Annotated in this window: 60 protein-coding genes (1 of these 60 cut by a window edge); 31 read left to right on the forward strand and 29 right to left on the reverse strand. The window is 61.7% G+C overall.

Annotated features, from left to right (window positions below; genetic code table 11):
* Positions 1 to 8: 8 nt before the first annotated feature.
* A complete protein-coding gene (locus tag AC1Q6D_RS30490) occupies positions 9 to 161 on the forward strand; it encodes a type II toxin-antitoxin system PemK/MazF family toxin (protein ID WP_158244082.1) in 153 nt (50 codons plus the stop codon).
* Between the two features lie 1216 nt (positions 162 to 1377).
* Here AC1Q6D_RS30490 and trfA read toward each other — a convergent pair.
* Both trfA and AC1Q6D_RS30500 read right to left on the reverse strand, forming a co-directional pair.
* Entirely contained in the window at positions 1378 to 2613 is a 1236-nt protein-coding gene (gene trfA, locus AC1Q6D_RS30495) for a plasmid replication initiator TrfA (RefSeq protein ID WP_015061661.1), read from the reverse strand.
* A gap of 51 nt (positions 2614 to 2664) precedes the next feature.
* Positions 2665 to 3006 carry a single-stranded DNA-binding protein gene (locus tag AC1Q6D_RS30500; RefSeq protein WP_031942755.1) on the reverse strand — a complete coding sequence of 114 codons (342 nt, stop codon included), beginning with the start codon at positions 3004 to 3006 and terminating at the stop codon, positions 2665 to 2667.
* Positions 3007 to 3122: 116 nt separating this feature from the next.
* Here AC1Q6D_RS30500 and AC1Q6D_RS30505 point away from each other — a divergent pair, with 116 nt between their 5' ends.
* The 18 genes from AC1Q6D_RS30505 (at position 3123) to AC1Q6D_RS30590 (ending at position 17537) form a co-directional block, all read left to right on the forward strand.
* Positions 3123 to 3500, forward strand: a complete 378-nt coding sequence (locus tag AC1Q6D_RS30505; protein WP_015061659.1) for a transcriptional regulator — start codon at positions 3123 to 3125, stop codon at positions 3498 to 3500.
* Positions 3501 to 3785: 285 nt separating this feature from the next.
* Positions 3786 to 4748, forward strand: a complete 963-nt coding sequence (trbB, locus tag AC1Q6D_RS30510) for a P-type conjugative transfer ATPase TrbB (protein WP_015061658.1) — start codon at positions 3786 to 3788, stop codon at positions 4746 to 4748.
* Between the two features lie 13 nt (positions 4749 to 4761).
* The gene (gene trbC, locus AC1Q6D_RS30515; RefSeq protein ID WP_015061657.1) at positions 4762 to 5223 is read left to right on the forward strand and encodes a conjugal transfer system pilin TrbC; all 462 of its coding nucleotides are present in this window, start codon (positions 4762 to 4764) and stop codon (positions 5221 to 5223) included.
* A 3-nt stretch (positions 5224 to 5226) separates the two neighbouring features.
* Complete coding sequence (locus tag AC1Q6D_RS30520; RefSeq protein WP_015061656.1) at positions 5227 to 5538, forward strand: conjugal transfer protein TrbD; 312 nt, start codon at positions 5227 to 5229, stop codon at positions 5536 to 5538.
* Positions 5535 to 8093: a VirB4 family type IV secretion/conjugal transfer ATPase gene (locus tag AC1Q6D_RS30525; protein WP_015061655.1), complete on the forward strand. Its 2559-nt coding sequence runs from the start codon at positions 5535 to 5537 to the stop codon at positions 8091 to 8093. Before AC1Q6D_RS30520 ends, AC1Q6D_RS30525 begins: the two co-directional genes overlap by 4 nt.
* The gene (locus AC1Q6D_RS30530; RefSeq protein ID WP_031942756.1) at positions 8090 to 8854 is read left to right on the forward strand and encodes a conjugal transfer protein TrbF; all 765 of its coding nucleotides are present in this window, start codon (positions 8090 to 8092) and stop codon (positions 8852 to 8854) included. Before AC1Q6D_RS30525 ends, AC1Q6D_RS30530 begins: the two co-directional genes overlap by 4 nt.
* Before the next feature lie 18 nt (positions 8855 to 8872).
* The gene (gene trbG, locus AC1Q6D_RS30535; RefSeq protein WP_015061653.1) at positions 8873 to 9766 is read left to right on the forward strand and encodes a P-type conjugative transfer protein TrbG; all 894 of its coding nucleotides are present in this window, start codon (positions 8873 to 8875) and stop codon (positions 9764 to 9766) included.
* Between the two features lies 1 nt (position 9767).
* Positions 9768 to 10217, forward strand: a complete 450-nt coding sequence (locus AC1Q6D_RS30540) for a TrbH protein (RefSeq protein ID WP_015061652.1) — start codon at positions 9768 to 9770, stop codon at positions 10215 to 10217.
* Positions 10218 to 10220: 3 nt separating this feature from the next.
* Positions 10221 to 11609, forward strand: coding sequence for a TrbI/VirB10 family protein (locus AC1Q6D_RS30545; protein WP_015061651.1), 1389 nt, complete (start codon positions 10221 to 10223; stop codon positions 11607 to 11609).
* A 17-nt stretch (positions 11610 to 11626) separates the two neighbouring features.
* Positions 11627 to 12394, forward strand: a complete 768-nt coding sequence (gene trbJ, locus AC1Q6D_RS30550) for a P-type conjugative transfer protein TrbJ (protein ID WP_015061650.1) — start codon at positions 11627 to 11629, stop codon at positions 12392 to 12394.
* A 9-nt stretch (positions 12395 to 12403) separates the two neighbouring features.
* Complete coding sequence (trbK, locus tag AC1Q6D_RS30555; protein WP_015061649.1) at positions 12404 to 12628, forward strand: entry exclusion lipoprotein TrbK; 225 nt, start codon at positions 12404 to 12406, stop codon at positions 12626 to 12628.
* Between the two features lie 7 nt (positions 12629 to 12635).
* Entirely contained in the window at positions 12636 to 14411 is a 1776-nt protein-coding gene (trbL, locus tag AC1Q6D_RS30560) for a P-type conjugative transfer protein TrbL (protein ID WP_031942757.1), read from the forward strand.
* A 17-nt stretch (positions 14412 to 14428) separates the two neighbouring features.
* Positions 14429 to 15016, forward strand: a complete 588-nt coding sequence (locus tag AC1Q6D_RS30565) for a TrbM/KikA/MpfK family conjugal transfer protein (RefSeq protein WP_015061647.1) — start codon at positions 14429 to 14431, stop codon at positions 15014 to 15016.
* Between the two features lie 11 nt (positions 15017 to 15027).
* Positions 15028 to 15672, forward strand: coding sequence for a transglycosylase SLT domain-containing protein (locus AC1Q6D_RS30570; RefSeq protein ID WP_015061646.1), 645 nt, complete (start codon positions 15028 to 15030; stop codon positions 15670 to 15672).
* A complete protein-coding gene (locus tag AC1Q6D_RS30575; RefSeq protein WP_031942758.1) occupies positions 15669 to 15926 on the forward strand; it encodes a hypothetical protein in 258 nt (85 codons plus the stop codon). The genes AC1Q6D_RS30570 and AC1Q6D_RS30575 overlap by 4 nt, the downstream gene beginning before the upstream one ends.
* Complete coding sequence (locus tag AC1Q6D_RS30580; protein WP_031942759.1) at positions 15907 to 16638, forward strand: TraX family protein; 732 nt, start codon at positions 15907 to 15909, stop codon at positions 16636 to 16638. The genes AC1Q6D_RS30575 and AC1Q6D_RS30580 overlap by 20 nt, the downstream gene beginning before the upstream one ends.
* 14 nt (positions 16639 to 16652) lie before the next feature.
* Positions 16653 to 17084 (forward strand): OmpA family protein, encoded by a 432-nt coding sequence (locus AC1Q6D_RS30585; protein ID WP_031942760.1) that lies wholly within the window; start codon positions 16653 to 16655, stop codon positions 17082 to 17084.
* 45 nt (positions 17085 to 17129) lie between these two features.
* Positions 17130 to 17537 carry a hypothetical protein gene (locus tag AC1Q6D_RS30590; protein ID WP_015061643.1) on the forward strand — a complete coding sequence of 136 codons (408 nt, stop codon included), beginning with the start codon at positions 17130 to 17132 and terminating at the stop codon, positions 17535 to 17537.
* A gap of 29 nt (positions 17538 to 17566) precedes the next feature.
* On the opposite strand, the gene AC1Q6D_RS30595 is transcribed toward AC1Q6D_RS30590, so the two are convergent.
* Positions 17567 to 18217: a recombinase family protein gene (locus tag AC1Q6D_RS30595; protein ID WP_015061642.1), complete on the reverse strand. Its 651-nt coding sequence runs from the start codon at positions 18215 to 18217 to the stop codon at positions 17567 to 17569.
* Between the two features lie 200 nt (positions 18218 to 18417).
* Positions 18418 to 18852 (reverse strand): mercury resistance transcriptional regulator MerR, encoded by a 435-nt coding sequence (gene merR / locus AC1Q6D_RS30600; RefSeq protein WP_000429838.1) that lies wholly within the window; start codon positions 18850 to 18852, stop codon positions 18418 to 18420.
* Positions 18853 to 18923: 71 nt separating this feature from the next.
* On the opposite strand from merR, the gene merT reads away from it, so the two are divergent.
* The 6 genes from merT to merE are packed head-to-tail and all read left to right on the forward strand — an operon-like array spanning position 18924 to position 22071.
* Positions 18924 to 19274 carry a mercuric ion transporter MerT gene (gene merT / locus AC1Q6D_RS30605; protein ID WP_001294667.1) on the forward strand — a complete coding sequence of 117 codons (351 nt, stop codon included), beginning with the start codon at positions 18924 to 18926 and terminating at the stop codon, positions 19272 to 19274.
* Between the two features lie 15 nt (positions 19275 to 19289).
* The gene (gene merP / locus AC1Q6D_RS30610; protein WP_000735441.1) at positions 19290 to 19565 is read left to right on the forward strand and encodes a mercury resistance system periplasmic binding protein MerP; all 276 of its coding nucleotides are present in this window, start codon (positions 19290 to 19292) and stop codon (positions 19563 to 19565) included.
* A 2-nt stretch (positions 19566 to 19567) separates the two neighbouring features.
* On the forward strand, positions 19568 to 19813 hold the full coding sequence (gene merF, locus AC1Q6D_RS30615) for a mercury resistance system transport protein MerF (protein WP_000654684.1): 246 nt from the start codon (positions 19568 to 19570) through the stop codon (positions 19811 to 19813).
* The gene (gene merA / locus AC1Q6D_RS30620) at positions 19810 to 21456 is read left to right on the forward strand and encodes a mercury(II) reductase (RefSeq protein ID WP_000136268.1); all 1647 of its coding nucleotides are present in this window, start codon (positions 19810 to 19812) and stop codon (positions 21454 to 21456) included. The genes merF and merA overlap by 4 nt, the downstream gene beginning before the upstream one ends.
* Before the next feature lie 16 nt (positions 21457 to 21472).
* The gene (merD, locus tag AC1Q6D_RS30625; protein WP_003465059.1) at positions 21473 to 21838 is read left to right on the forward strand and encodes a mercury resistance co-regulator MerD; all 366 of its coding nucleotides are present in this window, start codon (positions 21473 to 21475) and stop codon (positions 21836 to 21838) included.
* Positions 21835 to 22071, forward strand: coding sequence for a broad-spectrum mercury transporter MerE (gene merE, locus AC1Q6D_RS30630; protein WP_001087809.1), 237 nt, complete (start codon positions 21835 to 21837; stop codon positions 22069 to 22071). Before merD ends, merE begins: the two co-directional genes overlap by 4 nt.
* 52 nt (positions 22072 to 22123) lie before the next feature.
* Here merE and AC1Q6D_RS30635 read toward each other — a convergent pair whose 3' ends face one another.
* The 11 genes from AC1Q6D_RS30635 to traJ form a co-directional block, all read right to left on the reverse strand.
* Positions 22124 to 22738 (reverse strand): recombinase family protein, encoded by a 615-nt coding sequence (locus tag AC1Q6D_RS30635; RefSeq protein WP_000904941.1) that lies wholly within the window; start codon positions 22736 to 22738, stop codon positions 22124 to 22126.
* 112 nt (positions 22739 to 22850) lie between these two features.
* On the reverse strand, positions 22851 to 23963 hold the full coding sequence (locus AC1Q6D_RS30640) for a TniQ family protein (protein ID WP_488656217.1): 1113 nt from the start codon (positions 23961 to 23963) through the stop codon (positions 22851 to 22853).
* 50 nt (positions 23964 to 24013) lie between these two features.
* Entirely contained in the window at positions 24014 to 24922 is a 909-nt protein-coding gene (locus AC1Q6D_RS30645) for a TniB family NTP-binding protein (protein WP_000393453.1), read from the reverse strand.
* A 2-nt stretch (positions 24923 to 24924) separates the two neighbouring features.
* Complete coding sequence (locus tag AC1Q6D_RS30650; RefSeq protein WP_103406877.1) at positions 24925 to 26607, reverse strand: TnsB C-terminal domain-containing protein; 1683 nt, start codon at positions 26605 to 26607, stop codon at positions 24925 to 24927.
* 293 nt (positions 26608 to 26900) lie between these two features.
* Entirely contained in the window at positions 26901 to 30908 is a 4008-nt protein-coding gene (locus tag AC1Q6D_RS30655) for a zincin-like metallopeptidase domain-containing protein (protein ID WP_031942762.1), read from the reverse strand.
* A 3-nt stretch (positions 30909 to 30911) separates the two neighbouring features.
* Positions 30912 to 31292, reverse strand: a complete 381-nt coding sequence (locus AC1Q6D_RS30660) for a hypothetical protein (RefSeq protein ID WP_031942763.1) — start codon at positions 31290 to 31292, stop codon at positions 30912 to 30914.
* 4 nt (positions 31293 to 31296) lie between these two features.
* Positions 31297 to 33372, reverse strand: coding sequence for a DNA topoisomerase III (locus AC1Q6D_RS30665; protein WP_102606323.1), 2076 nt, complete (start codon positions 33370 to 33372; stop codon positions 31297 to 31299).
* Positions 33373 to 33386: 14 nt separating this feature from the next.
* Positions 33387 to 33923 (reverse strand): conjugative transfer signal peptidase TraF, encoded by a 537-nt coding sequence (traF, locus tag AC1Q6D_RS30670; RefSeq protein WP_102606324.1) that lies wholly within the window; start codon positions 33921 to 33923, stop codon positions 33387 to 33389.
* Positions 33920 to 35824, reverse strand: coding sequence for a type IV secretory system conjugative DNA transfer family protein (locus tag AC1Q6D_RS30675; protein WP_031942766.1), 1905 nt, complete (start codon positions 35822 to 35824; stop codon positions 33920 to 33922). The genes traF and AC1Q6D_RS30675 overlap by 4 nt, the downstream gene beginning before the upstream one ends.
* The gene (gene traI / locus AC1Q6D_RS30680; RefSeq protein WP_031942767.1) at positions 35821 to 38043 is read right to left on the reverse strand and encodes a TraI/MobA(P) family conjugative relaxase; all 2223 of its coding nucleotides are present in this window, start codon (positions 38041 to 38043) and stop codon (positions 35821 to 35823) included. The genes AC1Q6D_RS30675 and traI overlap by 4 nt, the downstream gene beginning before the upstream one ends.
* A gap of 31 nt (positions 38044 to 38074) precedes the next feature.
* On the reverse strand, positions 38075 to 38449 hold the full coding sequence (traJ, locus tag AC1Q6D_RS30685) for a conjugal transfer transcriptional regulator TraJ (RefSeq protein ID WP_015061636.1): 375 nt from the start codon (positions 38447 to 38449) through the stop codon (positions 38075 to 38077).
* 340 nt (positions 38450 to 38789) lie between these two features.
* Here traJ and AC1Q6D_RS30690 point away from each other — a divergent pair, with 340 nt between their 5' ends.
* Genes AC1Q6D_RS30690 through AC1Q6D_RS30700 form a run of 3 tightly spaced genes read left to right on the forward strand, consistent with a single transcriptional unit; the run spans position 38790 to position 40347 of the window.
* Positions 38790 to 39182 (forward strand): TraK family protein, encoded by a 393-nt coding sequence (locus AC1Q6D_RS30690; protein ID WP_031943025.1) that lies wholly within the window; start codon positions 38790 to 38792, stop codon positions 39180 to 39182.
* Positions 39182 to 39907 (forward strand): nucleotide-binding protein, encoded by a 726-nt coding sequence (locus AC1Q6D_RS30695; RefSeq protein WP_015061634.1) that lies wholly within the window; start codon positions 39182 to 39184, stop codon positions 39905 to 39907. The genes AC1Q6D_RS30690 and AC1Q6D_RS30695 overlap by 1 nt, the downstream gene beginning before the upstream one ends.
* Positions 39907 to 40347 carry a conjugal transfer transcriptional regulator TraM gene (locus AC1Q6D_RS30700; RefSeq protein WP_015061633.1) on the forward strand — a complete coding sequence of 147 codons (441 nt, stop codon included), beginning with the start codon at positions 39907 to 39909 and terminating at the stop codon, positions 40345 to 40347. The genes AC1Q6D_RS30695 and AC1Q6D_RS30700 overlap by 1 nt, the downstream gene beginning before the upstream one ends.
* Positions 40348 to 40393: 46 nt before the next feature.
* Here AC1Q6D_RS30700 and AC1Q6D_RS30705 read toward each other — a convergent pair whose 3' ends face one another.
* From AC1Q6D_RS30705 to AC1Q6D_RS30765, 13 genes are all read right to left on the reverse strand, one after another.
* Positions 40394 to 41005, reverse strand: coding sequence for an IncP plasmid survival protein KfrC family protein (locus tag AC1Q6D_RS30705; protein WP_256579842.1), 612 nt, complete (start codon positions 41003 to 41005; stop codon positions 40394 to 40396).
* A 25-nt stretch (positions 41006 to 41030) separates the two neighbouring features.
* Positions 41031 to 41378 (reverse strand): IncP plasmid survival protein KfrB, encoded by a 348-nt coding sequence (gene kfrB / locus AC1Q6D_RS30710; protein WP_031942772.1) that lies wholly within the window; start codon positions 41376 to 41378, stop codon positions 41031 to 41033.
* Positions 41379 to 41541: 163 nt separating this feature from the next.
* Positions 41542 to 42483, reverse strand: coding sequence for a DNA-binding protein (locus AC1Q6D_RS30715; protein WP_102606325.1), 942 nt, complete (start codon positions 42481 to 42483; stop codon positions 41542 to 41544).
* A 186-nt stretch (positions 42484 to 42669) separates the two neighbouring features.
* On the reverse strand, positions 42670 to 43716 hold the full coding sequence (locus AC1Q6D_RS30720; protein ID WP_102605944.1) for a transcriptional repressor gene korB: 1047 nt from the start codon (positions 43714 to 43716) through the stop codon (positions 42670 to 42672).
* Positions 43713 to 44477, reverse strand: a complete 765-nt coding sequence (locus AC1Q6D_RS30725) for a ParA family protein (RefSeq protein ID WP_015061629.1) — start codon at positions 44475 to 44477, stop codon at positions 43713 to 43715. Before AC1Q6D_RS30725 ends, AC1Q6D_RS30720 begins: the two co-directional genes overlap by 4 nt.
* A complete protein-coding gene (locus AC1Q6D_RS30730; protein ID WP_031942775.1) occupies positions 44474 to 44776 on the reverse strand; it encodes a transcriptional regulator KorA in 303 nt (100 codons plus the stop codon). Before AC1Q6D_RS30730 ends, AC1Q6D_RS30725 begins: the two co-directional genes overlap by 4 nt.
* A 103-nt stretch (positions 44777 to 44879) precedes the next feature.
* Positions 44880 to 45188, reverse strand: coding sequence for a DUF2761 domain-containing protein (locus AC1Q6D_RS30735; protein ID WP_015061627.1), 309 nt, complete (start codon positions 45186 to 45188; stop codon positions 44880 to 44882).
* Between the two features lies 1 nt (position 45189).
* Complete coding sequence (gene kleE, locus AC1Q6D_RS30740) at positions 45190 to 45519, reverse strand: KleE stable inheritance protein (RefSeq protein WP_031942776.1); 330 nt, start codon at positions 45517 to 45519, stop codon at positions 45190 to 45192.
* Between the two features lie 115 nt (positions 45520 to 45634).
* On the reverse strand, positions 45635 to 45853 hold the full coding sequence (locus tag AC1Q6D_RS30745; RefSeq protein WP_015061625.1) for a DUF2688 domain-containing protein: 219 nt from the start codon (positions 45851 to 45853) through the stop codon (positions 45635 to 45637).
* Between the two features lie 60 nt (positions 45854 to 45913).
* Entirely contained in the window at positions 45914 to 46144 is a 231-nt protein-coding gene (kleA, locus tag AC1Q6D_RS30750) for a stable inheritance protein KleA (protein ID WP_031942777.1), read from the reverse strand.
* 155 nt (positions 46145 to 46299) lie between these two features.
* Positions 46300 to 46554: a hypothetical protein gene (locus AC1Q6D_RS30755; RefSeq protein ID WP_015061623.1), complete on the reverse strand. Its 255-nt coding sequence runs from the start codon at positions 46552 to 46554 to the stop codon at positions 46300 to 46302.
* Positions 46551 to 47582 (reverse strand): klcB, encoded by a 1032-nt coding sequence (locus AC1Q6D_RS30760; RefSeq protein ID WP_102607499.1) that lies wholly within the window; start codon positions 47580 to 47582, stop codon positions 46551 to 46553. Before AC1Q6D_RS30760 ends, AC1Q6D_RS30755 begins: the two co-directional genes overlap by 4 nt.
* Before the next feature lie 40 nt (positions 47583 to 47622).
* Entirely contained in the window at positions 47623 to 48057 is a 435-nt protein-coding gene (locus AC1Q6D_RS30765) for an antirestriction protein (RefSeq protein WP_031942779.1), read from the reverse strand.
* Between the two features lie 177 nt (positions 48058 to 48234).
* On the opposite strand from AC1Q6D_RS30765, the gene AC1Q6D_RS30770 reads away from it, so the two are divergent.
* From AC1Q6D_RS30770 to AC1Q6D_RS30780, 3 genes are all read left to right on the forward strand, one after another.
* Entirely contained in the window at positions 48235 to 48492 is a 258-nt protein-coding gene (locus AC1Q6D_RS30770) for an AbrB/MazE/SpoVT family DNA-binding domain-containing protein (protein WP_015061620.1), read from the forward strand.
* Positions 48489 to 48815: a type II toxin-antitoxin system PemK/MazF family toxin gene (locus AC1Q6D_RS30775; protein WP_031942780.1), complete on the forward strand. Its 327-nt coding sequence runs from the start codon at positions 48489 to 48491 to the stop codon at positions 48813 to 48815. Before AC1Q6D_RS30770 ends, AC1Q6D_RS30775 begins: the two co-directional genes overlap by 4 nt.
* A gap of 937 nt (positions 48816 to 49752) precedes the next feature.
* Positions 49753 to 52668, forward strand: a complete 2916-nt coding sequence (locus tag AC1Q6D_RS30780) for a Tn3-like element IS1071 family transposase (protein WP_003049965.1) — start codon at positions 49753 to 49755, stop codon at positions 52666 to 52668.
* Between the two features lie 196 nt (positions 52669 to 52864).
* Here AC1Q6D_RS30780 and AC1Q6D_RS30785 read toward each other — a convergent pair whose 3' ends face one another.
* Positions 52865 to 54115, reverse strand: partial view of an efflux transporter outer membrane subunit gene (locus AC1Q6D_RS30785; RefSeq protein WP_102605942.1) — the 3' portion only. Its footprint extends 174 nt past the window's final position; only the last 1251 of its 1425 coding nucleotides appear in the window; its start codon lies beyond the right edge, outside the window; its stop codon occupies positions 52865 to 52867.

Below are 54115 nucleotides of genomic sequence, written 5' to 3' on the forward strand. Positions count from 1 at the left end.
GTTTCGCGGTGCCGATCTCCGGCATCAAGACAACCGGCGTCGTTCGCTGCGATCAACCCCGCGTGCTCGATCTTGCAGCGCGTACCGCTCGCAAGGTGGACACGCTCCCGGCTCCTATCCTTGATGAAGTGCTGGCCAAGGTCGCCACGCTGTTCCAGTAGTCAATCCGCGCCCTTCGGTGTGTTCTTAACCCTTGAGGGGCGCTTTCCCTGGCCGTGTCGGCCGCCTTTTCTCCTTGGCGTAAAACCTGCTGCCTTCCAGCTCGCACCGATCTTCGATTAGTGCGCAGATGGTGGCTTCACTGCGGCTTTGACAGTCGGGAGTCCAGAGGGGCGGTAGCCCCTTTGGGCATAGCGCAGCGTAAGCGCACAAAATTTGCTTCTTTCCAGGCGCTTGCGCCTGGTTCAACCGATGGCAGCGCCGTAGGCGCTCCATTTTTGGGGTGAGGACGCGCAGCGGCCGAGGGGCTTGCCCCTGGGGGATGGGAGGCCGCGCAGCGGCCGGGAGGGATCGAGAAGGGGGGCACCCCCTTCGGCGGCCGGTTCTTCCTCGTGCCGGCTTTTTTCCTGGCTTGTCGATTTTTTCGCCAGCCTGGTTATTCTTCTAGGTTATATATAAGGTTTAAAGATAGGTTAAAAGAATGGTTAGAGGCCCTGAAAAACGCTCGTAAGCCGTTGATACGCCAAGGGAAAGGCGAACAGGCCGGCCCCTCAAGTGTCAATGGATAAGCCCCTCAAGTGTCAGTAGTCGGCCCCTCAAGTGTTAGGAAAGCCGCCCCTCAAGTGTTAGCAGGCCCGCCCCTCAAGTGTCAGTAGGGAAGGGCACTTGCTAACAGGGTTATCCACAATTCCTGTGGAAAACTTCCCCGAAATCAGCCGGATACGTGCCATGAAACGCGGTTTCGGGTGGCGATCTGGCCAAAATCGACCGTAGCCCCTCAAGTGTCAGTAGTGCGCCGGCATGGTCGGCCCCTCAAGTGTTAACAACGGCCCTTCAAGTGTCATCGTCGGCCGAGTTGTCCCAAAACTATCCACACCGTCGCCGGTATCCAGGCGGCCGGTGGTCGCCGGCACTTCCTGGCTTCCGGTCGGCTCCTGGAAGGGCCACAAGGCCCGCAGGCAGGCCGCAAGCCCAGCGGCTAGGGCCATAGGCCCGGTGAGCGTCGGAAAGGCGCTGGAAGCCCCGTAGCGCAGCGAAGAGGGGAGAGACTGGCGGCCTTGGTCGCCTGGCTCGATGCGCAGCACGACATAGCCGGTTTTCGCGGCCGCGAAAATTCCCCGGAGCCTGCTGCTGTGGCTCTGCCCCTCAAGTGTCAATGAAAAACGGGAGCCGAAGCCCCCGTTGGTTGATCCTGGCCAGCTTGGCCAACTCACGCGATCACCGCTTGCAATGCACCAGGTCGCTGTTCACCCATGCGCTTTCGACCAGGCCGCTCTTTTGCAGCTCTTCGCAAGCCTCGCCTACCTGCTCGCGCCACTTCTTCGGCCGGGCCGACTGCGAGCCGCACATCAGGCGGAAGGTTTCCAGCTTCATCGGGTAAGGCTCCTGGTGCGATGCGAAGTAATCGAACATGCGTCGGGCCGTGGGCGTCAGCTTGCGGTACTTCTCCCAAATGAACTTGCTGTAATGGTCGCCGGCGAACAGGACAACCATTTCTTCGTCAATCTCGACCTGGCAACGCGAATTGCGCGTGCCACGGTTCAGGACACGGAAGCGGCGAATCAGGGATACCGATTCGAGCCGGCCGATCCGCTTGGATGAAAACTGCATGGCCGATGCTTGCAAGCGGCTAAGGCATTCTTCGGCCTTCGTGTAGTACCGGCTGTTGATCGACCAATCCAAGTCCTGGCAAAGCTCGTAGAACGTGAACGAAACCGGGTCGCCCAGCGGCGACCGTTTGGCGTACTCAAGGATCTGTTGCCACACCAGTTCGTCATCCTCGGCGCGCAGCTCGACGCCGGTGTACGTGATGGCCACGTCCTTGTTGATGTGGAAGATTTCCTTGCTCTGTAGGGCCTCACGCGCCACGCGCTTGTTGCGCGTGGTGAAGAGGGCTGACCGGGCGTAATCGTTGGGCAAGGCGCGCATGTTGTCGGGCCACGGCGCAATGTCGAACAGCGATAGCTGGTTCTCCTTGATCTGCTGCTTGGTCTGCTTGAGCAAGGCGGCCTGCTTGGCCTCGCTGACCTTGGCGGCCAGCTCGCCGCCGGCGGCCCCTGCTTTGCTCTGTTTCTTCGCCGGCATTGCGTCTCTCCGTTTGTTCTCGGCCAACGTGGCCACCTTGGCGGCCACGGTATCAACTACCGTGCGCCGTTCTTCTGGAAGGCCCAGCGTCGCCGCCAGTTCGGCCGTCTCGGCGGCCATGCGCCGCGAGCGCAGCACGGCCGCGCTCTCTTCGGCAGGCGGTAGCGGTAGCGGTGGTGCTACTTCATCGGCTGGCTTGCTGGCCAGCGTATCGAAGAGTGATCCGACCGGCCGCATGGTCTTGCCGGTGTTGCCGGAACTCCGGCGGGCCTCCGCTGTGCGGGCGGCGAGGCTCGCCGCGTCGTTGGCATTCAGCCCGCCCTCGATGAGCTTGCGCTTATATTCCTGCTCGTCGAATTGATCCGGCATACAACCTCCCTTATAAGCATAACGCCCGGCCGAAGCCGGGCGCTTTTATCGTCATTGGCCGCCTGGTGCTTTCGTATCCAGGTATTCGATCTGTTCGGCAATGAAGTCGATGCCGTATTCCGTCTTTCCTTCCTTCTCGAACTTGGTGGGTTCAACGCGGCCCTGGACGAACACCTTGGAACCTTTGCCCAGGTACTTGCCGGCGTTCTCCGCCAAGGCGCTGAAAGCCTTGATGCGGAAAAAGTCGGTTTGCTCCTGCTTTTCACCGCTGGAATTTCGCCACACCCTATTGACAGCGAGATCAAAAATAGCTCGGCTGCTGCCGGATTCACTATGCCTAACATCGGCATCGCGGGTAAGATTACCGATAAACTGGAATTGGTTATGGCTCACTCGATGGCCTCCTTTGCTATTGGAGCCTGTAGTTTAGCTAAACCTGCTCCAACGTGTCAAGAACTTTAGCGGCTAAAATTTTCTATGGGTCGCCCCACCATGAGGCAGTCAACCCGGTGTACAAGTACATCTTCTTTACTAACGTGCTTCGCATCCTCGATGAACGAGGCATGACAAAAAACGAACTCTCCGAGCGGTCGGGAGTGTCGATTTCGTTTCTGTCCGACCTCACTACCGGCAAGGCCAATCCGTCGCTCAAGGTGATGGAAGCGATTGCCAACGCGCTTGAAACCTCTCTGCCGCTACTCCTGGAATCAACCGACCTGGACAAGCACACCCTGGACGCCTTGGCCGGCGGCAAGGCTCCTAGTAGCCTGCCTGCTGGGTACGAAAGGGTGTCGGCGGTACTCCCCGAACACCGGGCCTTCCAGGTCAAAAAATGGGGTGAGGAAACAAGGAAGAAACTAGGGGGTCGGAACGCCAAGAAGAAGTAAGGGGAGGGCAGCGGCATGGATCACGCAGACAAGAATCCACGCCCAAGGTCTTTTTAGCCGCTAAAGCTCGCCGGGGTGGCTCAACCCCCGGATTCCCATCAAAAGCCAGCAGTATCGGTGCCACGGACGCGCCCGAATTGTCGCGCCGTGTTGTGGCCACCATACGCATATTCGAGAATGCCGCACTTCGGCATGTCCATATTGTTGCGCGGTGGTGCATTTCGGTATATCGTATGACCCTGTACAGCCATTGGACGATGAAACGTACATCAAGGGGCCAACGTAGTGACCGATTTAAAAGAACACGACAGCATCAAGGAACGGGCGAAGAAGAAGCTCGAAAGGGACATGGGGCCGCAGCTCCTGGAAGCCCTGCACGATCCTAAAACGGTTGAAATCATGCTCAACGCGGACGGCAAGCTATGGCTTGAGCGTCAAGGCGAGCGGTCGCAGTGCATCGGCACGCTGCGCCGCGCACAAGCGCAAGCCATCGTGGAAACCGTCGCTGGCTACCACAACAAGGAAATCACCAAGAACAGCCCCTTGCTCGAAGGCGAATTCCCGATTGACGGTTCGCGCTTCGCGGGTCAGCTCGGCCCGGTAGTGACCGGGCCAGTCTTTGCCATCCGGAAGAAAGCCATTGCGGTGTACACGCTCGCGCAGTACGTCGAAGCCGGGATCATGACCGCAGCACAAGCGCAGTCCATCGCGGACGCGGTTGCAGCGCACAAGAACATCCTGGTGATTGGCGGCACCGGCTCGGGCAAGACCACGCTGGTCAACGCGATCATCCAGGCGATGGTCGATCACGATGCCTTGGAACGGTTCGTCATCATCGAGGACACCGGCGAAATCCAATGCACGGCCGCCAACTTCGTCCAGTACCACACCAGTATCGAAGTCAGCATGACCATGCTGCTGAAAACCACGCTGCGTATGCGGCCCGACCGCATCCTGGTTGGCGAAGTCCGTGGCGAAGAAGCCTTAGACCTGCTGGACGCCTGGAACACCGGGCATCCCGGCGGCGCTGCCACTCTCCATGCGAACAGCGCATCGGAGGGCCTGACTCGTTTGAAGTCGCTTGTTTCTCGGAATAAGTCGGCTCCATCGGAGATTGAACCGCTGATCGGCGAGGCGGTTCATGTCGTTGTTCATATCGCCAGAACCCCGGATGGCTCTCGTCGTATCCAGGAAATCCTAGAGGTTTCCGGTTACGCCGATGGCCATTACAAAACTGTGTCCCTTTAAGGAGTTAAGACCAATGCAAGCACTCTTCCCGGCCTTCCGGCTCAACCAGCGCACGATGTTTTACCTGGGCCTGGCTGTTGTCCTGGCGTTCCTTCTGCTGGCTCCCCAGCACGCTTTCGCCTCTGAAGGCACCGGCGGTTCGCTGCCGTATGAAAGCTGGCTGACGAACCTGCGTAACTCTGTCACCGGCCCGGTCGCTTTCGCGCTGTCGATCATCGGCATCGTGGTCGCCGGCGGCATCTTGATCTTCGGTGGTGAACTCAACGGCTTCTTCCGCACGTTGATTTTCATTGTCCTGGTCATGGCTCTGCTGGTCGGCGCGCAAAACATGATGAGCACCTTCTTCGGTCGTGGCGCGGAAATCGCGGCGTTGACCGATGGCGCAATTCACCAGGTCAAGGTCGGCGCGCTGAACGCCTTGGGCTTTCCTGGTGATGCCGTCATGCGCTGGGTCGAAACCGGCCGGGTTGCATAAGTCATGGCTCTGCGCGCGATCCCCATCCGCCGGGCCGGCAACCGAGAAAACCTGTTCATGGGCGGGGATCGTGAGCTGGTGATGTTCTCGGGCCTGCTGGCCGGGGCGCTGATTTTTAGCGCCCAAGAAGTACGGGCAACGGTGTTCGGCATTGTTCTGTGGTTCGGCGCGCTTTGGGCGTGCCGACTCATGGCGAAATCCGATCCCAAGCTACGCAAGGTGTACCTGCGGCACCGCCGCTACAAAGGGTACTACCCGGCGCGTAGCACGCCTTTTCGTGACAACACGCCAAGTCAAGGGAAGCAATACAAATGATTGAGTCAATTGCATTTGCCATTGCTGTCCTCGGGGCGGTTTTGTTGCTCATCCTGTTTGCCCGCATCCGTGCGGTCGATGCCGAACTGAAACTGAAAAAGCATCGCTCGAAGGACGCGGGCCTGGCCGACTTGCTCAATTACGCCGCGATGGTCGATGACGGTGTGATCGTGGGTAAGAACGGCTCCTTTATGGCCGCCTGGCTGTACAAAGGGGATGACAACGCCAGCAGCACCGATGAACAGCGGGAAATGGTGTCGTTCCGTATCAACCAGGCTCTAGCGGGCCTGGGCAGCGGCTGGATGGTGCATGTCGATGCCGTGCGCCGTCCGGCTCCCAACTACTCCGACCGGGGGCATTCGACCTTTCCCGATCCTCTGTCGGCGGCAATGGATGAAGAGCGTCGGCAGTTGTTCCAGGGCCTGGGCACGATGTACGAGGGTTATTTCGTACTAACCGTGACCTGGTTCCCGCCGCTCCTGGCGCAGCGCAAATTTGTCGAACTGATGTTCGATGACGATGCAATCTCGCCCGACCACAAGGCCCGCACGATGGGGCTTATCAAGCAGTTCAAGCGCGAAACAACCAGCATTGAATCGCGGTTGTCCTCGGCCGTGAAATTGACCCGCCTACGCGGTCAAAAGGTGGTCACGGAAGAGGGCAGGGAAGTCACGCACGACGACTTCCTATCGTGGCTGCAATTCTGCATCACTGGCCTGCATCATCCGGTGCAGCTCCCCAGCAATCCGATGTACCTGGACGCCTTGATCGGCGGGCAGGAAATGTTCGGTGGTGTAGTGCCCAAGGTCGGCCGCAACTTCGTCCAGGTCGTGGCAGTCGAGGGCTTTCCCTTGGAGTCAACACCGGGCGTTCTAACCGCCCTGGGTGAGCTGGCGTGCGAATACCGTTGGTCGTCGCGTTTCATCTTCATGGATCAGCACGAGGCCGTGGCCCACCTGGACAAGTTCCGCAAGAAGTGGCGGCAGAAGGTGCGCGGCTTCTTCGACCAGGTGTTCAACACGAACAGCGGAAACATCGACCAAGACGCGCTTTCGATGGTCGGCGATGCCGAAGCCGCGATTGCCGAAGTCAATAGTGGACTGGTGGCCGTGGGGTATTACACCGGCGTCGTCGTGCTCATGGATGAGGATCGTACCCGCCTGGAACAGTCTGCACGCCAAGTAGAAAAGGCCATCAACCGCATGGGCTTCGCGGCCCGGATCGAGACGATCAACACGCTGGACGCCTTCCTGGGCAGTTTGCCGGGGCATGGTGTCGAGAACGTGCGCCGTCCGCTCATCAACACGTTGAACCTGTCCGATCTGCTGCCTACCAGCACGATCTGGACGGGCTTGGCCAACGCCCCATGCCCGATGTACCCGCCGCTTGCGCCGGCGCTCATGCACTGCGTTACGCATGGCGCTACGCCTTTCCGGCTCAACCTGCATGTGCGCGACCTGGGGCACACCTTCATGTTCGGGCCAACTGGTGCCGGTAAATCAACGCACCTGGGCCTTATTGCCGCGCAGCTTCGCCGCTATGCGGGCATGTCGATCTTCGCCTTTGATAAGGGCATGTCGATGTACCCGCTGGCCGCCGGTATTCGGGCCGCCTCCAAGGGGAAAAGTGGCCTGCATTTCACGGTGGCCGCCGATGATGACCAGCTCGCGTTTTGCCCGCTGCAATTCCTGGAAACCAAGGGGGATCGTGCCTGGGCAATGGAATGGATCGACACCATCCTGACGTTGAACGGGGTGGAAACCACACCGGGCCAGCGTAACGAAATTGGCAACGCGATCTTGAGCATGCACGCCAGCGGCGCGCATACGCTCTCGGAGTTCAGCGTAACGATTCAAGATGAAACGATCCGCGAAGCCATCCGGCAATACACGGTGGACGGCACGATGGGCCACCTGCTCGATGCTGAAACGGACGGCCTTTCGCTCTCTGATTTCACGGTCTTTGAAATCGAAGAGTTGATGAACCTGGGCGAGAAATTCGCGCTGCCGGTGCTGCTGTATCTGTTCCGCCGGATCGAGCGCGCCCTTCATGGCCAGCCCGCCGTCATCATCCTGGATGAAGCCTGGTTGATGCTCGGCCATCCGGCCTTCCGCGCCAAGATTCGGGAATGGCTCAAGGTGCTGCGTAAGGCTAACTGCCTGGTGCTTATGGCCACGCAAAGCCTCTCTGACGCGGCGAACAGCGGCATTTTGGATGTGATCGTGGAATCGACCGCAACCAAGATTTTCTTGCCGAACGTGTACGCCCGCGATGAGGACACCGCCGCGTTGTACCGGCGCATGGGCCTGAATGCACGCCAGATTGAAATCTTGGCCACGGCCATTCCGAAGCGCCAGTACTACTACGTGTCGGAGAACGGCCGCCGACTCTATGACCTTGCCCTGGGGCCTCTGGCCTTGGCCTTCGTCGGTGCATCCGACAAGGAATCGGTCGCCACCATCAAAAGCCTGGAAGCCAAGTTTGGCTACGCCTGGGTGGATGAATGGCTGGCTGGCCGGGGCCTGAATCTCAATGACTATTTGGAGGCCGCATGAGCTTTGCAGACACGATCAAGGGCTTGATCTTCAAGAAGAAGCCCGACCGCCGGCAATCGCCGCAATCATCAGAAGCCGGCCCGCGCAGTAGTGGGCTGGAAAATCCCTACCTGTCGGCACGTCGCACCTGGAACGAGCATGTTGGCTCGGTCGTCTCGTCGCGCCAGACCTGGCAAGTGGTGGGCATCCTCTCGCTGTTGATCGCACTCGCCGGCGTCGGCGGCGTGATCCATATCGGCAGCCAGTCGAAGTTCATTCCCTACGTGGTGCAAGTGGACAAGATGGGGCAGACCATCGCGGCCGGGCCTGTTACGGCGGCCGACAAGGCCGACCCTCGCATCGTCCACGCCACGGTTGCCGACTTCATCACCAGCGCCCGCATGGTCACGCCTGACGTGGCTTTGCAGCGCAAGGCCGTGTTCAAGGTGTACTCGGTTCTGTCTCCCAACGATCCGGCCACGGCAAAAATGAATGAATGGCTCAACGGCAATGCCGATGCCAGCCCATTCAAGCGTGCAGCGAAAGAAATGGTGAACATCGAAATCACTTCGGTCATTCCGCAGTCGCCGGATACCTGGCAAGTGGATTGGACAGAAACCACCCGCGACCGCCAAGGGGCGTTGAAGGGCCAGCCCGTACCAATGCGCGCCCTTGTCACCGTCTATACCGCCGAACCCACTTCGCAGACCACGGACGAGCAACTACGCAATAACCCAATGGGGATTTATGTGCGTGATTACTCCTGGTCGCGCCTTCTTTAATTACGAGGCTAATTCACCATGAAGAAACAACTTTTCGCTGTGCTGTTGGGCGCTTCGCTGACGATCCCGACCCTGGCCCTTGCCGCCGATGACCTGGCCGACAAGTATTTTTCCAACAACAACCCGACCCTGACCGCGCAGGAAAAGGCGGCCATTGCCATCGCCAAGCGGTGGGAGGCCAGTTCGGCGACCGGCATGAAGCCGGTCGCCGGCTCCAATGGCGCGATCAAGTTCCTGTTCGGCGCGCAGCAGCCCAGCATCGTTTGCGCGGTGCTCCAGGTGTGCGATGTGGCTTTGCAGGCTGGCGAGCAAGTCAACTCGATCAACCTGGGCGATACGGCCCGCTGGACAGTCGAGCCGGCCATCACTGGCAGCGGTGCCGGCGAAGTGCAGCACCTCATCATCAAGCCGATGGACGTGGGCCTGGAAACCAGCCTGGTCGTGACCACGAACCGCCGCACCTATCACTTCCGGCTGCGCTCGCATCGCACGCAGTACATGCCGCAAGTCTCGTTCACGTATCCCGAGGACGCGCTTGCGAAGTGGGACGCGATCAAGACCCGCGAAGTGCAACACCGCACCGACAACACCATCCCTTCCACCGGGGAGTACCTGGGCGATCTGTCGTTTGACTATGACGTGTCCGGCTCGGCCTCCTGGAAGCCTGTGCGCGTATTCAACGATGGCCGCAAGACCATCATTCAAATGCCGCGCTCGATGGAGCAAACCGAAGCGCCGACCCTGTTGGTTGTGCGCCGTGATGGCGGCCTGTTCCGTGACGCTGAAACCGTCATGGTCAATTACCGCGTCCAGGGCGACCGCTTCATCGTGGACACGGTTTTCGACAAGGCAATCCTGATTGCCGGCGTCGGCAGCGGGCAAGACCGCGTGACCATTACAAGGGGGAAATAACATGCGCAAGCTAATCATTGCCGCGCTGTTCGCGTTGACGCTGGCCGGCTGCGCCACGACTGGCCAATACGGCAACTTCGTTCCGGCAGCAGCAGGCCAGCAGCAGATTGCTACCGATGCCGTGCAGCAGCTCGCCACGCTGTACCCGCCGGCCAAGACCCGTTTCGAGCTGCACCAGGCCACGCCTGACGCCTTCGGGGTAGCCCTGGTCAACACGCTGCGCGAACGCGGATACGCCCTCTTGGAGTTCAACCCAGCCGACAAGGCGCAAGCCTCGGCGGCACCGGCCGAAGCATCGGGCGCATTGCCGCTGCGCTATGTGCTCGACCAGGCCGGAACGTCGAACCTGTACCGCCTGACCTTGTTGGTCGGCAGTCAATCCATCACTCGCCCATACCTGGAAGAAAACGGCACGTTTGCGCCGGCCGGGTATTGGGCGCGCAAGGAGTAAGCCATGAGCGAAACAGCCGATCAAATGGCACCTGACGCCTCGCCGGGCGCGGTGTCGAAAAAGTCCGGCGTCCGTCGCGTCAACAACCTGCCGATGTACCTGCTGGCTGGTGTGCTTGGCTTGTTCCTGCTCGTCATGGCCCTGGTGGCAGCGGATCGTTCAGCGAAGCAGAACGCGCCGGCTACCGGGCCGCAGGAACGGGCTGGAAACACGTCGATGTTCGCCAAGGAAATCGCAGGCGATCAGGACGGTGGCATGGTGGCTCCGGCTCAAGCCCTGACGCCACCCGACATGCCGACCACGGCGGCCGCCGATCCGGTATTGATTGCCCGGCCGGACAACCTGGACGCGCCGCCGGCTCCGCCAACTGGCGGGCATCTGGATCAGCCGGCCAACGATGACGAGGCCCAGCGCATCCGCATGGCGAAGCTGCAAATGCTGGAAGAAGCCATCAAGGCAAAGACCACGGTTCAAGTGGTTGCGCCGCGTAGCTCCGGCTCGGCTCCTGGTGGCGACACGTCAACCCCGCAAACCCGCGATGAAATGCTGGCTCGGCTGGCGGCGGTTCGCCAGCAGATCGACGCCCAGCGCACCGATGACCCGACAGCCGCCTATCAAGCTCGCCTGGCGCAGCTTCGCAGCTCTGGCGTGGGTGGGGCAGGGGCCGGCGGTGGCGCGCCTTCTGGCGCTCCTTCGCTGTTGCAGACCTCGGGCAACGGCAAGAACTACGCGCAGTTTGGCGCTGGCAGTGAAGGCGGCGACCGCTGGAAACTGGACTCCCAGCCGGAAGCTCCGCGTTCGCCGTTCGAGCTGCGCGCCGGCTTTGTCGTTCCCGCCACGCTGATTTCGGGAATCAACTCGGAATTGCCCGGCCAGATCATGGCCCAGGTCAGCCAGAACGTGTACGACACGCCCACCGGCAAACACCTGTTAATCCCGCAAGGCTCACGCTTGGTTGGCATGTATTCGAGCGACGTGGCCTATGGGCAATCTCGGGTGCTGATTGCATGGCAGCGCATCGTATTCCCGGACGGTAAGGCAATGGATATTGGTTCGATGCCGGGCGGGGATAGCGCGGGCTATGCCGGCTTCAAGGATAAGGTCAACAACCATTACTTCCGGGTGTTCGCGTCGGCCTTCCTTATGTCTGGTGTGACCGCCGGCATTGCCATGAGTCAGGACGATGGCAGCAACTCGGTCAATGGTCGTCCTACCGCTTCCAGCGCGATGAGCGAGGCGCTGGGTCAACAGCTCGGTCAAGTGACCGCGCAGATGATCGCCAAGAACCTGAACATCGCTCCCACCCTGGAAATCCGTCCTGGTTATCGCTTCAACGTCATCGTGACCAAGGACATGACGTTCTCGAAACCCTACCGCTCGTTTGATTATTGACGCCAAGGAGAAACAACATGAAGCAGAAGTTTTTAGCCGCTAAAGTCGCTCTCGCCGTGGCCCTGACTGCCGGGGCATTTACCTCCGTTCCTGTGCAGGCCGGCATCCCTGTTATCGACGGCGGCAACCTGATCCAGAACGTCATGTCCGCAATGGAAGCGGTTGCGCAAACTGCCAAGCAAATCGAGCAATACCAGACTCAATTGCAGCAGTACGAAAACATGATCCAGAACACCACGGCACCCGCCGCGTATATCTGGGATCAGGCGCAGTCCACGATGAACAAGCTCCTGGCCGCGCAGGACACGCTGAACTACTACAAGAACCAGGTGGGCAGCCTTGATGCCTACCTGGGCAAGTTCCAGGACGTGGCCTATTACCGCAGCTCGCCGTGCTTCTCGTCGGGCGGGTGCTCGGATGCGGAACGCGCCGCGATGGAGCAAAACCGCCGCCTGGCCTCCGAGTCGCAGAAAAAGGCAAACGATGCCTTGTTCAAGGGCTTGGATCAGCAGCAAGACGCGCTGACGGCCGATGCCCGCACGCTGCAACAACTCCAAGGTAAGGCGCAGGGCGCGACCGGCCAAATGCAGGCCATCGGCTACGCCAACCAGCTCGCCAGCCAGCAGGCCAATCAGCTCTTGCAGATTCGTGGCCTGTTGATGGCGCAGCAGAACGCCATTGCCACGCGCAACCAGGCTCTGGCTGACCGTGAAGCGCAGGAAGCTGCATCGTCTGAACAACTCCGCAAGGGCAGCTACAAGCCAAGCCCTGCACGTTCCTGGTAAGGAGGTTTCATGAAATCAAGCAAGGCTCTGGCCTTGGCCCTGGCCGCCCTCGTGGCGGCCTCGGTCGCAGGTTGCGACAACAAGCCCGCCGTGCAGCCGCTTCCAGAAGTCACCGATGCGAATTGCACCCCTGAAAAGATCAAGGCAATGCCGCAGGCGCAGCAGCAAGAGTTCTCATCGCTGTGCCTGCGTCGTAGTGGCGACTTCAAGCCCAGCCCCAAAAAAGAATGGTGAGGTAGGAATGAAAGTGCCAGCCAATCTAAAAACCGCCCTGCCGCTGTTTCTCTGGCTGGCGTTGTTTTCCGTAAGTGCTCACGCCCAAGTTGATAACTCGGGTGTGTTCGATAACGTCCTGAATCGGTACTCGGCGGCCGCGTCGGGATGGGCCGGCGTCATCACGACTGCCGCTTCCTGGCTGTTCTGGACGCTGACGGTTATCAGCATGGTCTGGACGTTCGGCATGATGGCCTTGCGCAAGGCCGACATTGGCGAATTTTTCGCCGAGTTCGTGAAGTTCACGATCTTCACCGGCTTCTTCTGGTGGCTGCTGACCAACGGCCCTAATTTCGCATCGTCCATCTACGATTCATTGCGGCAACTCGCGGGTAACGCTACCGGCCTCGGTAGCGGCCTGTCGCCGTCCGGAATTGTCGATATTGGTTTTGCGATCTTCGACAAGGTGCTGGATCAGTCCTCGGTCTGGTCGCCAGTCGATAGCGCGTGCGGGATTCTTATGGCAACGGCGATCCTGGTCATCCTGGCTCTGGTCGGTGTGAACATGCTCCTTCTCTTGGCGTCCGGCTGGGTGCTCGCCTATGGCGGCGTGTTCTTCCTCGGCTTTGGTGGATCGCGTTGGACTTCCGACATGGCGATCAACTACTACAAGACCGTGCTGGGCATTGCCGCGCAGCTCATGGCAATGGTGCTCCTGGTCGGCATCGGCAAGACCTTTCTTGACGACTACTACACGCGGATGAGCGCCGGCATCAGCCTGAAAGAAATGGGCGTGATGTTGATCGTCGTCATCATCCTTCTGGCGTTGACCAACAAGATTCCGGCCCTGCTCGCCGGCATCATCACTGGCGCAAGCGTGGGCGGTGCCGGCATTGGTGGTTTCGGTGCCGGTGCTGCAATGGGTGCCGCTGGTATGGCCGTGGCAGCGGCCGCAACTGGTGGCGCAGCCCTGGCCGCCGGTGCGGCATCGGCCGCCGGTGGTGCGCAAGCCGTGATGGCGGCATTCTCGAAGGCTAGCGAGAACGCATCGAGTGGCGGCGACGGCGGCGGCGATCTTATGTCGGCCTTCACTGGTGGCGGTGGCGGTGGTGGCGGCGGTGATGCCGGCGGCGGCGACGCTGGTACTGGTGACACTCCCTTTGCCCAAGCCGCCGGCTTTGGTGGCGGTGGCGGTGGCAGTGGCGGTGATTCAGGCGGCAGCTCGGCCAGCTCGGACGGTGGCGGCGAATCGTCCGGTTCGTCGTCCAGCAGCTCGTCCAGTTCGACCGGCGGCAAGGCATCCAGCGGTGGTTCGTCCAGCGCGGCCGCTTCGGGTGGTGGCTCGTCCAGCTCGGCCGCCTCGGCGGGTGAGTCGCCCAGCTCCGGCGGCGCATCTACGGCCAGCAGCGGCGGCAGTGACGCCGGCAGCTCGGGCAGTGGCGATTCCAAGGGCAACGACAAAGCCCAAGCGGCCGCCGCCGGCGGCGGCTTCCTCGCGTCGGCCGCCAAGGCGGGGCGTATCACGGCCGATGCCGGCGGCATCTTGGCCAAGGGCATCGGTTCGGTGGCCAAGGCCAAGGCGTCCAGCATCAAGGATTCCGCAATGGAGCGAATTGCCGACACAACGGGCGGCAAGATCGCGGCCGCCATCAAGGGGCAGGGGAGCGAAACGGTCAGCGATTCGCAAGACGCTGCCAGCCCTACGTTTGGCGCAAATAGTCTGGCTTCGGGTGAAACCCAAGCCGATCCAGAGTCCGAAGTCGCGGCATTCGTGAACCGCGATGGCGGCGAACAAACCGCATAACCACAAGGAGAATCATCATGAAGAAGAAATTGTTTGCTATCGCCGCGCTGGTTGCCGCTCTCGGCACTTCGGCTGGCTCGGCCAGTGCGCAAGAGGTTTTGACCGGCGACACCCGCCTGGCTTGCGAAGCGGTTTTGTGCCTGGCATCGGGCACGCGGCCCAGCGAATGCGCGCCGTCGCTCAACCGCTATTTCAGCATCTCGGCCCGCAAGCTCAAGGACACGATCAAGAAGCGCGCCAACTTCCTCAAGCTATGCCCGGCATCGAACCAGTCGCCCGAAATGGCGTCCCTGGTCAATTCAATGGCCAATGGTGCCGGCCGCTGCGATTCGCAATCGCTCAATAGCTCGCTGATTATGTATCGCGGCTGGGACTCCGGCGAAACGTACATCAGCAACCGGATGCCGGATTACTGCGCGGCATATACCGGCCACGCCTACACCGACTTCAATTCAAGCGGCACGATGCCACGCTATGTTGGTACGCCAGAGGAAGGCGGGTATTGGGTCGAGGCAAAGGACTATGACCGTGCCCTGGCCGAATACAACGCACGCCTGGAAGAACAGCGCCGCCGGAACCGTGAAAACGGTTGGTTGCAGCGGTAAGGGGAGGGGACATGATGCCATTCGTTGCCGACATGCCGCCGCAGATTCAGGAGCGCGTCGTGTGCTCGATCTCGGCGGCCGTCAAGTATGAAGTCCCGGCCAACATCGTGTTGGCCGTGGCTGAAAAAGAGGCGGGCAAGCCGGGGCAGTGGGTGCGCAACACGAATGGCACTCACGATGTTGGCCCCATGCAGTTCAACACGACGTACCTGCGTGACCTGGCACGCTACGGGATCACGGCGGACGATGTAGCGGCCGCTGGCTGCTACTCGTTCGACCTGGCCGCCTGGCGGTTGCGGATGCACATTCGCAACGACAAGGGCGACCTGTGGACGAAAGCCGCTAACTACCACTCACGCACGCCCCGGTACAACACCGTGTACCGGGCCGACTTGATCCGCAAGGCGACCAAATGGGCCGATTGGCTCGAAGCCCGCTTTGTGACCCTGGACGTGACGAAAGAGGGCGCTACGGCCTCCGTTCCGACCATGCCGGTGACAGTCCAGGCAGTGGCCCAACAAGCCCCTATGGCGGCCCCAGCGGCCGCCCCGGCCGTCAAGCCACACAAGCCCGCCGCGTCTGGTTCATTGAACATGGCCAGCTACGTGCCGCGCTCGATCTCCTTCACCATTAACGATCAGGACAACGCGCAATGAAATACACCTCGATTACGCCGGCAACGGATTGGTTCTATGTCCACCCGAAGGCCCCGCCAGAAACCGGCGCTGTGGTCTATCACGTCCCGGTGTTCGCCGTCGATGGCGATACCGGCGACGTGGTTGGTTTGATTCCAGTGTTCTACGGCGGCGTGCCCAAGCTCGTCGCGCCGTCTGACTCCCTGGGCGGCGTCTATCTGCACCGTGACCAGCTCACGGAAGAAGAGGCCGAGCTTGCACGCTCTACGCGCTGAAACGTCGCCAGCGTTGCCGCGCCTGGTACTGGCCGATGGCACGGTCGAGGCGTTGAAGTGGTTTGCCCTGCTGCTCATGACCGGCGATCACGTCAACAAGTATCTGTTCAACGGCACGATTGATTGGCTGTTCGATGCCGGCCGCCTTTGCCTGCCCATCTTCGTTTTTGTCTTGGCGTACAACCTGGCCAGACCGGGCACGTTCGAGCGCGGAGCCTATCCCCGCACCATGAAGCGCCTGGCGCTGTTCGGTGCGGTCGCCTCGGTGCCATTCATCGCCCTGGGTGGCTTGTTCGCTGGGTGGTGGCCGCTCAACGTGCTGTTCACGCTCCTGGTCATCACGGCCACGCTGTACCTGGTCGAGCGGGGCGGTGCCGGCAATCTCATTGCCGCCGGCCTGGTGCTCCTGGTCGGTGGCAGCTCTGTCGAATACTGGTGGCCAGCCGTGATCCTCGGCCTGGCTGTTTGGTCGTACTGCAAGCGCCCCACCTGGACAGCCGCGGTGATCGCGCTGCTGGCCCTGGCCTCGCTGTGGTTCATCAATCGCAACCTGTGGGCCTTGGCGTCGGTGCCGCTGCTCCTGGTCGCCTCTCGCCTCGATCTGCCCATGCCGCGCTTGCGCTGGGCGTTCTATGCCTATTACCCGCTGCACCTGGCCGCGCTCTGGTTGATCCGCATTCCCATGAGCAAAGCCGGATACCTATTCTTTTGATTGGAGCCTGTCCGATGCGTAAAGCGTTCTTTCTAGCCTTTTCCTTGGCGTCAATGATCTTCGCGCAAGGCGCGATGGCCACCGACTACGGCAGTGCCGCCGGCACGCCGATTTCTTCGATGGTGATGGTTTCGTTCCCGGACAGCAGCACCACGTTTCAGCCGCCGGTGGACGTTGCGGCCGTCCTCGATGACGCCCGCACCGCCTCGATGATCTACATCAACGGCCGCACCAGCACGAACCGGCCCAGCGCCCGCGACGAAGCCCTGGCATTGAAGCGTGCCTTGTCGGCGCGCAAGTACCTGGTGGATCGTGGCGTGTCGCCCCTCAAGGTCATGGTGAACTTCGCATCGGCCGCCGACTACATAACCGAGAACATCACGCCCGAAGGGCGCTACCAGAACCAGCGCGTTGAAATCGAACTCGTCTATGTGCCCATGTTCTAGGCCCTGGCCGACCGACCATTTTTTCACTCATCAGGAGGTTGCACCATGAAATACCGTTTTGCCCTTGCCTTGCCGATACTGGCTCTTGCCGGCTGCGCCGCGTTGGATCAAGTCGCCAAGGACATTCAGAAAGCCACGGCCCCGGTTATGGTCACGGAAACGCTGCCACAAATCTGCCAAGCCGCGAAGAAGAACCAGGTACAGGCCAATAGCATTTATGTCGGCAAGGGCCTGGCCATGACTGGCGAGGTGCGTTCGGTCAACGAAGGGTTCCAGCCCCACTACCGGGTGTTCCTGAAAGCTGGCCAAGTGTCGATTCATGCCGGCACCGAGAACAAAGCCAGCGTTACCGCGCTGACGGTGGGCAAGACCGCCCGCGTCTCCGGTGTCATTACGGACGTGTCCAATGATTTCAACGGCTGCGCAATCTCGCTGAAAGACGCGACGTTCTAGCTTCGCTGCCGCATAGACAGACTGGTAATTCAGCCCGCCTTGCGCGGGCTTTTTCCTTTCTGGCCGTCCACGTCGCCGCGCATTGCCCACACTCGTTTGACTTGGCTTTCGCTGCACCTGGCCAGCCTCGCCGTTTCCGCGATGCTGTGGCCGGCAGTGCGTAGCGCGATGATCCGATCATGCGCAAGGGTGTCGGCCTTCCTGCCGGCGTATTTCCCGGATTGCTTGGCCAGCTCGACGCCTTGCCGCTGACGTTCGCGGCGATCCTCGTAATCGTCGCGTGCGATCTGCAAGGCCAGCTTCAAAAGCATGTCCTGGACGGATTCCAGGACAACCTTGGCCACGCCCTTCGCTTCGGCGGCCAGCTCCGTCAAATCGACTACACCAGGCACGGCCAGCCTGGCGCCCTTGGCCCGGATCGACGCCACTAGGCGTTCGGCCTCGGCCAGCGGCAAGCGGCTGATTCGGTCGATCTTCTCGGCAACCACGACTTCACCGGGTTGCAGGTCGGCAATAAGACGCAGCAGCTCGGCGCGATCGGCGCGTGCGCCCGATGCCTTCTCGCGGTAGATGCCGGCGACATAGAAGCCGGCCGCCTTCGTGCTCTCCACGATGGCATCCTGCCGGGTTAGGTCTTGTTCCTCTGTGCTCACGCGCAGGTAGATTCGAGCGACTTTCATTCGGCCCCCTGGTCAATTTGGGTATAGGGAAAATGGCTATTGTTCCATGCCTAGCCAAAATGGGAAGGCTCCCGACTCAAATTGTCACTTTCAGAAGGCGACAGCACGAAATATCAAAAGTCGACCGCACGGTCTTTTCTGACGTTGGAGTCGCCTCAGAAAACGGAAAATAAAGCACGCTAAGGCGTAGTTCCCTCGGGCTACACCGCGTCCGCACTGCGCGGTTCTTTCTTCCCTTGCAGTGACGCAATCAGCGGGCAGGAAACGTTCCCCTTCCGCGCATGGCAGGCGCACACCAAATCAGACAGCACGGCCTCCATGCGCGCCAGGTCAGCCATCCTCTCGCGCACGTCCTTGAGCTTGTGCTCGGCCAGGCTGCTGGCTTCCTCGCAATGGGTGCCATCCTCAAGCCGCAGCAGCTCGGCGATCTCATCCAGGCTGAAGCCCAACCGCTGGGCTGATTTCACGAAGCGCACCCGCGTTACATCCGTCTCGCCATAGCGGCGAATGCTGCCGTAAGGCTTGTCCGGTTCCGGGAGCAAGCCCTTGCGCTGATAGAACCGGATGGTCTCCACATTGACCCCGGCCGTCCTGGCGAAAACGCCAATGGTCAGGTTCTCCAAATTGTTTTCCATATCGCTTGACTCCGTACATAACTACGGAAGTAAGCTTAAGCTATCCAATTCAGATTCGAAAGGACAAACGTATGTCTGAACCTCAAAACGGGCGCGGCGCGCTCTTCACTGGCGGGCTGGCCGCCATCCTCGCCTCGGCTTGCTGCCTCGGGCCGCTGGTTCTGATCGCCTTGGGGTTCAGCGGCGCTTGGATCGGCAACTTGACGGTGTTGGAACCCTATCGCCCCATCTTTATCGGCGTGGCGCTGGTGGCGTTGTTCTTCGCCTGGCGGCGCATCTACCGGCCGTCAGCCGCCTGCAAACCGGGTGAGGTTTGCGCGATTCCCCAAGTGCGAGCTACTTACAAGCTCATTTTCTGGGGCGTGGCCGTGCTGGTTTTGGTCGCGCTCGGATTTCCCTACGTCGTGCCATTTTTCTATTGATCACAGGAGTTCACCATGAAAAAGCTGCTTTCCGCCCTTGCCCTCGCTGCCGTTGTTGCCCCCGTGTGGGCCGCCACCCAGACCGTTACGCTGTCCGTACCGGGCATGACCTGCTCGGCCTGTCCGATCACTGTCAAGAAGGCGATTTCCAAGGTCGATGGCGTCAGTAAAGTTGACGTGACCTTCGAGACGCGCGAAGCGGTGGTCACCTTCGATGATGCCAAGACCAGCGTGCAGAAACTGACCAAGGCTACCGAGGATGCGGGCTACCCATCATCAGTCAAGAACTGATCATGAAAGACCCGAAGACACTGCTGCGGGTCAGCATCATTGGCACAACCCTCGTGGCGCTGTGTTGCTTCACCCCTGTTCTGGTCATTTTGCTCGGTGTGGTCGGCTTGTCCGCGCTGACCGGCTATCTGGACTATGTGCTGCTGCCTGCGCTGGCGATTTTCATCGGCTTGACCATCTACGCCATCCAACGAAAACGCCAAGCCGATGCCTGCTGCACCCCGAAATTCAATGGAGTAAAAAAATGACCGAAATCACCGTGAATGGCATGACCTGCACATCCTGCGCCACCCATGTCAAAGATGCTTTGGAAAAGATTCCCGGCGTGAATGCCGCTGTGGTGTCCTATCCAGAAAGCCGCGCGCAAGTCATGGCAGACACCGCCGTGAGCCACAACCAACTGCTGGCCGCCATCGCCGCATTGGGTTATCAAGGCTCGATCCGGGTTGGTGATTTCAAAGATGAACCAAAAATCCGTGATGCACTTGAGGGCGCCGGTTTGCATATCGCCATCATTGGCAGCGGCGGGGCCGCGATGGCGGCGGCGCTGAAGGCCGTCGAGCAAGGCGCGACGGTCACGCTGATCGAACGCGGCACCATCGGCGGCACCTGCGTCAATATCGGCTGTGTGCCGTCCAAGATCATGATCCGCGCTGCCCATATTGCCCATCTGCGCCGGGAAAGTCCGTTCGACGGCGGTATTGCGGCAACTGTGCCTGCGATTGACCGCAGCAAACTGCTGGCCCAGCAGCAGGCCCGTGTCGATGAACTGCGGCACGCCAAATACGAAGGCATCCTGGACGGCAATCCAGCCATCACCGTTTTGCACGGTGAAGCGCGTTTCAAGGACGACCAGAGCCTGGTCGTCCGTTTGAACGAGGGTGGCGAGCGCGAGGTAACGTTCGACCGCTGCCTGGTCGCCACCGGTGCCAGTCCGGCCGTGCCGCCGATTCCGGGCCTGAAAGAGTCACCCTACTGGACTTCCACCGAAGCGCTTGTCAGCGACACCATTCCCGCACGCCTGGCCGTGATCGGTTCGTCGGTGGTGGCGTTGGAACTGGCGCAAGCCTTTGCCCGGCTCGGCAGCCAGGTCACGATCCTGGCACGCAGCACCTTGTTCTTCCGGGAAGACCCGGCCATCGGCGAGGCCGTGACAGCCGCTTTCCGCGCCGAGGGCATCGAGGTGCTGGAGCACACGCAAGCCAGCCAGGTCGCCCATGTGAACGGCGAATTCGTGCTGACCACCGGACACGGTGAATTGCGCGCTGACAAGTTGCTGGTTGCCACCGGTCGGGCACCGAATACGCGCAGCCTCGCGCTGGACGCGGCGGGGGTCACTGTCAATGCGCAAGGGGCCATCGTTATCGACCAAGGCATGCGCACGAGCAACCCGAACATCTACGCGGCCGGCGACTGCACCGACCAGCCGCAGTTCGTCTACGTGGCAGCGGCCGCCGGCACCCGTGCCGCGATCAACATGACCGGCGGCGACGCAGCCCTCAATCTGACCGCGATGCCGGCAGTGGTGTTCACCGACCCGCAAGTCGCCACCGTGGGCTACAGCGAGGCGGAAGCGCACCACGATGGCATCGAGACCGACAGTCGCACGCTGACACTCGACAACGTTCCGCGAGCGCTTGCCAACTTCGACACACGCGGCTTCATCAAGCTGGTCATCGAGGAAGGTAGCGGACGGCTCATCGGCGTGCAGGCGGTGGCCCCGGAAGCGGGCGAACTGATCCAGACGGCGGTGCTCGCCATCCGCAACCGCATGACGGTGCAGGAACTGGCCGACCAGTTGTTCCCCTACCTGACAATGGTCGAGGGGTTGAAGCTTGCGGCGCAGACCTTCAACAAGGACGTGAAGCAGCTTTCCTGCTGCGCTGGATAAAAAAAGGAGGTTTTCAATGAGCGCCTACACCGTGTCCCGGCTGGCCCTTGATGCCGGGGTGAGCGTGCATATCGTGCGCGACTACCTGCTGCGCGGATTGCTGCGTCCGGTGGCGTGCACCCCGGGCGGCTATGGCCTGTTCGATGATGCCGCCTTGCAACGGCTGTGCTTCGTGCGGGCGGCCTTCGAGGCGGGCATCGGCCTGGACGCGCTGGCGCGGCTGTGCCGGGCGCTGGATGCTGCGGACGGCGATGAAGCGGCCGCGCAGCTTGCCGTTCTGCGCCAGTTCGTCGAGCGTCGGCGCGAAGCGTTGGCCGATCTGGAGGTGCAGTTGGCCACCATGCCGACCGAGCCGGCACAGCACGCGGAGAGTCTGCCATGAACAGCCCCGAGCGCTTGCCGTCCGAGACGCACAAACCGATCACCGGCTACCTGTGGGGCGCGCTGGCCGTGCTCACCTGTCCCTGCCATTTGCCGATTCTCGCCATTGTGCTGGCCGGCACGACGGCCGGCGCGTTCATCGGAGAGTACTGGGGTATCGCAGCCCTCACGCTGACCGGTTTGTTCGTCCTGTCTGTGACACGACTGCTGCGGGCCTTCAAAGATCGATCATGAGCGCTTCCCATTGAGACAAACCACGCTGTCGCTACGTTGCCTCATGCCGGCATCAAATTCGGCTGAGTAGCTTCTCGCCATCTGGACGTAGCTCACCCTTGGGTGAAACATGCCGATACAGGGTCTGCCGCGTGACGCCAAGTTCCTGGCACAGGTCGCCGACCTTGGTCTCTGGCTGACCCATTGCCGCCATCGCCAGCCGCAGCTTGGCGGCGGTCATCTTGAACGGCCGGCCGCCTTTCCGCCCGCGCGCGCGGGCCGAGGCTAGGCCGGCAATCGTGCGCTCCGCGATCAACTCGCGCTCGAACTCGGCCAGGGCGGCGAAGATGCCAAAGACCAGCTTGCCGGCGGCGGTCGTGGTGTCGATGGCCGCGCCGTGCCCGGTTAATACCTTCAAGCCGATGCCGCGCCCAGTCAGGTCGTGCACGGTGTTGATGAGATGTCGCAGGTCGCGTCCGAGCCGATCCAGTTTCCACACGACCAGTGTGTCGCCAGTTCGCAACGCCTTCAGGCAGCTCGTCAAGCCGGGCCGATCCTCGCGCATGCCGGATGCCTGGTCCTCGTAAAGATGTACTGGATCGACCCCGGCGGCAATCAGCGCGTCGCGCTGCAAATCGGTAGCCTGGGAGCCGTCCGCCTTCGATACCCGCATGTAGCCTATCAGCATGTCGTACCTGTCACATATACGTTCGATTATGTGACAGTGTGCACCGGAAAGTTCTGGTCGTCAAAATTTGTCACTTAACCCGTCATTCTGTCTAAGACATGCAAAGGGTCCATCAGGCACGTAATGTGACAGAAATTCCGGGGGGGATGCCTTCCTTTGCGAAGGTGGCGCGCAACTGTTCCAGGGAAGCGGGGTCGCGCCGACCATAGGAAGCCAACGCGAACAGCGAGCGTGCCGTCTCGGGGTCGTGCCGCGCTTCAATGATGGCCTCATCGATGGCCTGGATTGCCCGTTGCCAGTGATCGACGGGTTCGGGCTTCGGCGTTTTCGCCGACAGGCCACTGGTGAAACCGGTTTGGGGTTCGGACCAGAACAGCTTTGCATGCTCGCCCGGCGGGCTTATATCCCTCACCTCAATCAAGCTGATTGCCGTTGCCGCCGCCTCCAGCATCTGCAACCGTACTGCCGGGTTCAGGGTTTCATACGGTCGCCACAGACTTTGCCCAGCACGCAGCGGATGCCCGCAGCCTTCCCAGACTTGGCGGAGATACCCCGCGCAGGTTCCGCACGTCGAAAGCGGGGTGTTCAGCTCATCGAGCAGCGTGCGTAGTAGCCGAAACCACAATCCAGCGTGGATGCGTCGGCGCGGCAGCTCCACATGGCCGGTCGTCAGTGCCTGCCAGGTGCGCCGGTCCATCACCGCAATCGCGTCGCTGGCGGTGCGCGGCGCAGTGTCGGCGTTCTCCCAGCCGAGAAACCGCCCAGGCACGCCCCAATAGGATTCCAGCCAGCAGCCATGCAGCGGGCAGCTCAGCATCAGGGGCAGCTTCCATGCAAGCAGTACGGCTTGGTTTGCCGGGTCGTTCAGACAGAGCGGGCAGGCGCGATGTATCGGCTGGCTGGGCAGCCAGGCACGCCAGCTCGTGATGGATCGCGTCCTACGGCGGAGTTTCGGCAGCAGCACCGAGAGCTGGAACGCATAGGTTTCCAATGCGTCTGGAATCTGATCATCAAGGCTGTCCAGTAGCCAAGGCACCCAGCCGGCGAAACTCATGCAACGCAGCCGGTCCGGCTCGATGCCGCTCCGCTGGGAGAGCATCGCCAGCAGCGCCAGTGGTGGCGCGGTGTCCAGGTCATCAACCTGGCCGTGACCAAGATCGTGCTCCAGCAGCTCGGACACCTCCATGTGATAGCAAAGGGCCACGCGGTTGAGCCACGAAGACAAGGCTTCGCCTTCCCTGGGAGCCGGATGCAGTGGCCAGTGTGGCGCTGGCTTCACATCAGTTCCCGCTCGAATTGCCGCCGCCGCTCGCTGGGACCGGTGTAATCGGCCATGCTGAGCGTGCGATGGTTGATCGCTTCCTCACCGCTCTCCACGGCAGCGACGGCCGCCGCCATCAACAGGTGCGCCAGCTCGCCGATGGTGCCCTCGCTGCGCGTGAGCAGGTAGCGGGCCATATCCAGCGTGGCAATCGACGAGGGTCGCCGCAGCGGGAGCGAAGCCGCGAAGCTGGCCAGCAGTGAGCAGCAATCGTCGTTGGCCTCCCACACCGGCAGCATCATCGGCTCGAAGCGGTTTTCCAACTGGTCGTCCGAGCGGATCGCCAAGTAGGCATCGCGTGTGCCGACCCCGACCAGCGGGATGCGCAGCTCGTTGCCGAGGAAACGCAGCAGGTTGAGGAATTCCCGGCGGTTGACGCTGTTGCCGGCCAGGACGTTGTGCAATTCGTCGATCACCAGCATGCGCACGCCGACCTTGCGTAGCAGTGCCAGCGCCAATTGCTCCATTTCCGGCAGCCGTGGGCGCGGGCGCAATGGCGCGCCCATCGCGGCAAGTAGCGCGACGTAGAAGCGGATTACCGACGGTTCGGATGGCATCTGCACGACCAGTACCGGAATGTGCTCCTGGTCGGCGTCGGAGCTGGCCGGGTGGGTGCGGCGGAATTTCTCGACGATCATCGACTTGCCGTTGTTGGTTGGACCGACCAACAGCAGGTTGGGCATGCGTTGTTTGTTCGGCCACGCATACAGGGCTTCCAGCCGATTCAGCGCCTCGACTGCTCGCGGATAGCCGATCCAGCGGTCAGCGCGAAGGCGATGGATGCGTTCGTCCGCCGGAAGACGGGCCAAGCCCTGGGCCACCGGCATCAGGTGGGACAAGTCGATGATGGGATATTCTTCCACGGCTACCACTCCTCAATCTGGTCGAACGGTTTGGCAGGTGACTGGTTGTCTGCCTGCGGGTCAGCCATGTCCGCGTCCGGTGGTGGCGTGGTTTTGAAAAGAACTGCCGTTGCCTTGAGATGCTGGCGTCGATCCGCGTCGCGCCGCGCCTTGCGCGTAGCTTTCTGCGCGGTGGACACGATTTCGCGCATCTGGCCGATCATGCGAAACAGCGCCGACTCATCCACCTGTTCGCGCCCTTGCTGCCGCAATTTCGCCAGCGCCTGTCGTTGTTCCCAGAGGGTGACAGCCGGGTGCGACAAGGTGCGGTATGGAATTTCCAGATAGTGCTGCCCCTCCGGCTCCAGCACCCAAATGCGGCTGATGTCGCGCGGGTCGCGCCGGATCAGGAACGCAGGCAAGCGGTCGCGCCGAGCTATCCACGGCTTGAGCGCATCGGCGTAGTAATGGATGTGGTCGATGACGAAGCCGGTGCGGGTCAGCGTGCGGCGGATGATGGGCAGAAAATCGACCAGAAAAGCCGTGGTGCGAGTGATGACGGTTGGCACGCCGGTCCGCGCGATAGCTTCGGCCCAGCGCGCTGCCGGCGGCTGGAGCAGGCCGTTGTGCACGGAGCCGTGGTAGGTGCCGACCGCCAATGTGAGCCAGCGCTCCAGCTCACGCAGCGTCAGGGCGGCCTTGTTTTCGGAATCGTAGTCGCCGCGCTGGTCAGGGTTGGAGAAGGTCGTCCCTGGCAATTCGTCGTGGATCATCTGCATCGCCGTGCCGATGATCCGTTCCACGATGCCGCCGTAGTGCGGCTGCCCGAGCGGGCGATAGTCAAGCCGGATGCCATGCTGCTCGCAGCCTCGGCGTAGCGCTTCGCTCTTGAACTCGGCCGCGTTGTCCAGGTAGAGCAGCCTGGGCTTGCCGCTCATCGGCCACTCCATTTCTATGTTCAGACCCTCCAGCCAGGGACGCTTGTCGCAGGCGACATGCACAAGGCACAGGCCGACCGAAACAGATGACGGCGCTTCCAGCGTGACGACCATGCCGAGCACGCAGCGGGTAAACACGTCGATGGCGATGGTCAGATACGGACGGCCAATCGGTTGCCGGTCGCGCTCGTCCACCACGATCAGGTCGATGACCGTGTGATCAATCTGCACTTGTTCCAGTGGCGCGGTCACGGCGGGAGGCTCACCACCGACACCTTGCAGGCTGCGGGACGCATCCTGACCTTCCCGGCGGCGAGTGGCCTTGAGCGGATCGAGGCCGGCGATCCGCAGAGCCACGGTGTTGCGCGCCGGCGCCCGCAGCTTTTGCGCTTTGCAAGCCTGCGCGACCTCGCGGTGGAACGCTGCCAGGCTACGCTTCTGCTTGGTCAGGAAGCGCTTTTGCAGCAACTCGCGGATGATGCGCTCAACTGATTCCGGCAAGCGTCCCTTGCCTTTTCCGCCGCCGGATCGGCTGCGAGCCAGGTCCGTCACAAGCCCAGCACCTTGCCGGGCACGGCGGATTAGGACATACACCTGCCGCCTGGACAGGCCAAGCGCGTGAGCAGCGGCATCGGCGGCTTCATGCCCGACCACATCAAGCGCTGCCAGCGGCCCGATGATTTCCGCCCGTTGCCGGGCCTGCGCCCAAGCCGCATCGGGCAGGGTGGCCACGCCTTGCTCGGCAATCAATGATGTGTCTGACGCCATGCTCACACCTCGCTTTGGTGCACACGAGTATTGAGCATAGTCGAGATTGGTGCAGATGACTTCTGATATTGCGTTGTCAGGAGTCGCCTGCACATCTGGCGTTACGCCCCGTCAATTGGTGCAGTCGTCTTCTGAAAATGACACAAATTGGCTAGGTTATTTTTGACCATGCAACTTGGCCGCGTGGATCTCGTTGTGGATCTCGCCGGCGTGGATCTCCGACCTGGCCAGCACGCCAAAAAAAAACCGCCCCGGAGTGCGGGGCGGCGAAGTGGTGCAGGGTGGTGGTGGGGTTATCCGATCTTGGCGGCCCGCTTCGGCCGCTGCTCTTGCTTCTGCTCGCGCTTCTGCTCCTGTTCCAGTTTCTGCGCCTTCTGCTCCTGGCCAACGTCGATCAGCACCTTGCCCACCGCCGTAGTGACCTGGCGCTTGACGCCTTCGCGGCCCAGCTCGCTCTTGTTGGCCAAGTCGTTGAAGTCGGTGAAGCCCTTGGGATCGCCCGCCTGCTCGCCTGGCGCGAAGATCGGGAAGATGGCCTTGCCGCCGACCGCCTGCGCCGCTTCCTCGGCCTTGGCCCGGCCGGGGTTGTGGCCGCGCTCGATCTCCTGCTGTTTGTCATCGTCGCCGGCGATGATGATGGGCTTGTCCGGGTACTTCTCATGCAAGGCGCGGGCGACGTGGGGCAGATTGCCGGAGTCAAACGCGGCGACGGTAGCGAAGCCCAGCGCCTCGGCATTGCTCGCGGCCGTGGCGTAGCCCTCGGAAATCACCAGCGCCGGCGCTGCGGCCAAGGCATCCATGCCGCCGACCGGATGGAAGCATCCTTCCTTCTTCGAGTCCTTGGCGAATCGCTTGGTGCCGTCCTCCTGGATGTACTGCATCGTCCACTGCTTGCCGTCCACGTCGAAGGCGGGGATGTAGGTTTTCTGGCCGTCCTTGTCGGTCAGCGCCCCGGCCTGCGGCTTGATGCCCTTGGCTTCCAGGTACGGCGTCGGCTGCTCGATGGCGGTAAGGCCGTCCATCTGGCGGCCGACCCGCTGCGCGGTCGCTTCCTGCTGCTTCTCGATCTCGGCGCTGCGCTCGGCCAGCTTGGTCGCGGCCTCGGCTTGCAGCTTGGCTTTTTCCTCGTCGCTCAAAGCGTAGCCCTTGCTCTTCCAGGTCACGTCCGTGCCGGTCTTGTTGTTGATGATCCGGCCCGCCGGGTGGCCGTCCAGGTGGCCGACATAAAAGCCGTCCAGCGCGCCGGCCTTGCCGCCCTCGACCGGAACACGGTGCTTCTTGCCGTCCATGATCGGATGGTCGCCGGCCGCGCCCTTGACGGTTCCAACCTGCAAGCCGGCCGCCTTCATCGCCTCGGCAAATTCTTCCCTGGGCGTCATGGCCGGCCCCTGCTGGGTCGATACGTTCTCGGGGTTCCAGCGTTCCAGCTTGGCCAAGTCGGCACGCGGGCCGGCATACCAGGACTTCGCGGCCTTGTCCCAAAGCGCGCCGGCGGCCTTCGCCTCGCCGCGTTCGGCGTAGGGAACGGCCAGATAGGTGCGGCCCTGGGCGGCTTTCTGGCCCTCGGGCTGGGCTTGGGGTGCTGCGGCCTCTGAACGGGCCTCTGTGGCCGCCGTAGCGGCTCCCTGCGCCCATTTGGCGAATGGGGCGGCATCGACGCCCGCCGGCACGTACCAGGACTGTTGCTGGCGATCCCAGCGCGCCCCGAGTCCCTTGGCTTCGTCCTTTTCCTTGAACGGCACATTGATGTACTCGCGTTCGGGCTTCTGCTGCTCCGGCTCGGCCGCCACGCCTTGGGCTTGCGCCTGCTGGTCGCGTTCAAGCTCGGCAATGCGGCGCTGCAAGTCCGCATCGTTGAGCATGGCGGTCGCCTCGGCATCCTTCCGGGCTTCTTTAGCCGCTGAAATGTCCTCGTCGGTGCTGTTGGGGTCGCGGCGCACCCGCTCTTCATGTACGCGGGCCAGCTTTGCCGCACGCTCAAGGTCGTTGACCTCGGCATGGGCATCGACCGCCGCCAGTCGCTGGGCCAGCTCGTCGGCCTGCTGTTCGCTGTCGAAGTCAGCAAGCCATTGGTGCGTACCATCTTCACGGCGGGCATACACGCCATAGAACTCGGGTTCGACGCCAAGGGATGCGGCGGCCGTGACGCTCTGCTGGTCGCCTTCGCCCTCCATGACGTTGCCCTGGACTTGCACCAGGCCGCTCCAATCAGCGGGCAGGGTGAAGCCGAAAGCCTGCTGGCTGGCCTCGTCCAGTGCCTGGCTGTCGATTGCCCTGGTGGCGTCGGTGCCGGTGTGCAAGTCACGTAGCGCGCTTGTGACCTCGGCATCCGGCCTGGACATGATGCCGTTGTCGGCGAGTCGATCCACCAGGCGGCCAGGCAGGCTGTCGATGTTGATTGGTGTCTGCATGTTTGTTCCTTCCTCCTGCTGCGCCCGCGCCTCCGGGAACTGCGCTACCAGGTCGGGGTACTCGGCCAGCACGGCCGCCGGCGGGAAGGTCGGCTTGGTGCCGATCTCTGCCGCTCCGGGCGTGTTCAAGTACAAGGCGTTGTTGACGGCCCCGCGATGCACGTCCGCAATGGCGGCTTCGGGGTTCTCGGCATCGGAAAACGACGAATAGCGGTCGCCAAGGGTGACGTTCCACTGGCGGCCGTGGTTTTCCAGCTTCTCGGTGGTGGCCTGGGCGGCGAACTCGGCCAGCGTCATTTCATGCGGCTGCCGCAAGTCGGCCTGCTGTTCCTGCACCTGCTTTTGCTCGAAGGCCAGCACGTAATCGTGAATCTTCTCGGCGTCGGACGATGCGCGGAAGATTTCCAGCGGATCGTCTTGCAGTGCCTTGATCCAGGAACCGACATAGGCGGCGTGCTGTTCGGGATCGTGCCCGATGCCCAGCTCGTCGCCCACGATCATCGAGGAAATCTCGGCGCGCAGCTCTTCCTTGGCGTAACCCTCCGACCCGAAGGGATGGGCAAGGTCGCGGTCGAGGCGCGAAGGGTGGCCAGTCCAGTGCCCCAGCTCATGCAACGCGGTCGCATAGTAGCGGTCGGCGCTCTCGAACTGGCTCTTTTCTGGAAGGGTGATGCTATCGGTCGATGGCCGATAGAAAGCCCGATCCCCGGCGCTGTGGCTGATTCTGGCCCCGGACGCTTGCAGGATGTGTTCGGCCCGCTCCACGGCATCCCATTGCTGTTCGGCCTTCGGTTTGATCTGCTGCGGGGGCAGGCCGTCGATCTGTTCGGCGTTGAACACGGTAGCGAAGAAAACGCGGGGTCGTTCGAGCTGGACGGTTTGCTTGACCTTCTCGCCGTTCGCATCGCGTATCGGCCGGCCCTGGTCATCGAGCTTGTCTTGCTCTTCGCTGAACTTCCAGTATTGAACCGGCGTGCCTTTCTCGCCCTTGCGCACCTGTGCGCCGGCGGCCCCCGCCTGCTTGTAGGTCATCCAGCGCGAATCATCGCGGCCCTGGGCCATCAGGTGAATGGCGTTGATTCCCTTATAGCGTTTGCCGGTGGTGGGGTTCATCGGCATCAGCGAGTTGGGTTCGCCTGGCTGCCACGGTTTTTGCCAAGGTGCGGTGCCGGCCTTGAGCTGTTCGATCAGCTTTTCGGCCACCACTTCATGAAACGGCTTCTTCGGTTCCATAGTGTTGTCCCTTCTGAATAGTTCGTTGATCTCCGGGAATGTCTGCTGTGTCCTGGTGCGGTCATGCAGGCCCTGGGCGACCATGCAAACGATGTTGTGCAGGTCGTCGGCTCCCATCGGCCGGACTCGGGCGATGCAGGTTTCCTTGAAAGATTGCTGGCCTCGCTGCTGCACCTGGTCGTTGCCAACGTGGTGACGTGGTGCGATGCCTTCGGATTGCAGGGCAATGACTTCCTCGGCGCGCATGTCCAGCGACGTGCCGGCATAGCGTTCGTTGATGTCATCCCATAGCGGCTTGAGCGTTGGTTCTTCGCGGCCGGCGATCACGCCATCGAGCAAGGCCCGCTTCTCGGCCGGTGCGAAGGTGTTGGCTCCGTAGTGCCCTAGAACTTCATGGCGCAACGTGATGAGCAAGTCGCGGGCGTCCTGGACGTTATCCAGGGGCACGTCCACGCGGCCCCGGTAGGTGCGACCGTTGGCGGCTGTCGTCTCTTTCGGAACATAGCCGCCCTTCATGTCCTGGGGCACTTCCACGGCACGCGGCCCGTAAAGCTGGGCCGTGTTGTCGCGGAACTTATAGGCCAGCTCAAGCGCGCCGGGGTAGTCGCGCAAGAACAGCCGCGCTACCCCTTCGGCCTCGGCCTTGGTGATGGCCATCTATCAATCCTCCTTGGCGTTGTGCCTGGCGATTGCCTCGGGCACCGTCTCGCCGTCCTTCATGCCGAATCGCTCGCGGGCGTTCGTGCGGGTGATGAAGGTCGGGATTTCCGCGCTCGGGCCTTCGTCGTCCAGGAACTCCGGCTGCTCTTCGCCCGGCACGTCCACCAGGTCAGCGTTGCTGTCGGTGGCGTCCTGCTCGCTCAAGGCATCCTCCACGAACGCGCCGGCGCGTTCGGCTTCCTCGGGGTCGAATTCGGCCTGGTAGCCGGGCGTCTGTGCATCGGCCAGCTTCTCGCGCAGCGCCTCGGTGGCGGTGGCGTAGTCATCGACCGGCGGCAGCGCCGCATCGGTGGTGTTGGTTTGGTTCTTCGGGTCAGTCATGGCGTTACTCCTTGTCGGTGGTTGAATCTGCTGGGCCGCTGCGGCCCTTGCTGTAGTCGGGCCGGCCTTTCAGGTCGGGATAGGTCTGTTTGCACCCTGGGTAGTTGCTGCATCCCCACCAGAAATGCCCCTTCTTCTTGCTCGGCCGCCGCGAAAGGCCGGTGCCGCACGCCATGCACTTGTGCAGGGTGGACACTGGCGCGGCTTCTTTGCCGCCGGCGATGGTCACGGCTCCGGTGTTGGCCTTTGTCACCTGGTCGCGGATGAAGGCTTCTTGCTTCGTGATGAACGCGGCCAGCTCGGCGGTGCCCTGCTCAATGCCCTTCAACATGCGTTCGTACAGGGCGGTGAGTACCGGGCTTTTCACAACCTCGGGCAGCGCGTCGATCACGCTGCGGCCCAAGGTCGTGCTGATGATCTGCTTGCCCTTGGTTTCCAGGAACTCGCGGCGTTTCAGCTCGGCCAGAATGGAAGCGCGGGTTGCCGAAGTGCCGATGCCGTCGCCTTCGCGCAGCATCTTTTTGTGTTCGGCGTCGGCCACGAACTTGTGGATGTTCTCCATTGCGCGGGTCAACGTACCTTCGGTGAACCGCTGCGGTGGCTTCGTTTTCGAGTCCTTGCGGGCGGCGTCGGTGCAAGTCACGCCGTCGCCTTGCTTCATCGCCGGCAGGCGCTGGCTGTCGCTGTCGTCTTGCTCCTTGTCGGCGTCCTCGTCCACCTGGTCGTACACGTCACGCCAGCCGTTTTTCGTGACTACCTTGCCGCTGGCCGCGAATGTCTCGCCGGCAACGTCCGCGCCCACGGTGGTCTGCATGTATTCGTGCAGCGGGTAGAACTGCGCGATGTAGGCCCGCACGATCAGTTCATAGATGTTGCGTTCGCGCTCGCTCAAGCCGGCCTTGCTGCCCTTTTGCATGGTCGGCACGATGCCGTGGTGCGCGGTGATCTTCGAGTCGTTCCAGGTCTTGGACTTGATGCGCGGATCGGCGGCATCGACCAGGCTGGCCAGCTCCGGGTTCACATGCTTGACGGCATCGAGCACGTTGGCCGCGTCGGCGTGCTGCGACTCGGGCAGGTACGCGCAATCGGTTCGCGGGTAGCTGGTCAGCTTGTGAGTTTCATAGAGCGACTGGCAGGTATTCAGCACGTCCTCGGCGCTGTACCCGTACTTGTTCGAGGCCAGTACCGTAATGTCGGACAGTGCGAACGCCAGCGGTTGGTTCTGCTTCTTCGCTTCCTGTTTGTACTCGGCAATGCTGCCGGGCTGGCCCTTGACGCTGGCGACCAGGGCATCGGCCACGGCGGTATCGACAAGGCGGCCCTCGCTGTCCAGGCCGGCTTGATCTTCCTTCGCCTTCCAGGCGGCCATGAACGTCCCGCCTTCGTGCTGAATCGCTGCGCGGATCGTGTGATACGGCACCGGCTTGAAAGCCTCGATTTCACGGTCACGATTCACGACCAGGGCCAGCGTCGGAGTCTGCACCCGGCCCACGGTCAGCAAGGCCCTGGAACCGCCGCGCTGCGCCCGCAAGGTGTAGGCGCGGGAAAGGTTCATGCCGATCAGCCAATCGGCGCGTGCGCGGCCTCGGGCAGCGTCGGCCCAGCCGTGATAAGTGTTGTTTTCTTTCAGTGCGGCCAAGCCCCGCTTGACCGTCACGGTGTCCTGCGCGGAAACCCAAAAGCGGCGCGTTGGCTTGTTGGCCTTGAAGTGGTGCAGCACTTCATCGACCAGCAACTGGCCTTCACGGTCGGGGTCGCCAGCGTTGACGATTTCGCCCGCCTCCTTGATGAGTTTGCCGATCACGGCAAGCTGCTTCTTCGCGTCGTCCTTCGGCCGCAAAATCCACGTTTCCGGGATGATTGGCAGCTCTTCGATGCGCCAGATTTTTTTGCCGTTGCTGTTGCGCGGCACGTCATCGGGCGTGTACTCGTCCGGCTCGGCCTGTTCCAGCATGTGACCAAAGCACCAGGTTATTTTGTCGGTGCCGCATTCGATGTAGCCGTCGCCTTTGCTTGTGACGCCCAGCGCCTCGGCAATGGCTTTCGCTACGGATGGTTTTTCAGCGATGAAAAGTCGCATGGTGATCCCCTTCCCTACCAGGTGATGACCGGACGAATCACGGTCTTGATTTGCGAACGATTGATGGGGCCGAAGTAACGGCCATCGAACGATGTGCCGCTTACGTCCGACATAAGCAGCACTTCGGAATTGCCTAGCGTGTAGTGGTCGGCCTGGAAGCGTGGCAACGGCCGGCCAGCCGAATCGGCCTTGATGGGCTTGCTCAAGGGCAGCAGCTCGCCATTCACGCGCACACCGTCATCACTGACAGTCACGGCGTCGTTTTTAGCGGCTAAAACGCGCTTCATCATGTAGCCGTATCCGCCTGTGCAGAACCCGGCCCCGATGTAATCCCTTTCCTTGGCGTCATCGAATACGCCCGTTTGCGGCGGACACCAAAGCACATACGCGCCCTTCTCCACCGGCGCGCTGCTCGTCCAGTACAAGCCAACTGGAATGCTCTTGGTGGTGTTGATCCGGGCACCGGCGGCATAGCCGCCAGCGCCCAGCACCAAGACAGCAATGCCGGCGATGGCTACGCCGGCCGTGATGCGTTTCGCCACGTTCTTCATATCGTGATCCCCTGCCCCGCGTCCTGGATGTGGATGGTCTTGTCGCTGACCTTCGGAGCGGGGATTGCGGCACGCGCCTGGAATACCGGGTCTTTGAAGTACAGCGGTTGCTTGCCGTAAATCGCGGGATAGCCGGCGACATAAACAACCATGTCGCCCGCCTGCTCGATTTCGCCTGTGGCCGACTTGCGCGGCCCTGGCATTCGCAGGCACTCATCGGGGGTAAGCAAGGGGCGCTGCACTTCCTGGAACGTGCGTGACACCTGGCCCAGCATGGCGGCCGTGCGGCGGCCGCTAGTCGTGATCTGTTCCTTGACGATGGTGGTCTGGCCGGTCAACCGCGAAAGGTGCTCGGCAGTCTCGACACGGTTGGGCGGATAGGCGTTCTGGACGTGGCAGTTACTGGTGATTGTCTCGTCGTGGCCGTATCCGGTTTCGCGGCTCTTGAGCTGGTTAATGTCCTGGCAAATCAGGTAGCACTTGATGCCGTAGCCGGCGACGAAAGCCAGCGACTCTTGCAGGATTTCCAGCTTCCCAAGGCTCGGGAACTCGTCCAGCATCATCAGCAGCCGGTGCTTGTAGTGCGCGACCGGCCGGCCATCCTCGAAGTCCATCTTGTCGGCCAGCAACCGCACAATCATGTTGACCATGATTCGCACCAACGGGCGCAGTCGGGCCTTGTCGTTGGGCTGCGTGACGATGTACAGGCTGGCCGGGTCGTCCTGGTGCATCAGGTCTTTGATGCGGAACTCTGACTTGCTCACGCTGCGGGCCACAACCGGATCGCGGTACAGGGACAGGTACGATTTCGCGGTGGACAACACCGATCCGGCTTCTTCCTCCGGCCGATCCATCATGTCGCGGGCCGCCGATCCGATGGCATGGTGGTTCTGGCCGTCAACGTGGCCGTAGGTCGTCATTTCCATCCACAACTCGCCAATGTCGCGGTTGGGATCGGCCAGCATGGCATCGACCGATGGCAACGTGGCATAGGTGCCGTCTGCCTTGGCCTTGTAAAGCGCGTGAAGGATCACGCCAACCAGCAGCGAAAACGCGGTTTTCTGCCAATGGGAGTCCAGCCCCTTGCCGTCCGGGTCAACGATGAGCTGGGCAAGGTTCTGCACGTCGCCCACTTCAAATTCGGTTCCCAGCCGGATTTCGTCCAGGGGATTCCAACAAATTCCGCCGCTCGATGAGGCCGGCTCGAAGCGCAGAACCCGGTTCTTCGCGTGCTTCTTCCGCCAGCCGGCGGTCAAGGCCCACAACTCGCCCTTGAGGTCGGTAATGACGGCACTGGCGGGCCACGAAAGCATCGTCGGGACAACCAGGCCGACACCTTTACCGGATCGCGTCGGCGCGTAGCACAAGACATGCTCCGGGCCGCTGTGGCGCAGGTAGTAGAACGAACCGTCTTTGTCCTCCCAGCCGCCGACATAGACGCCGGTGGCCGTTGCCTCTTCCTTGCCGGTCACGACTTCCAGGACAGTGCGCGGCCGGGGTAGCAGGCCGGCCGCCTGAATGTCCTTCTTCTCGGCCCAGCGCGCCGATCCGTGCAGGTATTCGTTCGCCTTGGACGTGTTCGACGCGACTACCTTGGCAATGGCCACGCCCAGCAGCCCCACGGTCGTCACCAGCATTCCCATGCTGCCGGCGCTCATGATTTCGTTGGGATAGTGGCCGTACCACTTCGACGCCCACTGCAAGATCGACCAGGGCGCATAGACGTGGCCGATGTTCGGGCCAAGGCTTGCCTGGTACTGGAACGTATGCGCGAAAAACTGCGTTGAGGCTTGCAGGCCGCCGGCCAGCGACAAAACGCCCAGCGTTGGCAGCAGCTTGCTCGGCTTGGGCTTTGCAGAGCGCACCTGTGGGCCAACTGCGTTGTTCATCTTGATTTTCATCTGCTCCTTCCTTTCGACGTTTTGATCGAGCCTTTTGGTGTGATCGAGACGGCATCGCCTATGGCAATGCGCTTCAAGCGGCGGGCGGTGGCCTGGTCGATGGGCATAACCATCACGTCATCGCCACGCCTTACCAGGGCCAAGTCCTGGCCCTCGACGTTCCGCATACCGGCAAACGACAACGCGCCATCACCGTCAGTATAACGCGAGTGTTTCGGTATATCGAAACCTTTTAGCCTCTTGCCTTCGCGTTCGGCAATGTATTTATCCATTGCCTTGACCTGCTCGGGCTTGTGTTCCGGTCGTGCGTCTAGCCTTCCTCCTGGCCCAGAAACTCCCCGTCGCAGTGCGTTATCTGGTTGGGTTCCTTGCTGCTCCATGTGACCAGGAACATCACGCGGCAATAGCACTTCACTTCCGCTGGCGATGCGAACCACACCGAGTTTGGACAGTGCTCGCAAACGGTTTTTGCTTTGGGGCGGCGGGACTCTTCCAATGCGTCCAATGTCGGGCTTCCTGTGCTGTCCGGCGGCGTGAATCCCTCCTGCTGGATCGCGCCCGCTTCCTCCGGCGTTGATGCCGGATCGGGTAGCGTTGTCGTCGGCAGCGGGTCTTGATCCAGCGCGGCCAGTGCCGCGTCCAGTTCGTCCTCGATCTTGTTCGGGTCTGTCATGGGTGTTCTCCTTCTTCAAAAGAGCCTGCCGCCGGCTTTCCAGCGCCGGATCGGCAAACGTGATGGGTAGTTGTGAATCGACGGCTGCGCGGATGATCTGCGCCTTGAACTCGGCGGTGCCATTGACCGTGATGCGGTTGCCGTACCGCTCCATTGCCAGCCGTAGGGCTTGCTGCAAGCCCTCGCGGGTGGCTTCGCGGGACACTTGCAGCTTGTCGCCGTCATCCCGCACCGCAGTCTTGCCAGCGCGGAAAATGATCGTTCCCTTCTTCGTGATGTTGTCCACCACGGGCGCGTGCCCTGGCTTCGCCTGGCCCTCGCCCTTCACGGTGTTGCCCTTGAGACCTTGGGCGGCCTCTCTGGCGCGCAGGGCGGCCAGCGCCTCGCTGTTGCCCTGCAAGGCTTCCTTCTTGAGCCAGTCGGCCCATGTGCGCCGCTTGTGGGCGTCGTAGCAGTCCTGGCGATCCTTCTGGTACTGCTTATTGATGCTGTCGATCTCGGCGCGCAGCGCCTTGCTGGCCTGGGCGTACAACAACTTCTTGTTCAATCGGTTTTCGCCCAAGACCTTGATCGTGGCCCGCCGTAGCCGATTCGACCGCTTGGCATCCTCGACCTTCCGGGTTTTGCGCTGCCTGGCCTTGTCCAGCGCGGCCCGTTGCGTGGCCGCCAAGGTTTGTTGATCGGCCTTATATCTGGCGTACAACTCAACGGTGTTGACCCGCAGGCGTACCGGCTTCTTCTGGTACTGCCGCTTCGCTTTGGTTTCCGCTTGCCGTTCGGGCGATGCCTCGAACGGGCCAAACCTCGCTTCCAGCTTCGGTTTGGAAAGTTCGCGGGCTACTGTGCTTGCCTTAACCTGGGTGCCGTCGCCGGCTTCGATTACGAAGCCATTGCCTTTTGCTCGCAGCTCTAGGCCGTTGGCCTGCAACGCTTGGTGCAGTTCCGTCCAGGACTGCGCGGCCTTGATCTCTTCCAGGCATTCGCGCTTGATCCATCCGACCAGGCTTTCCACGCCGGCATGTCGTTCCATGTCGGCCGCCCGGCCTTCGGCGATGCTGCGCGCCGGGGTGTGGTTGTCTTTTTCCAGCCCGTAGTCGCGTTCCAGGACTTCGCACAACTCGCCCAACGTCCGATAGGACTGGAAGGGTTCGTGCATCGTGTTGCGCGTCGGATGAATCTTGTTGATGGCGATGTGGATGTGCAGGTTGTCGGTGTCGTGGTGCACGGCACTGATTCGTTGATGCTCGCCATAACCCAGCCCCGCGCAAATACGCTCTTCAATCGCTTTGAGGGTGTCGGCGTCGGGCTTCTCGCCAGCGCGAAAGCTCACCAGCAGGTGAAAGGTCTTGTCGCCAGTGGCGCGCGTGTTCATGTGCTGCGTCGCCAGCACTTCGTCCGTAGCGGCCTGCACGGTGCCGGCCTGGCAGTTCGTGACTGTGACCAGGCCCAGCCGTTCGGTCTTGCTTTGCGCGTCCGTGATGTACTCCGCCAAGCCAGCGAAGTCGCTCTTGCCAAGCGAACGCATGGGAACGTGCTTGGCGATCATCGGGCACGCTCGATTTTTTTAGCGGCTAAAGTCATGGCTCGGCCCTCGGCCGCACCACGGCTTTCATGACGCGCCCCATTTCGTCCTGGGTCGCCTCTATGCGCCCCAGCAGCGCCCGAAGGGTCGCTTCTCCGATGTGGGCGGTTCGCACGTCATCGGTCAGCCAGAGTTTCAGCAAACCGCCCAAGCGGCCAAGGTCGCCATTGATCCTGGCCAGCTCGCGCACGCGCTCGTAGTCGGTTATGCCCTTGATCTCGTAGCCCTGGCCGACCTCGCGCAAGTAGCGCGCAACGCTCAAGCCCGCTTGCCGGGCTTGGCGTTCGATCTCTTCCTTCTCGTCCGGGAACACCGGCACCCGAAGGTGCTGCCGGCGCTTCCGGCCTGTTTGCTTTTCGTCTTGCTCCATCGTCCAACCTCGCTTGTTGCTTCTTGCCGGCGGTAGCCGGCTGGCCTCGCAGAGCAGGATTCCCGTTGAGTGCCCCCGGCGCGAATAAGGGACAGTGAAGATAGATAACCGGCTTGCCCGGTTAGCTAACTTCACCCATCCTGCCCGCCTTACGGCTCCTTTGACGCCAAGAATGAAATCAGATTCACATTCGATTTACTAGCGATTTTGCCTCAAAACTAGAACGATTGCATCAACGATATAGCGAAACTGGCTAGAGTTGCGCTAGAATCGTGGATGTAGTGCTCCAATCGACCTAAAATCGGGAAGGAATCGTATTGATGAAGGATGAAAAATCGTTATGGCTAAGAGCCTTTCAGAACGCATTGCCCAGCGGGTAAGCACCAGGCAGCCGAGTCGAACCGGGAAGAACCGGGCATCGTTTCTTGCGGTTCGGGACGATGTGAAAAAGGCGCTGGATGATGGCTGGCCAGTCAAGGTGATCTGGGACACCTTGCGCGATGAAGGAAAGATCGAGTTCGGGTATGACGCCTTTATCGGCTACGTGAACCGGCTCATTCGCAACGTGGAACCAACGCCGCCCGCCAAGCCGCCGGCCGACCAGGTGAAGGCCGACAAGCCAGCACCGAAGGCCAAGGCGAAAACCGATGCACCACAAGAACCGAAGAAAGAAGCGACGCCCATTGGTGGCTTCAACTTCAACCCGAAACCGAATAAAGAGGATTTACTGTAATGGCGAAAATTCACATGGTTTTGCAAGGCAAGGGCGGCGTCGGCAAGTCGATGATCGCGGCCGCAATTGCCCAGTACAAAGCGAGCAAGGGGCAAACACCGCTTTGCATCGACACCGATCCGGTCAACAGCACCTTTGAGGGGTATCGGGCGCTGAACGTGCAGCGCCTGAACATCATGGATGGCGACGAAATCAACACCAGGAACTTCGATGCCCTGGTGGAGCAAATCGCCTCAACCAAAAGCGACGTCATCATCGACAACGGGGCCAGCTCGTTCGTCCCACTGTCCAGCTACTTGATCGGCAACCAGGTGCCGGCGCTGCTCCAAGACATGGGGCATGAACTGGTGGTGCATACGGTCGTCACCGGCGGGCAAGCCTTCCTGGACACGTTGAATGGCTTTAGCACGCTTGCCCGGCAATTCCCGGCCGAATGCGTGTTCGTGGTCTGGCTCAACCCGTATTGGGGGCCAATCGAGCATGAAGGCAAGGGCTTCGAGAAGATGAAGGCGTACACCGACAATAAGGCGCGGGTGTCGGCCATCATCCAGATTCCGGCTCTCAAGGAAGAAACCTACGGCCGCGACTTCTCGGAAATGCTCCAGGAGCGCCGGACGTTCGATGAAGCCCTGGCCGACTCGGCCCTCACGATCATGACGCGCCAACGGCTCAAGATCGTGAAGTCGCAGCTCTTCCAGCAGCTTGAAAATGCGGCGGTGCTCTGATGGCAAGCGACGACAAGATCGAGGAAACCATCAAGGCCATTGCGGCACGGCACGGCATCGCTGTCAGCCGCGATGACCCGATCCTGGTACTGCAAACGATCAATGATCGTTTGATGCAGGACAGCCAAGCCGCCCAGCAAGAAATCCTGGAAGGCTTCAAATCGGAGCTGGAAGCCATTGCACACCGCTGGGGTGAGGACTCCAAGGGGAAGGCCGAAAGAACGCTTAACGCGGCCCTGGCGGCCTCCAAGGAGGCAATGGCGCAAGGCATGAAGGATGGCGCGAAAGCGGCGGCCGAAGCGGTGCAGCGTGAGTTTGACGCCAGCGCGGCAAAGCTGGCCGGCTCGATCCGGGAAGCGCGCCGCGTGTCCATGCTGAACATGGCCGCCGCCGGCCTCGCCGTGCTGGCCGCCGCACTGGCCCTGTGGGCCTCGATGTAGGCCCGCCGCCGCTCCAAGAAAAAGCCCGGCAGTGCCGGGCTTTTGTTTATACGGTGCGGGACAGTCCCAAGGATTGCGACCGTCCTAGTCGCTGCTCCTGGGCCTGCTTTCGTTCTTGTTCCTGCTTGCGCATAAGCGCCTGGTGCCGGCGCTGCGCTTCGCGCATTGCGTCCCAATCCGAAGCCAGTTCGGGGCGCTCGGCGCGCATCTTGCGCGTGGCCAGCTCTTCGACCTTGGGCGCATGGATGCCCATGCCTTCCTTGATCTCGCGGACAACCTCAAGGCGAGTATGCAGCACCTGCAAGCGCGCTTGCTGCTGTACTTGCTGGCTTTGCCACGCCTGCCGCGTACCTGGCCGCGCCAAAAAACTCGGCTTCCCTGCCTGCGCCTGCTGCAAGCGGGCCTGCTGCCGGTCGATCAGGTTTTCTAGGCGATCCTCGATATGCTCGACCTGGGCGAACTTCGCCTGGACGTACACGGCCAGCGCCTCTTGATAGGTCTGCTCGATTGGGGCGGCCTCCAAGGCCGCCTGCTGCTCGCGCTCGATTTCCTGCGCGGCCTCTAGCAGCTCTTCGCCGCCGCTCGTAGCGGCAGCGGCACGGCCCGGCTTGGTAGGTGTCGGGGCGCTGCTGTCTCGTCGGGATGCTGATTTGTTCAAGGAAGCCTCCTTTAGCCGCTAAAAATTATCGGGATCGCCCTCGGCTAAGTTTTGCGGCTTCGGCGGCCACCGTGGCCTTGCCCTGGGCGTCGTAACTAATACTCTTTGATGCTCCTACTTCTGGTACTTTATCGAAATTTTGTCGTTCGTGCATGACAAAATTTTTCCCGATCTGCTGATACACGTTGCTACTGTCCGCGTGAACGATCAGCCCATCATGCCGTTGGCCCTTGTCGGCCTCTTTCGCCATGTACAGGTTGTAAATGCCGGGCTTGAGTGCGCCGGCCTTGTCCACCTTCTCGTTTGTCCACGCGCCTCCTTGCTCGGCCTGAACGATGCGTTGCCCGTTCATGACCAATAGGCGTTGTTTCATTGGACACTCCTAATCGTTGGTACTGGTTAAAAAATGGATGTTGGCACCTCCATACGCCACAACGAAAAAAGCCGACCTCGGCAGTTCGAGGCCGGCTTTATCCATCTTGCCGGGGCGCGCTTGTCAAGGTAACTGTTAATTTTAGTGAAAACCCTCCGATAAATCAGGATTTATCACTCTTACCCCGGCCACGCTCGGCCTTCTCGGCCCTCGCCATGACGGTTTCCAAGGCTTCCAAGCGTCCCCGTAGGGTAGCGGCTTCCTCGCGGGCCGTAGCGGCCTCCTGGCGGCTGCTGTCGCGCTCTGCCTGCGCCTTGGTGTAACGCTCGGCCTGTCGGGCGGCCTCCTGGGCGACCGTCTTACGCTGCTCCTGGTGCGCCTCGCGCTCGGCGTTCGCCTTGGCCTTGATCTCGGCAATCTGGCCCAACACGTCCAGGGCTTCATCGCGGGCGGTGTCACGCTCTGCCTCGGCGGCCTTGGCCCGGCCCACGGCTTGATCGCGCTCTTGGCGCAGGCGGTCGGCTTCCTGGTGTGCCCGATCCAGTTCGGCGCGCAGCTCGCGGGCGCGATGCTCGATCTCTTCGGCCTTCTGCTCGGCCAGCGCGGCCCGCCGCTCGGAAGCTGAAAGGTTGGCTGCAATCTCGTCCAGCGTCTTGTCTTGGGCCTCGATCTGCTTGCCCGCCGTGGCCAGCTCCCTCCCAAGCTCCGCATTCTGCTCTTGCACCGCTTCCAGCTCGGTCGCCTGCGTTTCGTATGCGTCGGCCAGCTCGGCCCGCATGGCGTCCAGCTCGGCCCGCTCGCCCTCCCAGCCGGCTTGTGCGGCCCGCAGCGACTCGTTCGCCAGCTCCTGGGCCTGCTGCCACAACACGGCCACCGCCTGGCCGCCGGCGGCCGACACGGCCTCGGGCACCTGGACGGCTACCGGGGCCGCCTGGGCGGTCTGCGCTCGCCTCCACTCCTTCATGCCGCTGCTGGCGTCATTCATGTTGACGCGGGCGGCCTTGCGCACGGCATCGACGGTGGGGAAGGCATCCCGGCCGTTCTGCTCGAACAGTGCATCGGCGGCAGCATAGATGCGGTCGCGGGTTTCCTTGGTCAGCTCCATTGTGTCGCCCTCTTGGTAGTTGGTAAGAATAATAATATTCTTCTTATTCTTACCTGTCAAGCGTTTTAGCTAAACTTTTTAGCGGCTAAAGCGCCCGGCCTGGCGCGTGTTGGCCGGCGTTCAGGCAAAAAAAACCCCGCCGGGGCGGGGCGGGGTGGGTGGGGTTAGTGCCGGGTGTCGGTGCGTCTAGCCTTCGAGCAAGGCCACCAGTTTCACCTGGGCAAGATTGGCCTCGAACTCCTGGCCGTCATCTTCGTACTTCAACCAGGCGAAGCCCTCGGCCGGCGGCCGGCGATTCAGGATGATGCGGGCCGGGCGGCCGTCATGCTCGACCTGGACGATGGCCTTTTTCAGCTTGTCCGGGTCTTGCTCCTTCGGCTCCTTTTTCTCCTTGGCGTCCTCATCGCTTTCACCGTCGCCGCCCTCGGCGTCGGCCCGGCCGGTGAAGGCATCGACCGTGTTGGGGTCGCGGTCGCCGTCCTGGCTGCGCTTGTCGTCCAGGAACTCGCGCAGCAGCTTGACCGATCCCCGCGTCAGCTCCTGGCTGTCGTCGGCCAGCCATGCGCCCACTTCATCCGGGTTCTTCTTGTAGGCCGTCACCAGCTCGTTGATAACGGTCACGTCCTTGGCGCGGCCGCTGTTGAACGCCTCGGCAATCGGCTCGGGCAAGTCCAGCAGCGTGACGTGCTGCGTAACGAATGCCGGCGACTTGCCGATCTCCTTGGCGATCTCGCCCTTCTTCTTGCCCTTGGCCAGCTCGCGGCCGATGAAGTCGGCAATCTCGCGGGCGGTCAGCTCGTTGCGTTGCAGGTTCTCGATTACCTGGTCGGCCTCGTTGTAGTTGTTGTCGATGAAGCCGGGGATAGTCGTTTTCTCGGCCCACTTCGACCCACGGTAACGACGCGCACCGTGATTGATGAGGTAACGGCCCGGCTGCTCGGGGTTGTCGCGCACCGAAATGGGCGACTTGACGCCGCGTTCTTTGATCGTCGCGCCAATCTCCGCGATGCTCTCCGGGGAAAAGCCGGGGTTATCGGCCGTTCGCGGCTGGTGCGGATCTTCGTCAATCAAATCAAGCGGCAATTCCCTTGGGCCACCAGTGCCCGTATTGGCGGCCTGTGGGTCGTTCAGGAGGCCCGCAAGGTCGCCTAGGCTGTCCAGGCCCATGCCGGCCGCCTGTGGCTTCTGTGGGGCCGCTGTGGCCTTCTTCTTGGCGTTCTGTGCGGCGCTCATTGTGCAATCTCCATTTTCGTAAACACGTAATCGGCCAACTCGCGCACTTCCTGGGTGGCTTTGCGCGCAGCCGTTTTCTTGATCTTCCACACCGGCATTTGCTCGCCCAACGCCTGGGCGATGCTGTCACGCGACCCAACACTGAACGGCAACACCAATTGCGGATATGCCTGTTGCAACGCGGCCAGATTGGCGACGTGGCGCGGCTTCCGGGCGTCCACCTTGTTCGGCACCATGCCGAGGAAGCGCAGCTTGGGGTTTTGCTTGCGCAGGTTGCCGATGATGGCAACCATCTTCTTCATGCCCTGCAAGCTGTACGCCTCCATTTCGACCGGCGAAAGCATGTAGTCAGCGGCCAGCACGGCCGCTGTCATGGCGACGCCAAGGGAAGGGGCAGTGTCGATCAGGCACACGTCGAAAAACTCGCCCAGCGCCTCGATGTTGGCCCGCAGCGCACCCGCTGCCTGGGCCAAGTCCATCTTGTCCAGGTTGGCCAGGCTGGCATCGGCCGCGATCAGCGCCAGACCGTCATCCTCGCGGTCGGTGAACCAGCTCCGCAGCTCGTCGCCGCCGGCAGTAAACAAGCGACTGGCGGGATAGTCGGAATCATGACCGCCCAACGTCCAGGACGCATTACCCTGGGTATCCAGGTCGATCACGGCAACGCGCAAGCCGCGCTCTTGGAAGTCAAACGCCAAATGGCACGTTGCAAACGTCTTGCCCTGACCGCCTTTCTGAATTGCCGTAACCAGTGTTTTCATTTTTTCGGTTCCTGTTTTTTCTTGGCGTCCTCTGCCCACTTCTTCACGATGAATGCTTGATGCTCCGGCAGTACCGCCGCCACTCGCTCGAAGCCCTCGGGAAGATTTCCCTTCGTGGCCGCCCATACGCGACTGACTGCCTGTGACACCGCCCCTTTCGACAACCCCAGCGACGTTACGAACTCCGCCTGGGGTCGCCCATCGACCAGCACGCCCCGCGCTATGTCGATAGTCTGCTGCCCGATTTCCAAGCCCTTGATGGCTGCCTGAAATTGGGCTTCGGTCAATCGTTTCTTCATGAAAAACACCCATATCAACTCCACACCCGGTTGTTGAACAACGGCGGTGCCAGCCGCCGACCAGTACAAAGTTTAGCTAAACCTGCGCCGGCCGTCAAGCGTTTTAGCGGCTAAAATCCGGGTTATTTTCCAGGCGTGCAGCATCAGCGGCCGCAAGAAAGAACGTCATCAGTGGCCCAACCGTCTTGGTTGATCCGTCCGCGAAACAAACATCCATTGATTCGCCCTGGGTGTGCGGATCGACACCTTCCACCAGTCGCCACGGATCAAGGCCCCATTCCTCGGCCTGGGCGCTGTACCAGTAGGCCGGTGCATCACCATTCAAGTCGCTGTTGGCGTACTGCTTGACCAGGACGGCCACGCGGCCGGTGCTGGGACAAACAAAGCCCGGTTTGATCGGTTGCTTTTGCATGTCAAATCCCCTTCGGCTTGTAGATCGAAACAAAGTAGGTGAGGGCGGTTAGCACCGCGAAGTGCAGCAGGAACGTCCAGCCCGCATACACGCCCGGCGTGTTCCAGTGGTAAACCATGCGGATAAACTGGAAAAACACCTCAATGGAAACCAGCCACTTGAGCACCGGCCAGACCAGGACAACCGCGATCCACACGAACCGCAGCACACCGGCCAGAAACGCCTTTCCCTTGGCGTTAGAAACCTTGACCGGCTTGACTGACGCAACGGCCTCCATCGGCGCCACCGGCTCGGCCTGCTCGTTCCTGGGAAACTTGATGATGTTCGACATTGCTTGACCCTCCACCCATTTCGCGGGTTCAATGCTGCTTGCTTCCACACTCGGAAGCGCGGCTACGGTGTGCCAGCACCAGGCCAAGCGCCCCGGATCACTCCGGGGCGTTCCTTCAATGCCTGGTAGCCGTTTCAAGCTCGGCCACCGCGCCCAGCATGGTTTCCAAAATCTGCCGATCCTCTTCCGGCGTGATGCACTCCCCGCAAATGCCGCCCAGCTTGTCGCGCAACTCGTTCGCGCCCAGCAGGCTACGTTTCAACGTGCGAATGCTCTTACCGCAACGGCGGCACGGTACTTCCACAATTTCAATCTCGATCTTGCCCTTGTGCATTGGAAAACTTCCTTCCTAGCGTCCGTTGAAATGGCCCGACCGAAGCCGGGCCGTGGCTTCCTACCAGCGCACCCGCGCTTTGGCCCGCAGCACGTCCTTATCCGACCACTGCGCCCTTGCATCGCCTTCCAGCGTGCAGCCGGTGAAGTACGCCTTGGCCCGCAGTTCCTCGGCCTTGCGTACCAGCTCGGCCGCCTCGTCCAGCAGCGCCCCGATCTCGTCACGGCGAGCAGGGAAGTCGGTCTTTGCCGCCTCCGGCAACTCGTCAATCCACGGCATGATCTTGCTCATCGGAATTTCTCCGGTTTTGACCTGGACAACACGCCCGGCCTTCACTTGTAATATTAGGGCAAATTGCCCTAGCTGTCAAGCGTTTTAGCTAAACTTTATCCATTATATCCACTTTGTTTAGCTTGAGTTTAGCCGCTAAATTTTCCCCTTGGCGTTCAAACCTCTTTCCAAATGACCCCCAAGCCGGCGAAGTCGCATAGCAGCGCCCACGCGGCATAAGGGATCATCGTTTCTTCACCGATCCAGCGCCTTACGGTGCGGTCGCCCTTGGCTCCAAGGCCCAACGCCTTCGCCGCTGCGCCGCCGGTGAATCCGGCCAGCCGCAGTACCTCCCGGATTTCTTCCCCGGTCGGCTGCTGCCAGCGGAACGCCGGGCGCAGGCATTCGAGCCTGATATTTGCCTCTGTCATGACTTGTTTTCTCCTGGTGAACTCAAAAGCCGCAACTGGTCGAATCCGTAGCAGGATTGAACACAACGCGGGTCGTACTCGGTCACTTTCCGGCCGTTCCGATTGACGCGATACCGGGGCGGCCGGTCGTCATGCGCCCATACTTGGCGCGTGTCGTGGCTGACCTTGGTAATGATGATTTTCTTGCCGACTTCTCCCTTGAAAGCGTGATGGTGAACGCTGACCACTTCGCACCTGGCACCGGGCCGGAAGCCGCCCGCCGCTTCTTCCTTGGCGTACAACTCGGCGGCCTCGGCCGCCTTGATCTTCGCCTTTGCCTCGGCCGCCCACTTGCGGGCGATGAACGCCCGATGCGCCGGCAGCACAACATCGACCAGGACAAAACCCGTGGGCACCTCCACGGTCGCCGGTTCCCGGCGTGCCGGCGGGATCAAGTCGGCCGTCCAGTCGGGCAGGGCATAGCCGGCCAGCCGGTCGCGGCTTTCCGGCTCGATCAGCTTGGGCCGCTTTTCCTTGAGGATGGCCGCGAAGATCGCGGCCGCCACGGCATCGACGGTCATGCCGCCGCGCAGCCGGTCGAAGTGCGAGCGGTAGCCGGTTTCCGAAATGAATGGCTTGTCCAGGTCAACGGCATTGAACTCGAAATGGCTTCCCATGACGCCTACACCGCCACCAAAATCAACCAGGGCGCGCAGGCCCTCGACTTCGACCAGGAACTGGCCAGCCTGGCCCCAGCAAGGCACGTCACCAGGCGCGGCGCTGCAATGTCGGTCAATCACGCACCCAGCGGCCTCCGGGCCACCCTGGCAACCAAAAAACGTCCCACCATTGAGTTTCCAGGTCACGGCCTCGTAACGGGTCGTCGCCCGCTCGACCGCTGCATCGTCGCAGGCCATTACGCCGGCGTGCAGCTCGGCCACGGCGGCCCTGGCCAAGTCCAGCAGGCCAACCCGGTCAGTCGGCATCGAGGCGGCCAGCTCGGCCATCAATTCGTCGCGTTCATCGCGCTGTGATGTGGTTTTCTTCATGGTATGAAGTGGCCCCGGCCGAAACCGGGGCCGCCCCTCATCAGTCAATAGCGCGGTAAATCTGCGCCGCCTCGGCGTGCGTACCGGCGTACTCGCGCAACCAGTGGTAGCGGTCGATCAGAGCATCGCATTCGTCCGTGCCCTGGGTTTCGGCCGCAAGCTGGCCCAACACGAACAAGGTGGCGACGATCCCGGCCGCATCAGCGGACATTTCGCCGCCGTAGCCGTTGCCATCGACTTCCAGGCGCAGCCGGCCCAGCACCGGAGCCATGTAGAACCCGCCATTGGTCAGCGTGTAGTAGTTCCAGAACCCGCCGTTGTAGCCTTCGGCCAGTCGGCGCATCCAGCCATACACCAGGGCTTCGCCGCGCATCATCAGGCGCGGGCCAAAGTAGGTCGGCAGGAAGTCCAGGCGGTGTTCGTCGTCCACCAGGACGGCGGCCAGCGGGATCAGTTCTTGAGCTTGGTTGTTCATCGGAAGTTCTCCGGTTTTGACCTGAGCAACATGCCCGGCCTTCATCTGTAATATTAGGGCAAATTGCCCTAGCTGTCAAGTGTTTTTAGCTAAACTTTTTTTAGCGGCTAAAAATGTTTTGCAGTGAACGGCCCGAAATGTTATATTTAGATATAACTTTCTGAAAGGAGCATCACCATGCACACAACGAATCTCCGCAAGGTCGGCGGATCGGTCATGTTGGCCGTCCCGCCGGCGATCCTCGATCTGCTGCAATTGCAGGCCGGGGCCACGGTCGGCGTAGCCGTTACCGATGGCCGCCTGGTAGTCGATCCCAGGCCCCAGCCGCGCTACACGATGGCCGAGCTGCTGGCCGCCTCGGACTATTCGCAGCCACAAACTGCGGAAGAACGGGAATGGGTCGATGCCCCGGCAGTGGGGCGTGAGCTGATATGAGGCGGGGGGACATTTACCTGGTGTCGCTTGATCCCACCGAAGGCCGTGAGCAACGCGGCAGCCGGCCGGTGCTGGTCGTATCGCCGGCCGAGTTCAACGCGGCAACGAAACTGCCGGTGTGCTTGCCGATCACGAACGGCGGCGATTTCGCCCGCCGGATCGGTTTCGCGGTGCCGATCTCCGGCATCAAGACAACCGGCGTCGTTCGCTGCGATCAACCCCGCGTGCTCGATCTTGCAGCGCGTACCGCTCGCAAGGTGGACACGCTCCCGGCTCCTATCCTTGATGAAGTGCTGGCCAAGGTCGCCACGCTGTTCCAGTAGTCAATCCGCGCCCTTCGGTGTGTTCTTAACACTTGAGGGGCGCTTTCCCTGGCCGTGTCGGCCGCCTTTTCTCCTTGGCGTAAAACCTGCTGCCTTCCAGTTCGCACCGATCTTCGATTAGTGCGCAGATGGTGGCTTCACTGCGGCCTTGACAGTCGGGGAGTCCAGAGGGGCGGTAGCCCCTTTGGGCATAGCGCAGCGTAAGCGCACAAAATTTGCTTCTTTCCAGGCGCTTGCGCCTGGTTCAACCGATGGCAGCGCCGTAGGCGCTCCATTTTTGGGGTGAGGACGCGCAGTGGCCGAGGGGCTTGCCCCTGGGGGATGGGAGGCCGCGCAGCGGCCGGGAGGGATCGAGAAGGGGGGCACCCCCTTCGGCGGCCGGTTCTTCCTCGCGCCGGCTTTTTTCCTGGCTTGTCGATTTTTTCGCCAGCCTGGTTATTCTTCTAGGTTATATATAAGGTTTAAAGATAGGTTAAAAGAAAGGTTAGAGGCCCTGAAAAACGCTCGTAAGGCGTTGATACGCCAAGGGAAAGGTGAACAGGCCCGCCCCTCAAGTGTCAATGGATAAGCCCCTCAAGTGTCAGTAGTCGGCCCCTCAAGTGTTAGGAAAGCCGCCCCTCAAGTGTTAGCAGGCCCGCCCCTCAAGTGTCAGTAGGGAAGGGCACTTGCTAACAGGGTTATCCACAATTCCTGTGGAAAACTTCCCCGAAATCAGCCGGATACGTGCCATGAAACGCGGTCTCGAGTGGCGATCTGGCCAAAATCGACCGTAGCCCCTCAAGTGTCAGTAGTGGGGTCTCCTCGTTTTCAGTGCAATAAGTGACGGTACGCAAAGCTAGCACTGGCGCGGGGGTGGTCTGGGTAGACCGTTGATTTCATTGACTTTCCTGTTCGCTTTGTAAACGGGTATGGTGGCCTCCCACTTTTGAGGTTCACGATGCAGGGTTGGCACACAACGTTTTTGGGGATGCGTGGGCTCCCCCGCGATATCAGCGACTTCGAGATGAAGGCATTTTTCACCTTCGATGGTGCCGAGCGCGACGCAATCAATGCACGCCGAGGTGATTCCCACAAGCTTGGTCTGGCGCTCCATATTGGTTTCCTGCGCATGAGTGGGCGTTTGCTCGGTGCCTTTCGGGTAATTCCAGTAGCCTTGTGGCGCCACCTTGGCAACGAGCTTGGCATTGCAGCACCAGAAGTCGCCTCGCTGAGAGCCATGTATGAACGCGGGCGCACGCTATTCGATCACCAACAAGTAGCCTGCACGGTCCTTGGATTCCAGTGGATGAGCGAGCACCAGCGCCGCTCACTGGTACGTGAACTGCGCGACGAAGTGGCGCGCTGCGCCGACCGCGATCAGCTACTCGTGCGGGCGCGTCAATGGCTGTACAAGAACAAGCTGGTGATCGTGCACGAGCGGGCAATTCGGACACTGATTGCGGCGGCACTTGCCCAGCTTGAAGTTGAAACAGGCACCGCCATCGCCGCCAGCGTTGATCCAGCAACACTTGATCGCTGGCGAGCCTCAGTTTCAGAGCTGCGCCCAGATGGACAAACCCAGCAGAGTTGGCTATGGGCTGCACCGGCGAAACACTCAACCCGCCAAATCAGCGAGGTACTGGAGCGCATCGACCTGCTTTACACGCTGGACGTTCATAAGCACCTGGCAGACATCCCCGATCTCATCTTGCGCCGCTACGCGCGCCGACTTGTCTCCAGGCCGCCCTCAGCCGGAGCCAAGATCAAAGAGCCAGCGCGCACCGTGGAGGTCGCATGCTTTCTTCGGTATTGCCTGTTCACCACCACAGACCAGTTGATCCTTATGGTGCAGCGCCGGATCGCCGATCTGTGGCGTCAGGCTGCCGCCGATGTCCCCGCTACCGTCAATTGGGCCGCAATGTACAAAACGCTGCTCGGCGAACTTGTTGCCTTGAGCGCGCAAGGTGCGGTGCCAGATGCTGAGTTGCGTGCCCGTCTTGAAGCCTTGATCACCGAAACCCAGAAACGCAAACCACCGAGCAGGGCCTCCCTGGTCCGCGAGGGATTGATTGATGGAATTCGCCCCGTGCGGTCGTTGCTCGTCGCCATTGCAAAGCTGCCCTGGCAGGCCACCGGCGAGCATCCTGCCATCGAGTACCTTGCCAAGCTGCAAGCTTTATATCTCAAAGGATCCAGAAAGCTGCCAGTTGAAGTGGTGGCACCAAGTCTGGGAATGATCTGGCAGGTTTCGATCTCCAGCCCAGACCGGGAACGGGCGTTTCAGGCGTTGGAGGTGGCCACCCTGTTTGCCCTGCGCCGCGCGGTGCGCAATGGCTCGGTCTGGATTGAGCACAGCCTGAGCTTTCGGGGTCGTGCGCGCTTGTTCTTCACGGACGAGCGTTGGCAGGCAGAGTCCAAGAAACACTATGCCCGTCTATCGTTACCCAGCAAGGCTGCCACTTTCTTGAAGCCTTTGCTGGCCAGAGTAACTGCCGGTGTCGATGCGGTGGCCGCTGCAGCCCGCAGTGGCGTACTGCGCGTGGATGATGAACTCCATTTGTCGCCATTGCCCGCAGAGGACGAAGACCCAGAAGTGACCAAGCTGCGCGCGGCTTTGGATCACCGCATCGGTGAGGTTCAATTGCCGGAAGTGATTCTGGCCGTTGACGCCCAGGTGCGCTTTAGCTGGATCATGCTCGGACGTGAGCCGCGCTCTACCGACGAGCTGCTGATGGTCTATGCCGGCATCATGGCCCACGGCACCAGTCTGACTGCGGTCGAATGCGCGCGCATGATTCCGCAATTGTCTGCCACCAGCATTCGCCAGGCCATGCGCTGGGCGCGGGACGAACGGCGTCTGAGCCAGGCCTGCCAGGCTGTGCTGGAATTCATGCAGCGACACCCGATTGCCGCCACCTGGGGGCGGTCCGATTTGGCATCTTCTGACATGATGAGCATGGAGACCACCAAACGGGTGTGGCAAGCCCGGCTTGATCCTCGGCGCAACACACCTTCCATTGGAATCTACTCCCATGTAAAAGACCGGTGGGGCATCTTCCATGCGCAGCCCTTTGTGCTCAATGAGCGCCAGGCGGGCGTGGCCATTGAAGGTGTCATCCGCCAAGAAAAGCTGGAGACCAGCCAGCTTGCTGTGGATACCCATGGCTACACCGACTTTGCCATGTCACATGCCCGTTTGCTTGGTTTTGATCTTTGCCCGCGGTTGAAGGAACTCAAACAGCGCCACCTCTTTGTGCCACGCGGCACCAAAGTGCCCGCAGAAATCGCTGCGGTGTGCGAAGCCAATGTCGACGTCGCTTTGATCGAAAAGCATTGGGATAGTCTGGTGCACCTGGCAGCCTCGGTCATGAGCGGACATGCCAGTGCGGTGGCAGCTCTTGCGCGGTTCGGTTCTGCCGCCCAGGGCGATCCAATCTATGAGGCTGGCGTGCAATTGGGGCGGTTGCTGCGTACGGCGTTTTTGGCTGACTACTTTGTCAAGGACGCTTTCAGGAACGAGTTGCGCCGGGTGCTCAATCGGGGCGAGGCTGTTAACGCCCTCAAGCGCGCCATTTATACCGGCCGGATCAGCCCGGCGCAGGCCAAACGTGTCGATGAAATGCAGGCTGTGGCCGATGCGTTGAGCCTGATGGCCAACATCGTGATGGCGTGGAATACCTCACAGATGCAGGCGGTCCTGGATCGCTGGTCGAACCGCCGCCAGGTCATTCCACCGGAACTGATCGGGAAGATTGCGCCCACCAGGCTGGAGAGCATCAACTTGCGGGGTGTGTTTCGCTTCCCGGTTGACCGCTATGCTGACCAAATCCTGCCTTCGCGGCCAAATGCATCGATAACTGGCACCAATGGATGAAACCGACCACGGTTTGACGCCACGAATCGCAGATTTGAAAGTGAACAGGAAAGTCAATGAAATCAACGATCTACCAACACCACCTCCGCGCCAGTGCTAGCTTTTCGTACCGTCACTTATTGCACTGAAAACGAGGAGACCCCGAGGATCGGCGGTCACCTGACCGCCAGCGGCGCCGATTCTGCCGCCCTGCCCCTCAGCCCGCTGTCGCGGACGGCGCAGCTGCCTGGGCCTGCCAGCCGCCGCCCAGCACCTTGTAGAGTGTCACGCGGTTGGCCTGGTCGGTCAGCTGCAGGCTGATCAGCGTCTGCTGCGCCGTGTACAGCGTGCGCTGCGCATCCAGCACCTCCAGGTAGCTGCCGCCGCCGCCCTTGAACAAGGCCTGGGCCAGGTCGAAGCTGCGTGTCGTGGCGGCCACCAGGGCGCGCTGGGCATCCAGCCGCTCGGCCAGCGTGCGGCGCTCGGCCAGCGCGTCGGCCACCTCGCGGAACGCGGTCTGCAGGGTCTTCTCGTAGCTGGACAGCACGATGTCGCGCTGCACCTCGGTCGCGCGCAGCTGGTTGCGGCGCGCGCCGTTGTCGAACAGCGGCAGGTTGATGGACGGGCCGAAGCTCCAGATCCGGCTGCCGCCCTCGAACAGGTTGGACAGGCTGGGGCTGGCCACGCCGGCCGAGCCGGTCAGCGTGATGCGCGGGTACAGGGCCGCGCGGGCGACGCCGATGTCGTGGTGGGCGGCGCGCAGCGCGTGCTCGGCCGCGAGCACGTCGGGCCGCTGCTGCAGCACGCTGGACGGCAGGTCGGCCGGCGGCGTGGGCAGCGATGCGACCGTGACCGACTGGTCACCTGGCAGCAGCTCGGCCGGCAGCTGCGTGCCGGCCAGCAGCGTCAACGCATTGCGGCCCTGCTCGACCAGACTGTCGAAGGCCGCCACCTGGCCGCGTGCGGACTCCACCGTGGTCTGGGCCTGGGCCAGCGCCACGCCCGACTGCGCGCCCAGCGCATGGGCCTGGCGGATCAGGTCGTAGGAGCGTTGCTGGCTCTGCAGCGTCTCGCGCGCCAGGCGCAGCCGCTGCTGGTCGGTCGCCAGTTGCAGCCAGGCCTGTGCGACCGAGGCCACCAGGCTGATCTGCACGCTGCGGCGCGCGTCCTCGGTGCGGAAGAACTCCTCGAGCGCCGAGTCGGACAGGTTGCGCACGCGGCCGAAGAAGTCGAGCTCGTACGCGGTCAGGCCGAAGTTGGTGCTGAAGCGGTCGGCGATGCTGGCATTGCCGCTCGTGGTCAGCGCCGCCGGCGTGCGCGTGCGCGTGGCCGCGCCGCCCAGGTCCACCGACGGCAGCGTGGCGGCGCTGCTCACGCCGTACAGCGCACGCGCACGCTCGATGCTGAGCGCGGCCGAACGCAGGTCGCGGTTGTTGTCCAGCGCGCGCGCCAGCGCACCGCGCAGGCG

The organism is Pseudomonas sp. MT92, assembly GCF_058792515.1.

Bases quoted from the DNA above. Each gene is read 5' to 3' on its own strand.
- kfrB (WP_031942772.1), bottom strand. From the start codon at position 41,378: ATGAAACAACGCCTATTGGTCATGAACGGGCAACGCATCGTTCAGGCC.
- AC1Q6D_RS30675 (WP_031942766.1), bottom strand. From the start codon at position 35,824: ATGAAAATCAAGATGAACAACGCAGTTGGCCCACAGGTGCGCTCTGCA.
- AC1Q6D_RS30525 (WP_015061655.1), top strand. From the start codon at position 5,535: ATGATTGAGTCAATTGCATTTGCCATTGCTGTCCTCGGGGCGGTTTTG.
- merF (WP_000654684.1), top strand. From the start codon at position 19,568: ATGAAAGACCCGAAGACACTGCTGCGGGTCAGCATCATTGGCACAACC.
- merR (WP_000429838.1), bottom strand. From the start codon at position 18,852: ATGGAAAACAATTTGGAGAACCTGACCATTGGCGTTTTCGCCAGGACG.
- traJ (WP_015061636.1), bottom strand. From the start codon at position 38,449: ATGGAGCAAGACGAAAAGCAAACAGGCCGGAAGCGCCGGCAGCACCTT.
- trbK (WP_015061649.1), top strand. From the start codon at position 12,404: ATGAAATCAAGCAAGGCTCTGGCCTTGGCCCTGGCCGCCCTCGTGGCG.
- traF (WP_102606324.1), bottom strand. From the start codon at position 33,923: ATGAAGAACGTGGCGAAACGCATCACGGCCGGCGTAGCCATCGCCGGC.
- AC1Q6D_RS30570 (WP_015061646.1), top strand. From the start codon at position 15,028: ATGATGCCATTCGTTGCCGACATGCCGCCGCAGATTCAGGAGCGCGTC.
- merD (WP_003465059.1), top strand. From the start codon at position 21,473: ATGAGCGCCTACACCGTGTCCCGGCTGGCCCTTGATGCCGGGGTGAGC.
- AC1Q6D_RS30635 (WP_000904941.1), bottom strand. From the start codon at position 22,738: ATGCTGATAGGCTACATGCGGGTATCGAAGGCGGACGGCTCCCAGGCT.
- trfA (WP_015061661.1), bottom strand. From the start codon at position 2,613: ATGCCGGATCAATTCGACGAGCAGGAATATAAGCGCAAGCTCATCGAG.
- AC1Q6D_RS30545 (WP_015061651.1), top strand. From the start codon at position 10,221: ATGAGCGAAACAGCCGATCAAATGGCACCTGACGCCTCGCCGGGCGCG.
- AC1Q6D_RS30540 (WP_015061652.1), top strand. From the start codon at position 9,768: ATGCGCAAGCTAATCATTGCCGCGCTGTTCGCGTTGACGCTGGCCGGC.
- trbL (WP_031942757.1), top strand. From the start codon at position 12,636: ATGAAAGTGCCAGCCAATCTAAAAACCGCCCTGCCGCTGTTTCTCTGG.
- AC1Q6D_RS30530 (WP_031942756.1), top strand. From the start codon at position 8,090: ATGAGCTTTGCAGACACGATCAAGGGCTTGATCTTCAAGAAGAAGCCC.
- trbJ (WP_015061650.1), top strand. From the start codon at position 11,627: ATGAAGCAGAAGTTTTTAGCCGCTAAAGTCGCTCTCGCCGTGGCCCTG.
- AC1Q6D_RS30660 (WP_031942763.1), bottom strand. From the start codon at position 31,292: ATGACTGACCCGAAGAACCAAACCAACACCACCGATGCGGCGCTGCCG.
- AC1Q6D_RS30720 (WP_102605944.1), bottom strand. From the start codon at position 43,716: ATGAGCGCCGCACAGAACGCCAAGAAGAAGGCCACAGCGGCCCCACAG.
- AC1Q6D_RS30595 (WP_015061642.1), bottom strand. From the start codon at position 18,217: ATGAAAGTCGCTCGAATCTACCTGCGCGTGAGCACAGAGGAACAAGAC.
- AC1Q6D_RS30650 (WP_103406877.1), bottom strand. From the start codon at position 26,607: ATGGCGTCAGACACATCATTGATTGCCGAGCAAGGCGTGGCCACCCTG.
- AC1Q6D_RS30585 (WP_031942760.1), top strand. From the start codon at position 16,653: ATGCGTAAAGCGTTCTTTCTAGCCTTTTCCTTGGCGTCAATGATCTTC.
- kleE (WP_031942776.1), bottom strand. From the start codon at position 45,519: ATGTCGAACATCATCAAGTTTCCCAGGAACGAGCAGGCCGAGCCGGTG.
- AC1Q6D_RS30690 (WP_031943025.1), top strand. From the start codon at position 38,790: ATGGCTAAGAGCCTTTCAGAACGCATTGCCCAGCGGGTAAGCACCAGG.
- merP (WP_000735441.1), top strand. From the start codon at position 19,290: ATGAAAAAGCTGCTTTCCGCCCTTGCCCTCGCTGCCGTTGTTGCCCCC.
- AC1Q6D_RS30590 (WP_015061643.1), top strand. From the start codon at position 17,130: ATGAAATACCGTTTTGCCCTTGCCTTGCCGATACTGGCTCTTGCCGGC.
- AC1Q6D_RS30565 (WP_015061647.1), top strand. From the start codon at position 14,429: ATGAAGAAGAAATTGTTTGCTATCGCCGCGCTGGTTGCCGCTCTCGGC.
- kleA (WP_031942777.1), bottom strand. From the start codon at position 46,144: ATGAGCAAGATCATGCCGTGGATTGACGAGTTGCCGGAGGCGGCAAAG.
- AC1Q6D_RS30780 (WP_003049965.1), top strand. From the start codon at position 49,753: ATGCAGGGTTGGCACACAACGTTTTTGGGGATGCGTGGGCTCCCCCGC.
- AC1Q6D_RS30735 (WP_015061627.1), bottom strand. From the start codon at position 45,188: ATGCAAAAGCAACCGATCAAACCGGGCTTTGTTTGTCCCAGCACCGGC.
- AC1Q6D_RS30765 (WP_031942779.1), bottom strand. From the start codon at position 48,057: ATGAACAACCAAGCTCAAGAACTGATCCCGCTGGCCGCCGTCCTGGTG.
- merT (WP_001294667.1), top strand. From the start codon at position 18,924: ATGTCTGAACCTCAAAACGGGCGCGGCGCGCTCTTCACTGGCGGGCTG.
- AC1Q6D_RS30730 (WP_031942775.1), bottom strand. From the start codon at position 44,776: ATGAAGAAACGATTGACCGAAGCCCAATTTCAGGCAGCCATCAAGGGC.
- AC1Q6D_RS30700 (WP_015061633.1), top strand. From the start codon at position 39,907: ATGGCAAGCGACGACAAGATCGAGGAAACCATCAAGGCCATTGCGGCA.
- AC1Q6D_RS30745 (WP_015061625.1), bottom strand. From the start codon at position 45,853: ATGCACAAGGGCAAGATCGAGATTGAAATTGTGGAAGTACCGTGCCGC.
- AC1Q6D_RS30575 (WP_031942758.1), top strand. From the start codon at position 15,669: ATGAAATACACCTCGATTACGCCGGCAACGGATTGGTTCTATGTCCAC.
- trbG (WP_015061653.1), top strand. From the start codon at position 8,873: ATGAAGAAACAACTTTTCGCTGTGCTGTTGGGCGCTTCGCTGACGATC.
- AC1Q6D_RS30665 (WP_102606323.1), bottom strand. From the start codon at position 33,372: ATGCGACTTTTCATCGCTGAAAAACCATCCGTAGCGAAAGCCATTGCC.
- AC1Q6D_RS30715 (WP_102606325.1), bottom strand. From the start codon at position 42,483: ATGGAGCTGACCAAGGAAACCCGCGACCGCATCTATGCTGCCGCCGAT.
- AC1Q6D_RS30725 (WP_015061629.1), bottom strand. From the start codon at position 44,477: ATGAAAACACTGGTTACGGCAATTCAGAAAGGCGGTCAGGGCAAGACG.
- merE (WP_001087809.1), top strand. From the start codon at position 21,835: ATGAACAGCCCCGAGCGCTTGCCGTCCGAGACGCACAAACCGATCACC.
- AC1Q6D_RS30695 (WP_015061634.1), top strand. From the start codon at position 39,182: ATGGCGAAAATTCACATGGTTTTGCAAGGCAAGGGCGGCGTCGGCAAG.
- AC1Q6D_RS30760 (WP_102607499.1), bottom strand. From the start codon at position 47,582: ATGAAGAAAACCACATCACAGCGCGATGAACGCGACGAATTGATGGCC.
- traI (WP_031942767.1), bottom strand. From the start codon at position 38,043: ATGATCGCCAAGCACGTTCCCATGCGTTCGCTTGGCAAGAGCGACTTC.
- AC1Q6D_RS30755 (WP_015061623.1), bottom strand. From the start codon at position 46,554: ATGACAGAGGCAAATATCAGGCTCGAATGCCTGCGCCCGGCGTTCCGC.
- AC1Q6D_RS30770 (WP_015061620.1), top strand. From the start codon at position 48,235: ATGCACACAACGAATCTCCGCAAGGTCGGCGGATCGGTCATGTTGGCC.
- AC1Q6D_RS30520 (WP_015061656.1), top strand. From the start codon at position 5,227: ATGGCTCTGCGCGCGATCCCCATCCGCCGGGCCGGCAACCGAGAAAAC.
- merA (WP_000136268.1), top strand. From the start codon at position 19,810: ATGACCGAAATCACCGTGAATGGCATGACCTGCACATCCTGCGCCACC.
- AC1Q6D_RS30775 (WP_031942780.1), top strand. From the start codon at position 48,489: ATGAGGCGGGGGGACATTTACCTGGTGTCGCTTGATCCCACCGAAGGC.
- trbC (WP_015061657.1), top strand. From the start codon at position 4,762: ATGCAAGCACTCTTCCCGGCCTTCCGGCTCAACCAGCGCACGATGTTT.
- AC1Q6D_RS30655 (WP_031942762.1), bottom strand. From the start codon at position 30,908: ATGGCCATCACCAAGGCCGAGGCCGAAGGGGTAGCGCGGCTGTTCTTG.